Raw genomic sequence first — 56,659 nt, 5'->3', positions numbered from 1 at the left:
CCAATTTCCCCATCTTCCCTACCCCTATTCTTCAAATATTTTCTTTTTACTACGTTTATGTTCATTTGTATGTTCAGATACGACTACATGTCTGTTTTGACGTAAGAAATCCTCTAAATCAAATGTAATAAACGGTTCACTTACCACTTGTGCATGTAATTGACCTTCCGCTTCTTTTCCAACTACTGTGTCTAGTAATTCATCACCGCTTAACACATCACCTAGTTTTAGTTCTTCACCTTTTGCTGATTGAATACCTGTTTTGATGTTTTCGGCCATCTTAATACCCCTCTCTATTTTAGAGATTAATTACACGTATATTATAGTTTTTGCACCAGAACCAGTTTGAAATCCTTAGAAGGAGCACTATCGTTAGTAATAAATTTCTGAATATTATAAGCTATGTTGAAAAAATTCAGTATTGATTTTTTCGACATGATTAGATAAAATGTTATATCTTAATATCATATTTTATTAATTGTGCGAGGTGAAAAGTATGCAAAATAAAGAAGAAATGATAGCGCTTGCGTTAAAGGAAGGGGTAATTATACCAAGTATAGCATTATGTTGTGAAGGTCATGAAGAGGAAAAAGGACAGACTATTTCTAACCTACCATTCGAGTATTAATTATATACCATCTATCCATAGTACTATCAAATTAATGGAAATAAGGGGATTTCTAACTTGGGTCACCTTACATGCCCATTAACTTAAGAATTCAGAATTACCCCAAAACGAAAAAATGAGCTTTTTTGTTACAAGTTTGTACAAAATTTCGTTCTGGGGGGCACTCCAAAATATTAGGTTGATGGGTATGAGGCGGTACCCCATACCCATCAAGTTGAAGATTTTGAAATACCCCCAAGTGTAAAAAAAACGTTATTTTCTAAAGTTAATGAATTCCAAAAACTTAATTTGTTTTTTTATTTCTCAGTTACTTAATTTTCACAAAAAAGACTATCTTCTTGCTTGTGCACAGGGATAGTCTTCTTAATTATTAATTAGTTGAAACAGCCTTTACAAACGGTGAAAACTTATCTTCATAGACACCTTAGCCTTTAAGTCTATATAAGTCCAACGATTATTTTTGATTTTTAATAACTACTTCAGTCACGGCAAGTGATTTTCTCGGTTTAATATTATCCATAATAGACGAACCACCAATATTTTGATGAAAATATACGCTAAGCAAATTTCTTATGTACATTCTTTTTATGTTATTAACTACATCTTTCTAAAATACTAGCTAATTCTTCATGGTTTGTTTGCATAACCCAATGCCCACCCCTTTGAATAGAATATACATCCCATTTTCTTTCCTTTGCTATTTCAGCGGATCTTTGAAAAATAGGGGCCATTGGCCAATTTGCAGGATGATCAAGAATTTCTATATATGTATGTGGGATCTCATTCACTATCGAATTATTCATTTCAATTGATTGTGTAAATGCTAATAGTGGCATAGCAACTTTTCTTTGATCTGATGCATTTCTTGGAATAATACGCCATCCATCTCCATGAACCTTTACTTCCTCTATAAAATGTGCAGACATTTCCGGTCCAGAAATATCCATTACAGAATCTCCGTTATTTGGAATCATCGCGTCAATATACACAATATTTTTAATACATTCTGGAATAACTTCTGCAACCCCCGTTATTACCATTCCAGCATAGCTATGCCCTACTAAAATAACCTCCTTTAATTTTTCATAGTGAATAACGTTCACAATATCTTGAATATATGTTTTTAATCCTACACTCGGATGTGAAAGATGCGCTCTTTCTCCAAGTCCAGTTAATGTAGGTGTATATACTTCATGCCCCTCTTTTCTCAACTGTGTTGCAACTTCCCTCCAAACATATCCACCATCCCATGCACCGTGTATAAGTATAAATGTTGCCATAATATATCTCCTCTCTAATACATTTAACATTTGATATTCCAAAAATCCATTATAATACATTTTTACAAAATTAACCTTATATGCCCCTCAACTTAAGAGATTTTAATACTCTCAAATATAAAAAACGTCATCCTTTCTGTATATTTTTACAAAAAGAATAATGTTTTTTCCGTTTTATAGATACAATCTCATTTGTTTTTCTTGGTGTTCCGCATCCCATTCACTTAAATAAGATGCATATTCTAATTCACATGGATCATCATGTAAGATAAAAATAAACTCTAATTTATTTCCATCACAATCAAGCTAAGAAAAGAAAATACCCTAAAACGAGAAAATTGACATCTCCTGATGAAAATGTACATTTTTTTGTTTTAGGGGCGTTAAAAAATTCTTAAGTTGATGGATGTGGAGTCTCGCCACATAATAAAAAGAAAGGAACATTTTGTACATATCAAATATGTTCCTACCTTTGATTTTATTGAGTTTAACATCTATGACCTAAAAATAACAAATGAAGAGCTTTTTTATATGAATAATTCCTCTTGATTAATATGCGGATCCCATGGTCAGGGCTTAGATAAGAAAAATTCTTTCATTACTCCGTAAAATCATGCAGCATGTTCTCCTATAAGGGATTCAACCGAGATACGTGTATATATCGACTGAACCCCTTATAGCAATAAAACCAGCTTACGTTATATGTAATATTGCATATTGAAATGTATTGATAAAAATGTAAGCGCTTACTATAATAAAAGCATAAAGATAAATCACATCTTAGCAACAACAAAAGAGGAGGAAATAATATGACAATCGCAATGGCAATTTTAAAATTTGTAGGTGGAGCACTTCCATTAGTTCAAGAACTTTTAAAAGCATTTATGTAAGTTTACTATTTAGCAATTATTTATAAATAATTATCATACCTTAATACGAAAAAAAGAAGGGGTTGATTTTTTGAAAATTACTAAAGGAATAAAATTCCTAACATGTTTATCAATTGGCTTATGCACTTTTAATTATTCTTCTATTTCCTTCGCTGAAACACATACAAGTAATTCAGCTGATACAACAAAAAAAGCTATTAACATAGATACTGGCATAGGGAATCTTAAGTATAATAATCAAGAGGTTTTAGCAGTAAATGGTGATAAAGTAGAGAGTTTTGTTCCGAAAGAAAGTACAAATTCAAATGGTAAGTTTGTAGTAGTTGAACGCGAGAAAAAATCACTTACAACTTCACCAGTGGATATTTCGATTATTGATTCTGTGGCTAATCGTACTTATCCAGGAGCAGTACAACTTGCAAATAAAGCTTTTGCAGATAATCAACCTAGTTTGTTAGTAGCTAAGAGAAAGCCTTTGAATATTAGTATAGACTTACCTGGCATGAGAAAAGACAATACAATTACTGTCCAAAATCCTACATATGGTAATGTGTCTGGAGCAGTAGATGAATTAGTATCTACTTGGAATGAAAAGTATTCAAAAACACATACGTTACCTGCAAGAATGCAGTATACGGAATCTATGGTGTATAGTAAATCTCAAATAGCAAGTGCTCTAAATGTTAACGCTAAATATCTTGATAATTCACTGAACATTGATTTTAATGCGATTGCAAATGGAGAGAAAAAAGTGATGGTGGCGGCATATAAGCAAATATTTTATACCGTAAGTGCAGAACTACCTAACAATCCATCAGATCTTTTTGATAATAGTGTTACTTTTGATGAGCTAACTCGTAAAGGGGTAAGTAATGCGGCTCCGCCTGTTATGGTATCAAATGTAGCTTATGGTAGAACAGTTTATGTGAAATTAGAAACATCATCTAAGAGCAAAGATGTACAAACTGCCTTTAAAGCCTTAATTAAGGGGCAAGGCGTTGAAGCGAGTGGACAGTACAAAGATATTTTTGAAGACAGTACCTTTACCGCTGTAGTATTAGGCGGAGATGCAAAAGAGCATAACAAGGTTGTTACAAAAGATTTTAATGAAATCCGAAATATCATTAAAGATAATGCAGAATTAAGTTCTAAAAATCCAGCATACCCAATTTCATATACAAGCACTTTCTTAAAAGATAACGCAACTGCTGCTGTTCATAACAATACAGATTATATTGAGACTACAACTACAGAATATTCTAGTGCTAAAATGACGCTTGATCATACTGGTGGATATGTTGCTCAATTTGATGTATCTTGGGATGAATTCTCATATGATCAAAATGGAAAAGAAGTACTAACCCATAAAACTTGGGAAGGAAACGGCAGAGACAGAACTGCTCATTTCAATACAGTCATACCACTTCCACCGAATTCAAAAAATGTAAAAGTCGTAGCAAGAGAATGTACAGGTCTTGCATGGGAATGGTGGAGAACCATTATTAATGAACAAAATGTTCCATTAACAAATGAAATTAAAGTTTCAATTGGAGGAACAACATTATATCCAAATGCTAATATTAGTCATTAATTAAAGCCTAATATATTTCCGAAGCGCCCTGTTTACAGGGCGCTTTTTTACTTGGTTGCAAGTATATCGGTGCTTTTTCAAATATACCATACTCCTCTAATTGGCCTCACCATACATGCCCATCAACTTAAGAATTAAGAATTACCTCAAAACGAAAAAAGAGCTTTTTTGCTACAAGTTAGCACAAAATTTCGTTCTGGGGGTACTATAAATTTTTAGCTTGATGGCGATGCGGCCAATTTTTTGCTTAGTAGTTCGGCTAGTAGGTGTTGTAAAAGTTGGACGGCCGCCTTATTAAATCGTTGATTCAGTCCCTCAGGACTGATGAGTACTCCTGTTGATGCTTCTAAACAGCTAGATAACTGAGTTAAAGAAGTCATAGCTACATTTTGGATCACTCATACACATAAAGCCACTAAATTTTTTGCTTGGTACTTACTGGTTCGTTGTACAAAACCAACATCTCTAGCAAGATCCCGTAAAGTATTTGGAGATAATAAACTTTGAATCTCTTGAGCAAATAGTTGTAATTCGTCAGACACAGAAACAGACATGAAAATGCCATCCTTTCCTATGATTCTATAGAAAGAATAGCGCATTTTTTCATTTGAGGGGAGAACTTTGTTTTATTTGTTTAATAGCGATTGAGTAGCACCAAAGCGTTTAAGAAAAAACTGTACAGCAGTTATTTGTTAGGTATTCTATATTTCAGTTAAAAAGAATTTTTAAAAATCAGTACGTTTATAAATTCTCACCGTTAAGAAGTAAGATCCGATAAATATAAGCATGGTAACGATTGAAGCAAGTGTAATTAGTTGATTAATAGTAAATTGTGTAGTAACGCCATATGCAAGGTCAGTAATATTTACATATGCCTCAATTGGTCTCCATAAAACAACACATACAGGGAAAATAATGCTGACAGCAGCCATCAAATATTTATTGGTGAAGCGATAGAAAAATGGTAAGTAGATAGACGTAAACAACATGACAGTAAGAACACTAACCACAATGGTCTGTGGATTTTCAATTTCAACTCCATAAGTCGGGGATGCAACTTGAATTACTGCTTGTATCAATAATGAGAATAGAACTACTAGAATCGTAAACAACACTGTACCAATATATTTTGACATAATAATTTTATTTCTACTATAAGGCAGGCTATTAATAAATTTGTGACTATTATTCTTTTCGTCGTAATAATGTAGATTTATCATATAAGAACCAGCCACCAAAACGACTATGAACCAAAAACTTCCAAACGTCCCTATAAAAAAGCATATACTAAGTAGGTAGAGTAAGATCAATAATTTTTGCAATCGAAAATCCTTTAATATTAAATTATACATATTGAACATTCCCCTTTTTTGTATAGTACATAATATCTTCTAATGTCGCTTCTTCAATTAATACATCATTGCCTAATTGTGTACGTGAACGGCTGGCGTTACTTGTGAGTGCTTCAAATCCCAGGTTTGTTTCACGAATCCCGATTAATTGTTCTCTGATTTTAGGCGTAAGCAAGGATTTATCCCCTTTTACAGTTGCATATTCTTCAGAAATACTATGTATATCTTTTTCAAACACAATCTCACCATTATGAATAAATACAATATAATCAGCAATACGATCTAAATCAGTGGTAATATGTGTGGAGAAAAAAATTGTTTTATCTTGATCAACCATTAAATCATAAAGGATGTCTAAAAGTTCTCTTCGGAATACAGGATCGAGTCCAGATGTCGGTTCATCCATAAGTATAAATTCGGCATGGTGTGAAAGTGCAAATGCTAGGGAAGTCTTCATTTTCATCCCTGTAGACATCTCTTTCATTTTTATGTTATTCGGTAACTCAAAGCGCTGTAAGTAGGATTGGAACTGATTCTCATCCCATTTTTTATACGCTGGAGCAATGAATTTTTTCAGTTGATGAATTGTCATATCTTCATAATAGATATTGTCATCGTATACGAATCCTATACGCTCTTTAATAGAAACTTGGTCCTTTTGATGATTTTTACCAAAAACTGTGATATCCCCGCTATCCTTGCTAATAAGATCCATAATAAGTTTAATTGTCGTACTTTTCCCAGCACCATTTGCGCCAATAAATCCCGTTACAAACCCCTTTTTGATGTTGAACGATGCATTTTTTAAAGAAAATCCCTTATATGTTTTTGAAACATTTTTCACTTCTACAATGTTCTCCATATTTATTCCTCCTCATAAATACGATTAATAATTTGTATTAACTCATCCCTTAATAAATGATTAGCCTTACTCTCTCGAACGATTGTACTGAACTTTTCACGTATTGGATTACTTGGTTCATCCGCTCGTTGTTTCTTTGTTTGTTTTGCAACAAACGAGCCTTTCCCTACTATAGAGTAGATGTAACCCGCTTTTTCAAGTTCTTCGTACGCTCTTTTTGAAGTAATAACACTTACCTTCAAGTCTCTTGCTAATGAACGCATAGAAGGTAACGAATCATCTACTTTCAATGTTTCATTTGATATTTGTAATATAATCTGATCAATGATTTGTTGATAAATAGGTGACTTAGACTTATTAGATAGTAAGATTTTCATGATTCAACTCCTTGCCTCTTAAATGCTTATGAACACATTATACACAATGTGTACAATATATACAATATATACATTTAGGACGATGTTAATTTTTCATATAGGATACCGTCATATTGATATAAAGGCGTTATCCTTTCCTATGATTTCTCAGAAAGAATAACGCCTTTTTCATTTTAGGGGGTATTTTGTCTTGTTAGCTTGATAGCGATGGGGTACCGCCAGCATTTCGGAAAAACCCCACGCTAAGCAAAAAATACAATAAGCTGCCCATATGGACAGCTCATTTACATAATTCTCGTTGTCGGAAGTTAAATATTCCCTTGTTTTTCTCTATATATTTTTTTTAGCAAGCTAATGTGAGCTTGATGATAACGATTATGATCAGCTATATGCCATATTCCCCATCTAATTGTCGCCTGCTTTCCATTTTCGTATGAAACAATTTGATTTAAATCATCCTCAGATAACCTTGTACATTCTAAATGAAACATCTCTTGCACTCTATCATAAGCTTTTATTAATTCATTAATAGATACATTATTTACTGAAGGAAGTTTTCCATTTGGATTAATCATTGGACCATATTCTAATTGGATATTTGTAGGTATAGGTTCATTCTTTAATCGATATACCCAGTGTAAATCTACTACTGATAAGTGTTTTAATAATTGACCTATACTGTTTTGATTTTCAGTTGGTCCTTTATAATCCAGTTCTTCTTGTGTTATATCTGATACTAATATATTTAATCTTTTGTACGTATCCTTAACTGTTGCATATAAAAGAGCAACCGTTGGATGCATTTCTTTATCTATTTCTAAATCAATCACCATGATTATTTCCCCTTTTTAACGAGATTTTACCATAAAGTTATGTTGTATATTCTATACATGTGAGATTAACATAACGTCCTATTATCGGTAGCAAGGACAACGGAGAATCCCTACTCTTACAAGGAATCCGCCTTTTTCTTTTTCTATGAATCTATTTATTTTTATATATATTCCTATCCTGACGTGGGTTTTAGAGTTCTCGCTTGTTACTGGATTAGCCGAAAAACTGTATAAAATCTTGCATGCTCTTAGCGTGGTTTTTTTCAAAATGCTGGTGGTACCCCATCGCTATCAAGCTAAAAAATGCAGATAACCCAAAACGAGAAAATTGACATCTCCAGGTGAAAATGTACATTTTTTTGTTTAGGGGACGTTATAAAATTCTTAAGTTGATGGGCATGTATGGTGACCCCTATTAGACAGAAAAGAAGAAAATCTTACATTGCAAAAACCATCCTACATAGTTACTTAATCCTCTAATCCATAATACTTCATGCTCATACCCAATCGCTACTCTCATCAATTCGCACTCTCCCATCTTCATCTAACCTTTTGAGAAGATACTCAGCACAATACATTTGCTCTTCCATTACCAGCCAATAACATATTTCATAGAACGATATTTCCGCTGCTGGTAATCTCAACATCTTAAGCACTCCCAACGCACGAGAAGCGTGCTCTTCATAAAAGTTATTTAGTAAGTCTATAGCTTTTTCTGTAAACTTTATCTCGTCTACATCCTCTAAATAGCCTTGTTCAATAAGTTTATCTTTAATGCCTGGTGCTTTGTCTATTTCTGATGGATTTCTTATGTAATCAGTAGCGTTTATTAGATAATATAGCAATTCTTTTTCTTCTAGCACAATTCATCTCCCCTTTATCCCAGTATAGCAAAAAGAAACCGTCACAAACGTAACGGCTCTTTCATTGCTTATTAGAATATTAAAGAGGAGGGACAATATTCGAGATATGTTAAACATAGGATCCATAAGAACCTTGCTGCCCTCTTTCCGACCAATTTCACGGGGAATATCTCAAACTAGTACTGTTCCTGAATCGGCTCGAAAGAGAGCAGAATGTTAAGTGACAAAAAAGTTGTTTAGTTTACAATATAGATTTAATTATAAAGATGGGGTACATCCACATCGCTATCAAGTTAAGAAATTCATTATATCCTAAAACAACAAATGAACTAGATTCCCATAGACCACTAAGAAGAGATAAAATTTTCGTTTTTGGGGTATTTGCATTTCTTACCTGGATAGCGATAAGTCTGTACTCCTACTATTTGATTTCAATTGCTGAAATTTTATTGTTCCAATCCGCAGCTAGATTAGCAATTTTACCATACCAATCAGAGTGTCTAAATAAGACTCCTTTGCCATATCCTTGAGTTGAAGTATGTTCCCACAGTGTCGTCGAATAACTTGCAGAAGGTGACGCTGTTCTTATGGAAGTTATTCTGTCATTCCAGCTAGAAGGTAAGTTTTTAAACCCATAGCTCCAAGAAAAATACTGTCCATCTTTATCATAGAAATCAGTACTACCAGGTCCGCTACCTCCCATACCTAGGGGCTTTATTTCATTTTCAAGTCTTTTTTGATCTTTTTCAATAAAAGCATCCAAAGTCTCCTTGCTCGTAAAACCATATGCCAACCAATCTCCATTTGTATTTTGTTTAGGTAGAACCATGGTTACTTTGATGTCTCCGTTGAGCTTATTATTTACTTTAGCCGTGGCATCCACATTCTTTCCATCTACAGTTACATAGTCGAAAGATTTAATCGTATTACCTTTCTCTGCACTTGCTGATATCGTTCCCAATCCTCCAGTTAATGCAAGCACAGCTGATAATGCTCCTACTACTAACTTCTTGAACATACAACCATCTCCTCTTTGCTTGGATTTTTTTGGTACAACTAAAATGTATATCGTTTTTATATTTTTGTAAATATTACAAATTTTTAGAAATATATAACAGAATATTTGCTGTTTTTTATAGCAACTAAGTTGCTTTTTATTGTTTTGGAGTGTTTATTTTCACTAGGTTGATAAGCATGTGGCGAGACCCCACATCCATCAACTTAAGCTTTTAGGCTATTCCTAAAGTTAAAAGCACGTTACTATTCTCTTATGTTAATGAGAATAGTAACGTGCTTTTTATGAATATACATCAGTTTGAAATGAACTCAATATATAATCTTTTACATTAAATCGATACTCACCTAAAAAGTTGATATGCCCCCATCCTAGTGATGAGATATGTTTTAATAGTTCTTCATTAGACTCACACTTACTTTTTAACATTTCTACAGATTTACTTCATTATACGGTGTTCCATATAATAATATAATTAATCAGAATACTCAATACACTTGCTCGTTGTATTTGATCCTGGAGAGCACGTTCAGGGAACTCTCCGTGTTATATTGAGTGGTGTTGAAGCTATGCACATGATAAATTATTTAAGTAAGATTTTAGACTATTTCTTATATGACAAAAAATGTTTAGGTATATCATATAGTTTTTTCATAATTTAATTTATTGCAAGCGTTTTCATTTATAGGAATCGTTATAATCTACATTTTTCACAAAACATTTCTTAGCATATTTAACTTTAAGCATTGGTAACAAAATCCTTATTGTTTATAGTTTTTAACTATGATTTTTTCCTATTTTTAATATATAGATTCCTAAAATAACAAGTCCTAGTCCTACAAACGGGACAGTTGGAAACTTCGTTCCTGTTGATGGCAGGTGATGCTTTTCCTTACTTGCAAGATCATTTTCCATTGTGTGCTCTTTACTTTGTATATCATAAGATTGTTTAGCACTTTCATATGTAGCATCCACTTTTTTAATTTCCAGGCCATTTGTTATTTTTTGATTCTTTATTTCTATTTCTGCTATCTCGCCAGTTTTTACTTCCATTTTTTTTATTGTAGGATCAAGTACATAACCCTCTGGAGCCTGAATTTCTTTTACAACATACGTACCAGTAGGAAGTTTATTTAATGTAGCACTCCCATTCTTAGTTGTAGTGATTTCTTGTCTAAAATCCCCATTTTCACTTACAACCTCAAACACTGCCCCTTTTAAAGCCTCTCTATTTTCTCCTACTTTCATAATTTTTAACGCCCCTAAAAACTCCCATTTTACTACTATATCTGTACTGCTTTTTTCACTCATTCTTGGTAATAAAGCAGTTGTATTTTGAATCCTTTGTTGGCCATCAAAGATAACTGCTTGTAAGCTCTGCAATTTTGCATTTACTCTTATCTTGAAATTTCCACTTGTTGCATTTTTGGGAATCATAACTTTAAATTTTTCCTCTATAGAGAATTCATTCTTGTTTTCACCTTGTTCATTTATAATTTTAGCTCCTTCTGGTGCACCCTCCATTTGAACTGAGTATACTCCAGATACTGAATTTGATTGAACTCTATATAAATTTGTTTCAAAATATTCTCCATTCTGCTCTACAGTTTGTTTTCCAGTAGGTATTACGTTCAAATATGTTTCCTGAACTTCAGTACCTGTAGAAGCTTTTTCTACCAAATGTTTTACAAGGTTATATACCTGTTGGTTTTCTGGCTTTGAATCGGCAATTTCAATTTTTTTAGATGCAATCCAGATAGCTAGTTGAGTTGCATAGTAGGCCTCCTCTTTTGTAGAAACTCCTAATTCAGCCGGCGTTTTTTGAGGATATCCATAAAGTAAGACACGATATACAAAATCATTATCTCTTCCAATTTCAGGGAGATTATCTCCGTTAGGTGAATTCAGATCAGGTGATAAACAATATGCAATATCTTTTGATGACGTTCTTAGTAAGTCTGCCTTTATCTTTACTTTAGTATCTTTGAATTTAATATAATTCCAGTTCATTTCAAACTTTTCTTGATGTATTATCTCGGCTGCTGCTTGTGGAATAGAAACCCCTAGCAATATAATGATTAAACTTATAATTCCAAACCATATTGTTAACATCCTGCGTTTCATTTCATTCCCACCATTCATCGAATTTTCAGTAAAAACCTTACACGCTGATTGTATTCGCTGTAAAAGATCATTAGTTTGATTATTCAGAAACTTATAGGTATAAAAAATGATTGTTTTATAATTTCATATTTTCTTATAATCTTTATCGTATAATCGGATTTACAATATTTATTAAAGGCACTACTTACTTAACTAAATGTACGGGCGTAAATATTATTCTATACTATTAAAAACTAATTCAAAAAATCAATTTTCAGAATTTAAATCTATGTATTTAAAAATAAATACACTTAACAATCCACCTATTAAATGAATGTTTTTTCCATTCAATTTACTTTCATAAAACACATGTCTGTATTTTCGGAATATTTAGATACATTTTGCATTTATTATATTCAGAGAATACATGGATTGCAATTCTTTTTTTTATATTATGATATTTTGTTTATTGATTCTTGTACAAGAATATACTTCTCAAAATTAAAATAATTTTAATCCTTTCCCATTCCTTTAGCTGTTTATATACATTCATGGATAGATTGAGAATCATATATACGCATGTGCGTTGTAACTTAGAAGGTGAATTTTGATTCCGGCTGTTTGGGCACATCCCCGAGAGACTGGATATACATTCTCTAAAACATTTGGTACTTAAAATACGTTGGCATCTAGGATACGAATCCGTTGAAAATAAAAGAAGAGATGGTTAGAGATTTGTGTTTGTTCACATACTTTTTGTTGTAACCAAGTTCTTTTTAAGGTTAATACACGGGAAAATCAAACTGTTTCAACAGAAACATAAGGGACACTATTTGATGCCTGGTTTGACAATTTCATTATATAACAAATATTAACAATTAAATATTTAAATTTTGTAAATTATGTGAATTAATAAAATAAAACAATTCATTGTATTTTTTATTCCCAAAAAACCCCAATGTTTTATTTCGCATAAACTACTTTAAATCAACATCGATATTTATTAAATTAACATTAAATCATAGTTATATATAAGTTAGCGTAAAAAGAACCATAACCTTGCCAAAGTGGCAAACTTATGGTTCAAATCACAACAACATCTATAAATCCAACAGTTTTACCCGCAACCACATCACCATCAACTTAAGAAATTGGTTGCTCTCCAAAACGAAAAAAATGAGTTGAATTCTCATAAATAACTGTAAAATAGTATAAATTTCGTTTTGGGGTAATTCGGAATTCTTAAGTTGATGTGCATGTAAGGTGACCCTAGTTAGAAATCTCCTTATTTTCATTAATTTGATAGTACTAGGGATAGATGGTATATAATTAATACTCGAATGGTAGGTCAGAAATAGTCTGTCCTTTTTCCTCTTCATTACCTTCACAACATAATGCTATACTTGGTATAATTACCCCTTCCTTTAACGCAAGCGCTATCATTTCTTCTTTATTTTGCATACTTTTCACCTCGCATAATTAATAAAATAACATATTAAGATAGAACGTTTTGTCTAATTATGTCGAAAAGTCGATGATAAATTTTTTTAACATGGGTTCAGCCGAGATACATATAATTTCGGGTCATATCATGTATTTTATTTCCATTATTGGATTTAAGTGTAACAAAAAGGTGTTTTACTAATAATGTTACAAATTATTTTTGATACAGTATTTTGTTACAGCTAGTTCAACGGTTAGGAGATTTCATATTTTTAAATACAAAACATAACAAAAACGAACGTTTATATTACAAATATCACTGAAAAACAACGTTTGGTAAAAAATGTATTACTATGACCTGATTTTACACGTATCTCGGCTGAACCCCAGGTTGGTACGAGAAGATTCACTTGAAAAGGAGTAGAGTGTACTTTTCCCTTATTCCCCCTTTTTGGGGGGATGGGAAAAAACACCCTAAAACATTTTGGAGAAACAACGGTTCTCACTACAGTCAAGGCGCCGGCATTACTTTGTGCATTTAACAAATTAAGAAAACAAGGATTTTATCAAAATACAATTCATTGATCATAGGCATGTAAAGAGGCGTTTTGTCAAATCTGCAGGATTTCAAAATCTTCGTCATGCTTCACGTACGATAAAAGGTATTGAAACCACTCATGCCCTATATAAACAAAGGCGAAGTCTTCAAAGAGACTCCGCCTTTTCAACGTACAATGAACTTCAACAATTACTAGCTACTTCCTAAACATTATTCCTCATTTATCAACCTGTTTAGGCTTTTTTCAAACTTTGCAATAGAACCACTTTTGCCATGTATAAGTGTATTTTGTTATTTGTTATTCACGTACGTATCAAACCATAAATGGATATATCCAGCTGTAATACGCTGTGCTTCGATTAAACGTTTTCCCGTTACCGGTGTTACCTCAGCACGCCATTTATCAGCAGAGTCTTGTGATACTGCTGCTTTTAGGAACCAACTTTTCGTATTATCATTAACAATCGATGGGAAATCAGCTTTTGCTGCAGCTGCTGATGCATGAACCCAATCTTCTGGATTTGCACTTTTCCAATTCCAATAGCCATTTCCATCTGTTACTTTATAATTGTCTTTCACTGTATCAACGAAGTTTTCATATTTTGAGTGGAAGCCAAATGGATGCGAAATGTTAGTAAAGTTTGCTGCATGCATTGGTTGGTTGACATCCCCTAAATAATGAAGTGATAATCCTAAATAAAAGAATGCATTTTTCATATCTTTATTTTGATAAGCTTCACCAGCTAATTTAAAATACTTTGCTCCCGTTTGCTTTGCTTGTTTAGCAAATGGAATATACGTTTTTTCTGAATCAGGATCATAGAAGTGTGAAGCGAATGTGGAATTATCATAGTATGGGTTTTTATAATCTGCTGAATAAATACCTTCCTCCAAATTAGTACGCCAATCATTTAATAGAGCTGTCTCATTTTGCTTTACCACAGTCGTATTTTGAGACATAATATCAATTGCTCTGTTTACAATCCATAAATGAGAACTTACTCCTTCATTATGTACAGATTCCGCTGACCATTTTAAAGCAATTGGTGGATCTTGGTGAGTATTTTCATGTGCAAATGCCACACTTTGGATAGGAGCCGTTAAAGCAATTACAGAAGCTATAGCTAAAATTTTTCTTTTCATATTTATTCCTCCATTTTATAGATAATTTAACTTTCCTTTATAGGGTTTTCTCTTCCCTTACTGTCAGACGCATTACATACTAATAAGTACAGTTATATAAAGTGGAACTTTAGTCTGCCCGCGAATAGCCGGATAAAGTTCTATGGTAAAGGTACTAATTCATAACCAGCAAGATGTGGTGGCATAGAGCTTCCCCATAGTTTATCTTGATTTGAAAATGGTTGCCCTGAAGTCTCTAGTCCGAAATATGATGTAACTCCATACTCAGAATTTTGTGGATCTGCATTGTACCAATCAGTAGGTCTTCCCATTTTATCTCTAAGATAATCAGTTTTACCTGTTATAAAAAATATTTCCTTTGAATGTTTTTCCTGAACTGTTAACGTACTTTTTGATTGGTCGCTAAAATAAATCCATCCGCGATTTCCTGCATTGATATATTTTTTAACTCCTCCTGCCTCAGCATTTGGTCCCCCAATCCACATTGACATGGTAAGTGGCGTATTATGTCTTATATATCCATCACTTTCTACCCCATCTGGATTTTCAAGATTTATAGGTGTACCATAGTACTCATTACCTTTTGTATCCTTATAAGTTTCAGCAGTACCATAATAAGATTTGTCTTTATACTGAATTGCATAATGCCAACCCGCAAACTTCTCATAAGTTACTCCAAGTCTATTCTTACCTACAGGTGCTATACGCTCAGGAATAAGGTAACCATGTACAAATTTATTTACCAATATATAATTTTTAGATGTCTGAACCGGATTCCCGTAAATATCCAGTATACGATTGTCCCCAGCTGCATAAGCAGAATTTGTAGGAAGAACAGTAACTATCAAACTAAATATTAGTGCTAAAAATGTAAATATAGACAGTTTTCTTTTCATATACATACCTTAACTTCTCCTTATTTTCACTAATGGTTTTACTATCTGTGTGCATCGTCTACTAGTAGATAAGCCCCATCCTAGCTAACAAATCTTTCATTTCTCTTTCATAAATGTTACAAAAGTCTTTCAAAGGTCTAACGTATTTGCTGATGAAACTAACAAATAAAGCAGGAAACCCGCATGTTCATTAGCTTTATAGATTATCTTTTTAGTTAGATATACAAATCATATGCAATATTGCATATCGAAATGTATTGATAATAATGTAAGCGCCTACTGCAATGAGGGTATAAAGATTCATAATATCTAAATATTCAAAAGGAGGAAATAATTATGGTGATCGCAACAGCAGTTTTAACATTCTTAGGTGGAGTACTTCCATTAGTAACAACACTTATAAAAGCATTCATGTAATATAATTCTCTGCACGTATTTGTAAAAATTATCATACAAATGATCTGTATATCAGGGATGAATTGATGTGCAGATCATTTATGTGAGCAAGTTTTAGAAAAAAAGAATCCCCAAAAAAATAAGGGATTCTTTTTTCTATTTTCGTGATTCACATTTTTTTGCTTATGTAAATGAAAAAAACCTCAGAAAATTTGAAGGATGTTTCATTTCTAGATACATGGGTTGCTGACAAAAAAATCTTTCAACCGCATTATTTCTTTTCTAGTGTAACGGGAAGAGTAAACCAAAATTCACATCCCTGTTTCCCATCTTGACGGTCCTGAACACCAATTTGTCCTTTATGCATTTCAACTAGCGATTTTGCAATGGCTAAACCAAGTCCAGAACCTCCAGATTGTGAACTTCTTGATGGGTCTGTTCTGAAAAAGCGTTCAAATATACGTAATTGATCATCGTAGGAAATACCTTCCCCTTCATCACGCAAGGTGAATTGAACTTGCTGCTTCTGTTTATTTTCCTCAACAATTAATTCGATAGTTCCACCTATAGGAGAATGCCGAATCGCATTATGCAACAAATTATTGATAACTCGTGCTATTTTACATGGCATAATCCAAAGTCTTGGTAATGTCTCAGAAACGTACAATTGCAAATCAATCTCTTTATCTTGCAATAAGATAGCATGTGAATCTATTACTTTTAATAGAATGCTATCTACATGTATTAAACTTGGATGAAAAACTTCTTGTCCAAGTTCTAACTTAGAAAGGTCAAACAAATTATTAATTAATCCACTTAATCGTTGTATATCATTTAGGATTGTCGTTAAATATTGTTGTTTCATATCAGGGTCTTCAATTAAACCATCTTGTAACGCTTCTACCATCAATTGTATACTAGCCATAGGAGTTCGTAAGTCATGGGAAATATTCGCAATCAGCTCTGTACGTGCTTTTTCTCCTTTTTCTAACTTAGCAAAGCTTTCGTCTAGTTTTTGGGCCATTTCTTGAAAAGCTGTCGCTAATTCTTTAAACTCTTCCGGTTCTTTCCCTATTATGTACATCGTCCCAAATTGTCTATCACTAAATTGTTTGGTTAAGGCGATTAAATTTTGAATAGATCTCATAATAGGACGTGTCATTAGCCAGTAAATAATCGTAGAGATAATCATGGCTACAATTACAATTACTATTAATAACCGTGTCTGTTCTGGTCTAAGTAACATTTGCCTTTCACTATACCATATAGAAATTACCATGATACCCGTGCTTAATAGATTCATCAATAAAAGTTGATTTCGTAACTTCACTTATCATTTCCTCCATCTGATTCGAAGCAATAACCGATGCCCCAAACTGTATGAATCCAACGGTTCTTTGTTGCATGCTTCTCCAACTTTTCACGTAAACGACTCATTAATACAGTTACTGTATTTGTACATCCTTCATACTCAAATCCCCAAATTTGTTCAAGAAGTTGAGACCGTGAAAACACCTGTTTAGGATGTTTTGCCATGAGATACAGCACATCAAACTCTTTCACCGTTAGCTCTATTTCATATTGACAAACAAATACACGTCTTTTCGTTGGATCAATTTTCAAATCTAGAAACTCTATCATTCCTGATGCAGGCTCTATTCCTTGAATTGTTACTTGACTTCCTCTTCTTAATATAATTTGTACCCTCAATACTAATTCACGAGGTGAAAAGGGTTTTGTTACATAATCATCCGCTCCCATTGTTAATCCTAAAATCCGCTCTCTTTCTTCTCCTCTCGCGGTTAACATAATAATAGGTACATTAGAATGTTGGCGAATTTCCTCACATAGTTCCCATCCATCTTTTCCCGGCATCATCAAATCTAAAATAATTAGATCTGGTTGGTATTGTTGAAATACATTCCATCCTTCTGTTCCGTTCACAGCAGTGTATACTTCATACCCTTCTCTTTCTAAGTACCGTTTACATATCTCTCGTATATTATCTTCATCTTCTATAATTGCAATTCTTGTTTTCATACATTACATCTCCTCTGTTCCTTCATCAATAACGAAAGATATTTTTCTCGTATTCACTTATTATATATTCGTAAGTTTATCTTAGTTTATATTCCTTTCATTTTTCTTTCAAAAATATAACAAAACCCTTTCATAAATATCATGAAAAATTCTCACTTAAGAAGGGGTCTGTGTAGCAATGGAACCAAATCACGCTATAAGCATTAGCGGACATTAGAAATGATAAATAGATATGGTGAAAACAAGAGAAAAGACATAAAATTCATTTTAATTAGAAAAGATAAAATAATTATCTGAGGCTTTACCCATTCACTCAAATTGGGGAACAATTCATTTCTTAAGTTGATGGGCATGGGGTACCGCCAGCATTTTGGAAAAACCCCATGCTAAGCAAAAAATACAATAAGCTGCCCATATAGGCAGCTCACTTACATAATTATCGTTCTCGAAGAAGAAAAGGCACCGTAATGAGTGCCTTTTCTTGGCTTATAGCTTTATTTTTTAATTAGATCGAAAATGCAATAAGATAAATAATCATTAAGTGATTTGAAGCTATGGAATTACTATAATCAGGTTCTTTGTAATCATATAGATCAACATTATCATAACTGTGTGGATCTAATAGAGTAATAGTTGCTATCTCCACATGCTAGGGGAATTAAACTGAACCTAATTTTTTACTTAGATGTAAGAGCAACTAAAACATCTACTGGATAATCAACTGATTCTTTCACTTTATATTCATGCATATTTCCCTTACCTAAAGCATTGAATAACTTATTCAAATGATCATTAGCAGTTGTATCAGAAATCCATTTTTGTAATCCTGCTCCTGGAACAACTGAATAATTTGCTACTTGTTGATATAATGCCGTTCTATATTGATCATATGCATAATCAGATTTTGGATTAAAATCAAATGTCTTAGTAACTGTATTTTCTTGTGAAATTGTATTTTGATAACCAAAACTCCAAGTTAATGAAGCTGACACTTTAAACACATCTCCAAAACCTGCTTCCATCCCAATCGTTTGTGATAATCCTACAGATATATTATGAGAAACACCACTTGTAACAGCTTTACTCCAGTGATAACCGGAATTTTTATCTACTACATTTGAATCAATTAATTTCCAATCTAGTTTTTTCTTTAATTTCGTATCCGCTGCTGCTGGATCTGTTTTAGGAATCGCTACTGAATATAGCACATCTCCTTTATTTCCTGATATTGAAGAAATTTTTTGACCAGGTTCAACCCAAGTTCCATCGGGTTTTACAACCTTATATCCTGTTAAATTTATTTCATCTCCTGATGTATTATTCCCTCCAGCAACAACATCTACATATACATAATCAATTAACTTTCCATCTTCTGTAGAAATATGCCATTGACCAGGAAACTCTTCATAAGGACCCGTAGGAATATAAGGAAGTTGCGTACCATTTTGAGCAACTTGCGCTGCTGACATAGGTGCTTTTCCTTCTTGAGCACTAATTAATACTGGAAGATTTCCTACGTTTGTAGTATTCGTATCTGCTGAAGAAAATCCTGGTGCTACAAATAAAGCTGTACTTAATACAAATGCTGCGGGAATAATCTTTTTCATACGTTTCATGTTATCTCTCCTCTTCTCTGATTACTTCTACAAGATTACAAGTGATGAAATTTTACTGTACATTGCTTATACTTTTACGGTGGAATAAAATAAAATCACTATTTCGATGTAGAAACATAGAATGCTTTTTTTCAAATGTAATAATTTTATGCTTCTAAATTCCTTTAAAATAACTGAGTATTTAGATAATTCAAAGCGACATAATGTTACCTGCAACTTTACTGCACGTTTATTAGTGTAATCTTCTCCTCCCCTAAGTGGTCATACCAATTACACCTTTATTAAAACATTAAATTTTTAATGCGTAAATAGTAGAATTTTGTCGATTACATTCAATATTTTAGTTATTACGTATTAACAAGAGTGGAAATATTATACTTCTAAAATTATTGTTTAATATCATTTAAGCAATTATAATAGTTACAACTTGATATATCCGCTTAAAAAAATAACTATTTCACACTATTGAAAATATTAAAGATAACTTAAGTATTTTCAATATAATTTAATCACGCTCTGTATATCAATTCCCTTTATTTGGATATGTAAAATTACATATCTGTACGAAGATTTAAATAAGATGTGTTCTTATAAGTAACTAGCTGTAGCGAAAGAAAATTTTTTGTTTAGGTTCTACTTAAAACTCTTGACTTCATGGGAGAGGGTACCACACATCCATCAACTTAAGGATTTAGACTATTCTTGGGGTACGGAATACGGAAACGATTCATATATTGCTCCCTCCGCATCTGTAAAAAATAGAATTTCTATATCTGTTTTACTTTTAAGAATTAGAAATATTAAGCATCCATTCGGGTGCTTTTTATTTTACAAAGAAAAAAGCCCTGGATAGGGCTATATGATTTTCTTCATACCGCATTGACGACATTCTCTTAAAAAGATGAAATCTTTAACGGAACTTTTAAATGAGGTATTGCCTCAATTATCACAGCGACCGCTAATTTTATCGGGGAACTCTTTGTATTCGTATATTTTGGGGTAGCACCAACATTTCGTGGATTTCATACGCTTAGAGTTTCCTGTCCATACCTTACTAATTTGTAAGCTTTTTGTCATGTATTTAAATAGTACTAACTTATACAAGGGGATTATAATACTGACTATACAGCAATTATTATGTATTAAATAAACTTACAAATGGAGAAATTGAAATGAAAAAATATATTTTAGCTTTAATACTATTTATTTTAGGAGTCGGATGTTTAGTTAGCTTTAATACGATTGGATCTAAAGTCACACCGGATGGTACTCTTGTAGAACCATTTTATTTACTACCAATTGGTTATTCATTGATAGCTACCGGTATCATTAGTCTTTTTGTAAGTAAAATGAAAAAAGTTAATAGATAAAGAAAAAAAGAATCTTATCTTAAGTAAGGTTCTTTTTTTATGAGGTATCGTTTTGAAAATAAGCTTAGCGTACAAATTTTTCGAAATGTTAGCGGTACCCCATATAGAGATTTCAAAGACTTTAAAATCAATGAAAGACTTTTGTAACATTTACGAAAGGAAATTGAAAGATGTTTATAATAAGATAATTTTATCAAAGGTGATTTTATTCCACATTAAAAGTATAAACAATTTATAGTATAATCCTATTTTTGTAATCTTGTAGGAATAATAAAAAAGAGGAGAAATAGTATGAAACGTATGAAAAAAATAATTCCCGCAGCATTTGTATTAAGTACAGCTTTATTTGTAGCACCAGGATTTTCTTCAGCAGATACGAATACCACAAACGTAGGAAGTGCTCCAGTAGTAATTAGTGCTCAAGAAGGAAAAGCACCTATGACAGCAGCTCAGGTTGCTAAAAATGGTACGCAACTTCCTTACATTCCTACAGGACCTTATGAAGAATTTCCTAATGAATGGCATGTGTCAACAGAAGATGGAAAGTTAATTGATTATGTATATGTAGATAAAGTTGCTAAGTCTAATGGGGCAAGAGTTTATGGAATAACAGGTAATGCTAATGATAAATATAAGATTATAAAAGCTGATGGTACTTGGCTTAAAGATGGAGAGAGTTATGAGAAAACTGGAAATAAAGGCGACGTATTATATACAATAGCAATTCCTAAAACTGATCCAATTTTAGAAGATACTAAATTGAAAAAAGAAGTGAATTGGAAATTAATTGATTCAAATGTAGTCGATAAAAATTCAGGTTATCATTGGAGCAAAGCGGTTACAAGTGGTATTTCGCATAATTTAACTGTAGGATTATCATATACAATTGGTATGGAAGTGGGTCTTGAGGGAGTTGCAAAAGTAAACCAATCATTAACTGCAAGTTTTGGTTATGGTGTTACTCTAAATTCAGAAAGTACCGTTACAAAAACATTTGACTTTAATCCAAAGCCTGCTGATTATGCATATGATCAATATAGAACTGCATTATATCAACAGGTAGCAACATATTCAATTGTTCCAGGAGAAAAATTGCAAAAATGGATGTCTGAACAAAGCGGTGTTTGGGATAATCTTTTTGGTCAACTTGGTGATCAATTTGGTGATCAATTTGGTGATCAATTTAAGGATCTTAAAAGTCCGACAGAATATAAAGTGAAAACCTCCGTTGACTATCCAGTAGATGTTTTAGTTGCACTTACTTCAAAATAATGTTAAAGCTAGCAAAATGCTAGCTTTTTAATATCTCACCTATATGGTGTCTCCATACATGCCCCTTAAAGGGCATGCGGTGCTAGCCCTATATTCAGTTTCGTTAAATTCGTGTGGTTTACCCCTACACAACTAACCGGTACTCACACCAAAAAACAAGGGAGTAAATCTTTATTTCTAATGTAAATCCATAATTACATTTACATTAAAAATATGTGAAACGTATTTCTTATAAAGGTCTAATTTTATTAAAAAAACAGCAAATATATCATATATTTTTTGATATATTGAACTATAAATTAATTTGTAGAGCGAGGTACAAACGATTGAATAAACGACGTATTTTTATTGGTACTGTAATGAGCAGTATTTTGTTATTATCAGCATGCGGTAATTCAGAAAATATTGCTACATCTAAATCAGGAAATTTAACAAAAGAAGAGTTTAATAAAGATTTGAAAGAAAAAGCTGGAAAGCTTGTTCTACAGCAAGCGATGCTGGATAAAATTTTGCTTGATAAATATAAAGTTTCAGATGATGAAGCAAAGAAAAAAGTTGAAGAAGTAAAAAAACAGATGGGAGATAATTTTAAAACGTATTTAATACAAACAGGTGTTAAAAATGAAGATGAACTTAAAAATAAATTAAAAACACAAATAGCTTTTGAAAAAGCTGTTAAAGCATCAGTGACAGAAAAAGAAATAAAAGATTATTATAAACCAAAATTAAAAGCAAGCCATATTTTAGTGAAAGAAGAAAAAACAGCGAAGGAAATTAAAGAAAAGTTAAATAATGGAGAAGATTTTGCTGCATTAGCAAAACAATATTCGGAGGATCCTGGTTCAAAAGAAAAAGGTGGGGAATTATCAGAGTTTGGTCCAGGTAAAAATGATCCTAAGTTTGAAGAAGCTGCTTATAAATTAGAAGTTGGACAGGTGAGCGATCCAGTAAAATCGTCTCATGGCTATCATATTATTAAATTAACAGAGAAAAAAGAGTTGAAACCTTTTGATCAAGAAAAAGATAATATTCGTAAGGAATTAGAAACAAAACGTTTACAAGATCAACAATGGCAACAACAATTTTTTAAAGATTTATTTAAAAAAGCTGATATAAAAGTAACGGATAAAGACTTAAAAGATACTTTCAAAGAATTTGAAAAATAAGGATATGTATACAAAAAAAGAACCTTAAGGTTCTTTTTTTGTATACATATCCTTTAATTAATGAAATAAAATTTACTTACTTGCCTTAAAAATAAGAGTGTTTATTTCTTTTGTAAGATAAGGGGTATCGCCCATTGCTATCAACCTAATAAACCAAGTCACCCCAAATAGACAATTTTATAAATTTAATCCTATTTTCACTTCTAATAACAGCTTATTTAACTCAGATTTTTCGTCTGGATTATCCTCTATAATAGCCGACACTCTTTTAATCAAATAATTATAAAATTCATTAAAAGTTAAATAGACTTGAGTATCTCTATCAGCAGCAGGATAGTCCATTTCTAATATCACATGAGAATCATCTATGGGCTTCGAAAGCTGTGCTAAATCAAAATCATCAAAATCATCAAAATCATATTTAAAAAGAACTGCTACAAATTCTTCTCCATATCCCCTTTTTTGAGAAAAGCATCTTAAAGCTTTCTTAAATTGTTCGTCACTTACTACTGAAAAATACGTCAACATTAATTTATCAATTGTTGGTTTATCAGTAACAATAATATACTCACTCATTATTTTCCTCCTAAAAATCTAAAGTTAGTTTAACATTGGTTAAATCATGAACGAGCCCTAAAAACAAAATCACTTATTTCTTATTGAACTAAAGCCCCTTTAGTTCAATAAAAAATGATGGCACCCCTTTTGATAGTATCTATCGCACTTGATCTCCTATTGAAAAATATTAATGGGGATAGGAGCATTAAATGAAATTAAAATAACATACTTTTTCAATTACTAGGGAGAGAATTAATAAAATCAATCACGATTTTTCAGCTTATGTATCGAAAACATTTTTCTTTAATGTTAGTGTTACCTTACCTAATTTAACGACTCCCACAATTATAGAGAGCAAAGGTATTAAAAATAAGAGATGTCCTATTCCTGGAGCAAATAATGTTACCGTGGACAAAGGACCAAATAATTTAGGAAATCCAATTAAAATAATCAATGGCAGCAGCCAGTTAAATACTAATATAGACAACCCATTTAGAATCCTACGGAATGTTGTTACTTTACGATTTTTAGGTTTGAAAATTCTGTAAGCTGAACAAACAATTAAAGCAACTATTGCCAGTAAAATCAAATCAATAATTACATATTTCATAAATGGATTGCTATCAGATACAGAAGGTTCTTCATTATGTACCAGCTCGTTTATCCCGCTTATGATGGCATCATATTCATTAAGATTAAGATAATCCATTGAATTGATCTGCAAGCTAATGCCATACTCCCCATCTAGCACAACTTTTGAGTATGTGTTTTCTGTCCATCCATTATGGGAGATTCCTTCACTATTCACTTCCCATCCCATTGCATAGTAGGTATCATTCCCCATGAGTGCTGATGGATAATGCATTGTGGTCATTGCATTCGCTGATAAAATACTTTTTCCTTTGAATTCTCCCTGATTCAATTGTACGATCATGTAATTTGCCATATCCTCCGCACTGGAAATAAGGTAACCTGAAGAAACAGTTCCTTCATGGATTAATTGCTTTGTCGGCACCTTTAATCCAAATACAGTTTGGTATCCAGTCGCAATTGCATTGTTTGTATCATCTTTTGGGTTAACATAACTATTGTTCATTTCAAGCGGTTTGAATATGAATTCATTGATATACTCTTTATACGATTTATTCGTAACCTCCTCGATGATTAAGCCTAAAATGTTATAATTTAAATTCGAGTATTGATATTGTTCGCCCACAGAATATGTTAATTCTGTATTTGCCAAGCTTTTAATATGTTCTTTTAATGTTTTATTCCCTTGTGATATAGATACTTGACCATCATTTGTAGAAAGACCGCTTGTATGATTTAGTAAATGTTGAATTGTGACTTTTGCAGATGCTTTTTCATCTGCAATTTGAAACCAAGGTATGTAGGATTGCACCGGTTCTTCTAGGGCAACTTTTCCCTTTTCCACTAACTGCATAATGGCAAGAGCCGTGAACGATTTAGTAGTCGAACCAAGAACAATTGGCGTTTGCGATGTCATTTTTGTCCCATCTGGATTTGAAACACCATATCCTTGTATATATTCCACTTGATCTCCCTTTACGATAGCCAATGATGCACCAGGAATGTTCAGTCTCTCTATCTCATTTGTCATAAACTTATCAATCTTAGAAATATCAAGACTACCATTTGTAGATTCGTTATCGTTTGCAAATACAACTCCGTTAACACTTATCATTAGCATTAGTATGGCGATTACGAACATCTTGCCGATTGTAAATTGCCTTTTCCTCATAATCTGTTTTTCTCTGATTTCATTCCCACATGTAGAACATTTAAGTTTTTCTTGCTTAACAAAGTTTATCATTTCAGTCTCCTTGTCTACCTTGTTATTTAAATACCTACACCCATACAAACTACTTCTTTGTTCAACCAAAAAAATTAACTGCAACTTTAGATTAAGATAATCCTTCACAAAATCTACGCTAATATTAACATAAATATCCAATTATATTTACGATTCTTATTCCATTAAATGTCCCGATTGTTGAATAACATGACTGGCGTTTTTTAAACAACTTTATTATCTCTGTATAGCATTTTGAAAAAAACCACGCTAAGCAAAAAATACAATAAGCTGCCCATATGGACAGCTTATTTACATAATTCTCGTTAGCGGAAGTTAAAACAATAATTCTTTTTTGTTTGTATAGTGAAGAACAGTTATATATTTAGTTTTTCAATCCATGAAGAAGAAGGAATTTGTTCTTTTAAAGCTGAAGATAACCATAGTTTTTGCTCTTTATCCATAAACGGTAAGTATGACTTAAAGTCTTCTTCGTCCTTTATTCGTCCTTCTTTTGCTTTAAATAATAATTGCCATTCTGGTGCTATAAATTTTCTACCTAAAATATCTTCTCGAACAAATTGGTTACAGCTCATCCATATACTTGGGTTTTTGCGAAACAAAATCTTATCCTCGTTTCGATCGGTTAACAGAATCTCAATAAAATCTTGCCCTTTATGCAAGTGTAATCCATATCTTGGAAGGGTCAAATCATTTATAGTTAAACATGGTTCCAATCTTCCTTCCCCAGGAATGGCAACGTAAATATCCCAATCATTGAAATAGTTAAGAACTTCTTGAGCATGTTCTCTAAAAATACAAATATCTATGTCTTCATGTTCTCTTGTAATTTTCCCTATTCCTAAATCAATGGACCATCCACCAGCAATAAACCAAGGATATTTAAAACTACTCATTGTTTGAACAATGAAATCTAACTGAACGGATTGAATAGTTTTCATTAAAATTCCTCTCCCTATGTAAGACATTTTATTAGCTCTATCATACCAAAATATTATGAATACTATATTCGTGTCAGGTTAACATAACGCATCATTATCCGTAGTTTAATTTATGTTGTTTACCTGTTTTTTGATTTCATTTTTACCAATTTGATAACCTGAAATTGCCCCTAGTATCAATAAAAAAAAAACATTCCATTCAAATTTACCTGTAACAAAATTAAATACTAAACTACATACAAATGCCCCAATAATAAATAAAAATAATTGATTAAATTTCATCATTAACGCTCCCTTTTAGTTAACAAATCAAGAACATAAGTATATTCTCGATAAAAGTAAGGAAACCCTTTTATATAACGTGTTTTTACCAAGCTAACATAAAAGCACTTGTCAGTAGTCACTTTGTCTAGAAAAAACCCCTTCAATTTATTTGCTGAAGGGGTTTCATATTTACATAATTTTCGAAAGCGGAAGTGAAAAGGTTTTAGTTTCTTACTCAATTAAAGCACTCCGTTAGTTTAATTAGAACAGAGACGCTTATTCAACAAACGCGCTCGATTATTGAATATTAAAGAATTCCAAAATAGTTACTCTATTATTTACTAAAGTCCCCGTTAGTACAAATAAAAAGGTTCACTTGTAACCAAATGTTACTATTATGACCCAAAATTACTAGAACTCATAAATAACAACCTAAAGAATTAATTACAGTATAATACATTTATTAAGCAAAAAAATCACATCTTTTTATCATTATTTTATTATCAATTACTTTTTCAAAATAACCAAACTTGATTCGTACGATCCTTACGTTATTTGAATTACGATTTAGATTTAGATCTCGACATGATTCCTCTTTTAGTAATAACATAATTCTCTGGTAAGCAATTTATGCCTGGATGATTTTCGCAACGTGAAAAAAGCTCTTTTAAATCTCGTTGAAAATCACTACGTGGACGCTTTGGTTCTGCAATTCCCCATTTATCCATGCACTCTAGAATCAAAGATTGAGTCTCCGGGTATATCCTTGCAGTTTCAAGAAGACAGCCGACCGCCACTGAGCGGGTAGGTTCTTCGTATCTTTTCTTCAGTTTACCAACACAGCTTGTAGTCATATGCCAAAGCCATACGTGGTAAGTTAGATTACTATCAGGGATAGGTGTATCAAAGAATCCCCTGCGAATGCATGCCCATAAAGCTAGTATACTATTATTAGTGAGAGTAGAAGATTCGTGGTTATTAACATTGATGACAAGTGAACTTATATGATTGGATATATTAATGCCTCTTTCAGCCAATCTCCACCATATACTGCAAATGAACTCTTTTGTCGGTATATCCTTTCTATAATAATCCGATAACACCAGCTCTACTACTTCCGGTGGCAACGAAACGTTTAAGGAAATTAATTCATCCAACATCACAGCTGCCCGGTACTGAACATATCGTTCAGAATCTAATGTATCTCGTTCCTTTTTGTCAATATACAATAATCGTGTGATTTGCGTAACGTATGGTTGCAGATCAGCGTCCCTACGCAGACTTTCATAAGCCACTTCTAATAAATCAGCAATTAATTCAGGGTTGTTCATTTGAGTGTAAACACCCTTATCATGCTTGTCATGACATAAGCTCTCGATATAGTTAACTATCCAATTTGCAGCTTTTGACGTTTCACCAGATGACAGTATAAAATCAGCAAGGCTAGTCTTCATACTTTGGCGTTGAATAGATTCCCCAGAAACAAATTGTTGCAGCTCATCCAAAATAATATCATCTTTTAACATATCGAATACAGATCCCCCTTCACTGACCAGTAAAATTAGTTTTTTCAGATACTAAACTTATCGCTAGTCTCTCCATCCCTACACATTTTACCTTATTTTAGTAATTATTGATGGAACAACTAAATAGTAACACTTATTGGAACAGTCCTGCTAAACAACCCCATGAGGGATAGCACATCACCCAATGTTTAATTAAGACACTCCCCTGCTAAAACGTCAGTTCTTTTTCGCCAACAATCTGAAAAGATACCATTTTTCTTTCAAACTTTGGTTGATGAGGTTTTTGATGTTTTTTCACATTAAATGTATGTGGATTTAGCCGAAGACTAGTTTGACAAACAGAGACAGCAATCAATTATTCGACATTCATTCCGAAGATTACAAAGTCTTGGATACACAGTTACGTCGCAAGAACCTGAAGCTTCCTAATCTAGTCAACTATAATAATTGATCAATGAATTAGACGCTTTCTTTTTAAAAAAATTGAATGAGCTGCGTCTATTTTAGTTTTGCCTTTTTCCTTTAATTACAGAAGTTTATTTTCATGTTAGTTTAGATACATTACTTCACAAACCTAATTAGATTTCAGCATGAATATCCAATTATTTCTTATTGGGTGCTATTTCATAAAATGGCCCGATTGTTGAACACAAGTTAAACAACACTATTCAACTGAACTGCCCGTTGTTAGTTGAAAAAGAAATAATTCATACCCTATACATTTGAGGTTAACATAACGCAACATTATCGGTAGCAAGGAAAAAGGGGGAACCCCACTCTCACAAGGTGTTGGTTTGAATTAAAGTTTGATCAAAGTATTGCTGCAAATATTGATTTTATAAATAGAAGAAACCCACACGCTTTGAAAAAGTTTGATCAAAATGTGTGGGTTTTAATTTTGGACTCCTTAAGTTTTTATAAAAAAGATTGATCATTTTATGTGGCCTACTTAAATAAATACAGTTGTCAGTTCAACTATATTCCTTCATGATTAGCATATAAAATTCATTTTTCAAAAGAAATATTTTGTTTAATATCCTAACTATTACAATATATTAATAATTTTTTCTGTGTCTGTTGATAAATATAAAAACACTACCTAGCACACTTAATGAAAGCATAAAATATAACAATATATTAGGTAGAAGTTCTGCAGAAATAATATCTACCAAATGAAAAGTAATAAGTCCAATAATACCTAAATATAAGACGTTGAACAACACATTATTTGTTTTATATTGAATTTCTTTCCCTCTTTCATCTCTCCCTTCATCACTTGATTGAAAACTAATTACATACATCTGACTGATGAATATTAAAACAATAAATAAAGATTTTAACCACAACATATGTATCACTCCTCCTGATAATCGAACACGTCGGTTAATGACTTTTCAAATATATTTGCAATTTTAAAAGCAAGAATTAGAGATGGATTATATTTATTTTTTTCAAGAGTAGCGATAGTTTGACGACTAACACCCACCCTTTTTGCCAGTTCTTCTTGAGTCCAACCTTTTTCTGCTCGACAAACTACAATTTTATTATGTAACAACAGCAACACCTCTTGAGATGATTGTAATTTATTTCTTACAATTCGTAAAGTATTTTTGACAAATTGTTTTTTATAATTAAAAATACACATAAAAAATCCCCCTTTATACAAAGAGGTAAAGCGGTGCAACTTTTTTAAAAACAGTAGAACTTTCTTCTAAACGGTATGACTTTATTTCAAAACTACATATTCATTCAAAACACGATAAAACAAGGAATAAATAACCAACTAATAAATATATTTTTTCTGAAAATTTATGCTATAATTAATCTGTACAAAGGTTGGTATCCTTTTACTTCTAATATTGTATTGATTTATATGTAGTACCCTACTACTTAAATATGGATCTACAAACAAAAAGAACTAGTATGATACTAGTCCTTTTTGTTTATTTAGAATAAATAAAATTCAAAAAACACATAAATATTCATGTTACCATATATTATGACACTTAATTTTGTTTATACCATACAACAAAATTAAACTAATCCCTTATCTATTATAGATAAGGGATTAGTTTGTATAAATAATTTTTACTTAACAATTTTAATCCTGCCCAAAGATTAAAAACCATATTAAAAGTTTACATAACCCCACTTATCTGTATTCAATGTATCTAGAAAAAACCCCTTCAGTTTACTTGCTGAAGGGATTTCGTATTTACATAATTATCGTTATTGGAAGTTATTTATGTCAATTCCCATTCATAAATGCAACATTGTCTTTCACCACGTTCATACAAATCATGGTTTGGAGGTAAGTCTATAATTTCTCTTAACTGTGCATCAATCTTCTCACATGTTTTTCGAGATGGGATATTGTCAGGATTACAAGTGATGAGTAATTTTTTCATATCATGTGCAAGTGCAACTTCACGAATCAAAAGACAGGCTTTCGAAGCAAAATTATATCCTCTAAATTTCTTTTCTACCTTGTACCCGATGTGACCTCCGTAAAAGGTATTTTCGTTATTTCCAACTCGTAACACAACTTTCCCCATACTATTGGTCCTATTTGATGGTGTTACTATGCCAAAAATGTATGCAGGAACATAACCTTTTGTATCATCAGCCTGACTATGTTCCATAAGGATTAACTGAATTTCCCCATCTGTTAGATTATCAAATGTTTTGAACGAAAACATGAACATCCCCCTTTTTCTTTTTCTATAACCCTATCCATTTTTTATACATTCCTATTCTGGCATGGGTTTTAAGGTTCTCATTTGTTACTGGATTAGCCGAAAAACTGTATAAAATCTTGCATGTTCTTAGCGTGGTTTTTTTCCAAAATGTGGCGGTACCCCATCGCTATCAAGCTAAGATTTTATTATACCCCCAGAACGAAATTTTTAGGCTTTCTTGTAACGAAAAAGCTTATTTATCGTTTTTTGGGTGACCTATTTTCCTAGGTTGATGACAATGGTCACTCCCCAAAATACTCGGAGTAAATGAAAATTCCATTTGAACAAACTTGAAAATTACAAAAAAAAAGAGTTTAATAAAGATAAGTTTAAATAAACTATCAATTAACTTTTTAGTTGATTAATACATTGGAAAAGAAGGAATAATAATGATGTTTTTTATGCTAATTATTAATGTAGGTTTCATATTTTTTATTCATTATATAACGAAATGGGTATTTAAGTATGGAGTAAACCATCCAAGTTCAAACAAGCGCTATTTAAACCTTTTACAATTCGTTAAATTTGCTCCATTAATTGCATTACTTGTATTATTCGTACTGGTTTCAACAACTCTGCATACAAAAGCAGGTATTCGGCTATCTCATGCCTGGTATGCTGCACAATTTTGGGCTTATTATACGTTCTTGCTTTGCAGTTATATGATAACTAAGAAAAAAATTTTTCTGTTTTCGATGATTATATCTTTATTAATAGCCATTTATAACACTCCATTTTTTCACTTTGAAAACCTATTTATAGGACATTATGTAGTTGTTGCTGATATTTTCGGAACTTTAATGTTTATAAATTTATGGATAGCAATATCAAAAATTTTAGTGAAAATGAAAAATAAGTAATTATTTTTGGTTCCTGTAATGGACTTAACAGAAATGTCATATACCTATCAATCTGAGATTTTGAAGTATCCCCTAAAATGAAAAAATACGCTATTCTTTCTGTAGACTCATAAGAAAGGATGGCGTTTTTGTATGTCTATTTCTGTATCTGATGAATTACAACTACTTGCTCAAGAGATTCAAAGCTTTTTATCTCCAAATACCTTACTGTTGGTTTAGAATAAAGTTTAATCAAAAACACTTTGTAAACCCACATTTTACAACAAATAAAAAGAATCTATTTTGAAAAAAGTTTGATCAAAATAGATTCCACATTTGAAATAAATTATTTAATTTTCATAAAAAAGTTTGATCATTTTCTCAATCAGCATTTACTAACCTCTGTCACCTTAAATCTGTTTTTCATGCTATAAAATTGTAAACAAAGGGAGAACACCATAGAAAGAACTGCAAAATAAACCAGTGTAATAGCTCCCATCTCTAAAGACAATACAACCCCACCTAAGGTAGCACCTATTGCACTCCCTAAATAATTGACAGAACTGTTTAATGCCACCGCTGAACTTCCATTATTCGGCTGGTATGATAGTAAAATATGCTGTTGTGGTGCCTGACATGCCCACCCCCTTGCTCCCCAGACAAAGAACGGTAGATACTTTAATATTGGTAAGTTAATCATTAGTGGTATACATATAATAGATAGTGTTAAAGTTATTAAAATTATTGTAACCAAAGTTTTTGTTTTTTTAAAATAGTCGATCAGATAACCAATCATCACACTGCCAAACAAACCTCCAAATCCCCATGCCCAAAGATACATCGTTAAATTACTAGAAACTGCAATTTCTTCTAATAGTGGTGATAGGTATGTGTATAGGCCTAAGCTAGCAATGCTAGCAAAAAATGTTATAAATACAGTAATGGCTACCCTTTTATCTAGAAACATCTTTAATCGTTCGTTTAGTGCAGGAGGAGGTGCAGTTGGAAAATTCGGGAGAAATCTAAGCATACCTAAAACAGCAATTACACCAATGATAACTAATAGCCAAATTGTTGATTTCCAATCAAACAAGTCGGATATATATAAACCTAAAGGGACACCCAAAACTGTTCCTATACTCATTCCACCTATAGTCAGCCCTAGAGCCCTCCCTTTCTTTTCACTTGAAACAAGCTGTGCAGAAGCTGCTACAGCTAATGGTGAGAATAAACCAGCTCCTACTCCAGCAATTGCTCTAGATAATAGGAGAATAGAAAATGTTGGAGCAAGAGCTGTAATACCATTAGCAATAGTAAAGACTAGCATTGAACATAATAATACTTTTTTGATTGGTTTTCCGGCAAGTAGAGAAGAAAATAAGGGTGCTGATATAGCATAAAACAAAGTAAATATGCTAACGGCTTGTCCTACTTGTGACACATCTTTATGATATGTCTCACTAATCCCTGGAATAAGCCCTGCAATTATATAAGCATCAAAACCCAAGGCAAACATACCCAATGATAGTAATAAAACTTTTTTCATAAATTAATCCTCCCTAACTAGGTGATGAACATTCTGTCGATTAATTCAATGTTCAGTTATCGGTTTTTCTTTTGTTCATTCCAGTAGAAAAACAAACCACATTAAACGATAACCTATAACATTATGTTATAATCAAAACATCTTCCATATCTAATAGGTTACCAAAAAACAATGAATATGGAAGAATGATTATTTTATAAGGGTATAACAAATTGTTATACGGTTTGGAGGAATATAATGAATATTGAGTGGTTGCACAGCTTTGCTGAAGCAGCTAAACAAAAAAGCTTTTCTAAGGCTGCAAAAGCAAATAATCTTTCCCAACCAGCATTGAGCAAACATATTCGGAATTTGGAAAATAATCTTGATATTGAGTTATTTCACAGAACATCAACTGGTATTGAATTGACGGAAGCTGGTGAACGTTTCTATAATCGAATTACGCCTGTTATCTCTGAATTAACCGCAATTCGTCAAGAATTAAAACAATTTTGCCGTACTAATCCTATAGCTATAGGCAGTCTTCCTAGTTTAGCCACTTACTATTTACCCTCTAGGATTAAGGGACTTCGGCTATTGGGTAGACCCTTGACATTAATGATTCAAAATACTTCTAGCGAACTGCTACAGTCTTTACAGGAAGGAAGACTTGATGCGATCTTTGTTGAGGCTTTAAATACTGGAGAATCGTTGTGGAGTTGCGAGTTGTTTACGGAGCCTTACTATGCGGTGTTTCCTTTAGATCATCGATTTAAATCGAAAAAAACGCTTGAGCTTGCCGAACTGTGCGAAGAACCACTTATTGCTCATCAGGCTCCTTGTGATACAAGGAAGCATATTATTGAACAAATGTCATCGCTCGGTTACAAGCCTAACATAATAAGCGAGGTAGCCTTTGGTGATTTTATCTTTGGAGCCGTAACTGCTGGAATGGGGATAACCATAGTACCAGAGTTAATGGCTAAAAATATCGGTCATCTCGAACTTTTTGCTTTACCAATTGATAATTTCGGAAGAAAAAGAACTGTTTCATTGGTTACTCGGAATAATAAACTTGGATCAAAATTATATCAATTTTTATCTGGAATTGATTAATCTTTTCATAAGAAATTTATAAGTTATTATTTGTTCAATCATTCAAGCCAATAATTGTTAAAAACAAAAAGATGTTCTTTTCCTTTTCATTATAAAAACACCCCTTTAGATAAACAGATCCAAAGGGGCAAAACATCGCGTCTTTTTTTTAAACACCGTGACTTTATTTAAAAGCAACATTTGTTACTGTAAAAACTAACTAGCCCCTCGGAAGAGAGGCTAGTTGACGTAAAATTCGTTATTGGAAGCTAATTTTTAATATTGCAGCAATCTCTCTCTCATTTTCGGATAGCAAATAATTAATATTAGTAAATCTCTGTTTCATTAAACAATTTACTTTATATATTCCAATAGTCACTATTTATATCACTGTTATATTTATATTCAATCTTTTCTTTTCCACACTTTTCACACTTATAAAAACTAGCTGTACCCATCTGTCCTGTTTTAAAATTCTCACTATCTTGAGTTTTAATAAAGTTATATTTATGAATACATTTAGGTTCTTTTACTGTATTTATCCATTTTCTTAACATAAAGTAATCACTCTCCTTTAAAGAATATTCCTCGTGGATTTCTGCATTTATAAAATCCTACGAAATAATTTCAATCAATGACTACGTTATGCCTTAGCGTACAAAATCCGCGAAATGTTGGCGCTCCCCCTTCTATGCTTAATTTGCATACTTTGCCCATTTCTTCTCTACAAAAAGGGCAACCACAAAGATAACGGGAATAAACAGCAATTTGAGTAGGGAAATGTGTGCCATACCTACTTTTTGGATATAAACATCAAGGAAAATTGCTATCAGTACCAGAGTAAACATCCATTCCTTCAGGAATGTTCTTCTTATAAAACCCTTTTTCATACATACACCTCCCTTTTCTTAATTGTATCATTTAGATAATCCGCTTATAAGAAAAAATTTCCTGTATACCTTTATCCTTAAGATACAAGCTCTTTCTCAAGAGTATCAAACTCGGTGATTAGGGTAGAGTGGTATCCCTATTTTCGTTCGTTGTGTTCGTTTGTTTTGTTGGATTATCGTCGGATCCCTCAATCTATAAACCGATATAAACAATAGTCAGAGCGATAGAGTGCCAAATCTTCCGAATCATCGCCTCACCCCTTATCTTTCCTTAACAACAAACAAGACGCCACCCAGATCACGGCAGTGCCTACGATAATCGCTATTGTTTTAATCATTAATAAATATATCTGGCCCCTTCTTCAAGGAATACGAGAAACCCGAAATAAATACAACACTAAATATAATAATAGAAGACCACATATTTAAATGATATTCTTTACCTGAAACTAAATTATATATGTTATGGACCAAGAAATTAGCACCTATAATAATTCCGCCTAACATCGAACTAATTAAAATGCTCATTAAATAAAACTTGAACTTCTGGAACATTTCCCTTCTACCCCTTTTCTAAAATAAACTTTATTTATGTTCTTAGAAAATTATACCATTTATTTTCCGTATATTATCAAACCTATGTTTTAATTAAGGCTATTTTAAGGAAGTATTATCTATTCAAATGTCCATTTTGTTCAAATTCACGTTTAATGTGTAATTTCTATATAACAAAGAAAAAAGCATCCGTTATGGATGCTTAATCGTATATTCGTTCAACTAACACGGTTAACTCAGGCTCTTCATGACCTGCAAATTGAATGTATTCAAATTGATAATCAGTTACTTTGTAATTTGCATTATTCAATTTCACTACACTCGAAACTTGAAGTGCTTCAATCAATCCGGCAATATCTTTATTGACCGTAGTAAATAATTTATCTCCAAAATCATTTTTAAAATAAACATTCATATTTCCTCCTCCTCCCCAACTCTATTTATTCGACAGAAAAAAAGAAGACCCTACAAGTTCAACATATATTTCAGTACTTAGAAGGAAGATGGAAAGAAAATTCTTAAGTTGTTCGAGTGTTTTTTATATAAGAGTAGAGGTAGCACCACATCGCCATCAACCTAGCAGAACAGGTTGTCCCCAAAACGAAATTCCTATGTTTAATTACAGTATTTCCTATTATTCCCACGGAGACATCCCTTATTTTAAAAGGTTTCTTCGTACTTTCTATTACTCTCTTTAAAGGGAGAATAAAAAATCCTCCCAATTAAATTTGGCAGGATTAGTCGTTATATTATTTATACTCAAATAAGCTATTTTATTAAATAGTGTTACTTTCTTATGGAAAATAGGATTAGTTAATCATCGTCCATCCATCATCTTTGCTGTCATTAATAGTAATATTGTAGTATGGTAATGCTGCATTAGTAAACGAAATGATTTGACTTAGCAACAATCACTAATATTGCAGCAAATATTTTAATATATGCTTTCCATGTATATGCTACATTTTCGAGATACAGAGCGGTTACAACATACATAAAGACACTCAATACGGCAACTATAAACCCTTTACTTCATTTAACTTCGTAAAAATCCACCTTCTGAGTTCATAACTTGACCAGTAATCCATTTTGCATCGTCACTAGCAAGAAATGCCACTATGCACGCTGCATCTTCCGGCATACCAATACGCCCCATTAAAAATTTAGGCAAAAGATGATTTCTAATTTCATCTGTCATCCACGTTGAATCTGTTGGTCCTGGGTTTACCGCATTAATCGTAATTCCTAAAGGAGCAAGTTCCGCTGATAGAGACTTAGTAAAAGCTACAATTGCTCCTTTTGTTGCAGCATATGCTAATTCCCCAAGCATTGGCCCTAATTCTTGTCCGGATGTCATATTAATAATTCTTCCTTCATCTATATTCGAGTTCTCAAAACGGCGAGCAAATTCCGCACAAAGAAGAAAAGTTGCTCTCATATTAACTGCATAATGGTTATCAAGTATTTGAGCATCTAACTTTGCATATCCATCTCTGTTTGAGTATGCTGCGTTATTAACTAAAATTGAAAGAGTACCAAACTGCTTTGTAACAATATCCATTATTTCAAATGCAGCATTTGCATCTGAGAGATCAATTTCTAGGTTTTCACAGCGGACTCCTAACTCTAAAATCTCTTTTTGAAATTTCTCTGGCCAACTAGCCTCAGACTGCCAATGTGTAAAGAAAATATCTATACCTTGAGAAGCAAATTTGCGACATATAGCAGCGCCGATACCTCTTGGACTACTTACTCCTGTTATAAGAGCAACTTTATTTTGTAAATGTGTCATTTCATATTCCCCCTAATAAATAAGCACACGATGATATGTGTAATTAGAGATGTATTATTCTCATCACAAATATAAGCCGATACATAAAGGTATCCGCCTAGTAAATAGAATGATAACACCATGCATTCCTTGAATGATTATTCTTTCAAGGAATAGACATACTCCACCCGTATATGTATACATCTCTACCATTATTATACTTTTCTTGTTGGTAATAATCAATATATCCAATTATTAACATGAATTATTACTAGTAACTATTAGAGGTTCGACTACATTGCTAGCAAGCTAAAGAAATTAATTACTCCAAAACAAAAAAATGTACTATTCTTTCTATAGAATCATAGGAAAGGATGGCGTTTTTGTATGTCTATTTCTGTATCAGATGAATTGCAATTATTTGCCCAAGAAATCCATTCTTTTTAGCTTGATAGCGATATGGTGGTACCCCTATTAGGAAAGGGATGTTGCACTTATATATTTTAAAAAGAAAAGACACCCTAAGGTGCCTTCCTCCGACTTGATAACCACTTTAATTTTAATATCATTGGACTCTCATCCAAATATTATTTTACCATGTTAAGTTATTTTGTTCATTTATGCTGGTCGTCTGTAGGCTGTTTTGTAGTCCATGCAGCTATTAATAATAAAATAATAGCAATAACTACACCAAAAAGTCCTTGTTTGAGCCACATGGATAAGACGAAATTTGAAGCAATAGCTAAAAAAATAAATATTACGGTATATTTCTTGGATCTCATTACGAACAGCCTCCCAATGGAACTATATTTAAGAAAACATGGTTTTTTTCAAAAATGCTGACGATACCCCATGATGAACATCTTTAGATTCGGAATGTATCTAGTACATTATCTTTTTCTTCTTTATTAATACCGATGTATCTTAGTGTAATTTGTGGTGTACTATGATTCAATATTTCTTGTAACATAGCAATATCCTTTGTTTGCTTGTAAAACCAATATCCAAATGTTTTACGCATTGTATGAGTCCCTAAAGATTCAACCCCGGCAAAATCCCCGGCTTTTTGTAATTGTCGGTAGGCTTGGATTTTACTAATTGGCTTATCCCCTTTGCGAGAAGGAAATAACCAGGTACTTTTTAAATCCTCGGCATATGGAAGTACTTCTTCAAAGATAGATGTAATATTTATGATACGCTCCTTTTTTGTCTTTCCTTCTTTCACTTTAAATTCTTTTCGTTTTTTTCGCTTCAGTTTTAAGATTTCACTCGTTTCCATTTTAAGTAAATCACTTACACGTAACCCCGTATTAATACCAATTAGAAATAAAATGTAATCACGATCTGAACAATGACGTTTAAGAGACCATTTCATGTCTTCGAGCTGTTCTTTGCTTCGAATTGGTTGTACATCAATTAAATGTTGCTTTTTATCCATCTACTTTTCAATCCCTTTATTTTCAACGATTTGAATGTATACTTTTTTAACTATTTTTAGAATATCAATAAAAACAGGCGAAAGTCAATATTTAAAGGGAAATGAAAGTAAACTTTTGGGTGAAAGTTTACATTCGATTTTTTGATTATTTATAGTTTGTTTTGTAATAAATTTCTCAATATAGATATATCTGTAATATATGGTTTTTATATAGAAAATCAACAAAAAACATAATATTATAAAAATTAAGATGATTTCTGTCATTTGTTTTTCCCTTATGCTAAAGATAAGATCATACTCTCCGATCTTATCTTTTTCATTTATAGATTCGTAATACAAAAAAAGAAACCTTATGGGGTACAGCCGAGATACATGTAAAAATAGGTCATAACCTTACATTTATTACTATATAACAAAAGGAACCAAACATTATATGTTTGCTCCTTTTGTTTGTAAATTATTTAATAATACAGGTTGCATCCCAAAAGTTAATTTGGAATTATATGTTCACCACTAAGGACAGTACTAGCATTGCTGTCGTGATCTTAATTAATTAAAATAAAGCGTCTTAAGATAATTTTGTTAACTTTTATTTGCTAACATGTATTTCGAATCCGCCAGCGTGAGGGAATAGACCTTGCAAGAAAAGAAGGAAAGTACCAAGGACGAGTTAAAAAGTATCATGAAAAGCATGCAGGAATGAAGTATGCCCTTAAGTTGTATGAGGAAGGGAATATGACAGTGAAACAAATTTGTGAAATTACCAATGTTTCAAGATCTGCTTTATATAGGAAACTACAAGACAAAGCATAAAAAACCCCCCGCCGAATTAGAAAAATTTTCAGATGTGGCGGGTTATTCTTTGAATCGTTTCCGTACCCCTACTAGGTTCTGTTGCAAAGTTTTTTAAAATGAAAAGAGTCTAATTCAATATCATTGGACATTAAGCGATTATGAATAATTTTTGTCATTTATTGTACGTCGAAAAAGAGAAGTCTGGAACTAGACTTCTCTTTTGTTTGTAGCATGAATGGTTTCAATTCCTTTGATTGGACGTGAAATTAGTACGTTTTTATTTAACACTGATTGGTAAGGGGGCATGAGGTACTATTAATTTTTGTTCATGCATTTCTTCCCAAAATGCTGCTGGGATTACAGTATTTAATGCCGTTGTGTCTTCTACAATTCGCTCAGGGCGACTAGCACCAGGAATAACAGCAGCAACTGCCGGGTTAGCCAATGAAAATTGTAAAGCTGCAGCCTTGACGTTGATTTGATGACGGTCTGCAATGTTTTTGATTTTCTCCACTCTTGTCATAACTTCTGGTGAAGCTTTTTGATATTCGAAGTGAGTGCCTCCAACAAGAACACCTGAGCTATAGGGGCCTCCAACAACAACAGCCATATTATGTTTTTGAGCCGCAGGCATTACTCGTTGTAGCGCACGCTCATGGTCTAATAATGTGTAACGACCAGCTAATAAGGATATATCTGGCTTCGTTTCTTCCAAGTCTAGTAGCAACTCAATTGGTTCTACATGATTTACTCCAAGTCCCCAACCTTTAATGACACCTTCTTCACGTAAACGTGTAAGCACACGGAATGCCCCAGTTCGAGCAGATTCAAATTTTGAAAGCCACTCATCACCATAAAAATCTTGTGCGAGATCATGAATAAAAACAAAATCCAAACGATCTGTTTTTAAACGTTTCAAACTTTGTTCTATAGAACGAAGGGTTGCATCCGCACTATAATCGTTGATGACTTTATTTTTACGTCCAAATTCGAAAAGTCCCCCTTTTTCTCCTAAGTCACGTGCAGATGGGTCTTCCAATTCATCCAAAATGATTCGACCTACTTTCGTACTTAAAACGTAATCATCACGTTTTCGTTTTGACAGTGCTTCACCAAGACGAATTTCTGCTAAACCAGCTCCATAGAATGGAGCTGTATCGAAGTAACGAACGCCACTTTTCCAAGCAGCATTCACTGTTTCGATTGCTTCTTCTTCTGGAATATTACGATACATGTTACCTAATGGTGCAGTCCCAAAGCCTAGCTTTCCTTGCAATATATTTCTCATATTGATAAAACCTCCTAAAATTTGATTTAAATCTCCTCTAAAAATTAATGATGTCATCATCTAATAAAATGTATTATGAAACATGTGTTTTTTGGATATATTTATTTTAGTTTTTCAACACCCTCAGAATAGAAAAGGAGTATCTTTCCGAAGAAGGAGAGATGCTCCTTTTCCACACTAGAATCTTATAATTTAATTTAGTTTCTGCAATTTGAATTTTTGATTATTGCCGCCATTAAAATCCCATACGATCATATTGGTTCCATTTGCAGTACCTGAACCAGTTATATCTAATACTTTGTTCTTATTTTTTATTTCTTAAATAAAAATATCCATTTCCTGCTTCTTCAACTATCCAATAATGCTCGTCCATATAGTGCGAAATTTATCTTATCAAATCCATTCGACAATAGTATCCATAGTTTGTCTTATTTTTTTAAATTGTGGTTCTCCTTTACGGTATCCAAATGCAGCCATAACTGATACTTCAAGATTATCACCTTTTAGAATACCTTCTTGACGAAGTAAAGATTCTACTTTTTCTTTATTGAATCCTTCCATTGGACAAGAATCAATACCAATTTGAGCTGCACTAGTCATCATATTAGCTAAAGCAATATAAGATTGCTTTGATGACCAATCAAATACAGCCCGTTCGGAGTCTAATAATTTAAAATCCGATTCTTGAAACTTTTTGAAGAATTCATATCTAATCTGTTGAGCTTCTTCAGGTAATCCAATAATATCTTTCATCATGTGTTGTATATACTCTGCATCATAGTGCATATCTTTGATGTTTCTTGAAAGAACAATGACAAAATGACTTGCTGTTGAAAGCTGTCCACCTGCTCCCCATGAATATGGCAATAGCTTTTCTCTTAATTCTTTATTTTGTACCACAATAAATTTCCAAGGCTCATATCCAAAAGAAGAAGGAGATAATCTTCCTGTTTCTAAAATAAACTTAAAATCATCTTCTGAAATTTTCTTCATAGGATCGAACTCTTTACATGCATGCCTAAAATTAAAAGCCTCCATAATTTTTTGTTTTGTACTTTGTTTTGTGTTAGTCATAAAAGGGCCTCTTTTCATTAAATGATTTCTTGACTAAATTATATTTTTTAAATAAAACTGATACAAGTACGCACATTTTTGTGTTATAGTATCAAAAAATATACTATTGCTAAGGAGGAGTTTTTTTATGATAATTTCAAATGAAAATAATATGAATTGTTCATTTTTAAATAAATATTCTTGTCCAGTAGAATCTACCGTCGATGTAATTGGTGGAAAATGGAAAGGGGTTATTCTTTATCATTTATTAGATGGTAAGAAGCGATTTAATGAATTAAAAAGATTAAATATTAATATCACCCAAAGGATGTTAACACTTCAACTTAGAGAACTCGAAGCAGATGGCATCATACATCGTGAGGTATATCGTGAGGTACCTCCTAAAGTAGAATATTCATTAACAGAACTTGGAGAGTCACTACGACCAGTTATCCTATTAATGAAGGAATGGGCGAATAATAATATGGAGAAGGTTTTGGAAAACAGAAATAACACTAAATAATATTTTTAACCTGTAATTGGTCATTACAAACAGCTTAAAAAGAAAAAACGATTGCCTCTTAGGATCCAGGCAATCGTTTTTTTCAGAGATAAAATTTGTGTTTTTGTACCCTATCTCCATTACGTTAAAAAAATGTTTGTTCCCCAGTAATGAAAAAAATGAATTTAATTCTCATAAATTACTGTAGATTGATAAAAATTTTGTTTTGGGGGTAACTTAAGAATTTTCACTACCTCTAAGTACAAAAAAACGGTATTCTTTCTATACATTCTAAGAAAAAAGCAACCTTTTCGGGAGGTAGGCATGTTTGGTGACCCCTAACAAGAGTTTTTGCACCAGAACCATTTTGTTTGATTTCGAGGAACAAAAAAAGCAGCTAGCAAAAGCTAACTGCTCGGCTTTCCAAAGGGGATTGGAAAAGTATCATGTCATCAAGATTTATACAAAAGAGAAGAGGAAAAATGATAAAATATGAACCTAGTTTGATAGATTACTTTCATAAGAACCGATTTTTATATGCATTCATTATTGAGTATTTGTGAGTACTGCCACACAATCAGTAATTGAATCGTTTACTTTTACTTGTGAACGATTTTATTATTTTTCCAATCAATTTGATAATGATCTACAGATGTGTTTTCATGCTCACTGAGTGCAAGATTTTTTTCATTAAATCCTTTCCAACCTACTGGTTTTATTATACCGTAGTTATCTTGCTCTCTACTATGCTTTACAGATAAATCAGTTGAATTCTCATTTTTATCTGCAGTTATAATTGCAATTGTACCTGGTTGAAAACCATATGCTGTTAAACTTGGCAGTTTATCTTGAGGTACTAAATTATCTATTGCAGAACGAACTCCAGACGTGGTTACCATGAACAATTGGTTACCATTAAAAGTAGTCCATGAATCTCTATCGTAAAATCCATTTCCATTATAATATTTATCAAAGGCGACTTTCCAATCTACTTTTTTATTCGTACTATTTTCTAGAAATGTTTTATAATCTGATTGGTCATATGATACAGTAGTTGACCAAGATGCACCAGCTGTTGCACTTGCTCCAGCTCCATCTTGCTTAGCTTCCACACCTCCACCTACATTATATGCAACTGTAGAAGATACATTCTTTGTTTCTATCGAGTTTTTAGGCAAAACTTTATAAAATGCTGCGCTATCATTACTTGTGATTTCTAATCCCGTTTTAAAAGCCGATGTCCAAAACATATCAGCTTCATAATAACTAATATTGCGATATTTTAAATTTGAACCAATGCTACTTCCTTCCGTGGAAATAACAGCATATTTTTTATCAACAGTTGGGTCGTCAATAAATGAAACTTTAATTGAATTCTTTATGTTTGCATCATTATGGTAAGTTGTGTCTAAACTTGTCATAACTTTAGCGCCGCTTCCAATTTCTTCAATTGATTTTAGAGAATCAGCATGTGCAGATGAAGAATTAAATACTAATGATCCACTAATAACAGTGGTAGCTAGTGTTAAAGCTTGTACTAGTTTTTTAGCCTGTTTCGAGTTCTTCTTTTTTGTAATCACTTTTATTCTCCTTTTATATTTATTTTGATAACCTCATGATAATTTATATATCTTTCAAATCCCTTTCATAAATGTTACAAAAGTCTTTCATTATTTTAATTTGTAATAACTGAAGCACTAAACATTAATGCGGTAAGACTAAAACATATAGGGGTACCGCCACACATCTATCAACTTAAGAAAATAGATAAACCCATTAAGAAAAATCTTTCCATGTAAAATCAACACTCAAAATACCAATGGGCTGTTCGTTGCTCATATAATTTTTTGCGGAAACTACTTCCGGTTTGCGAAAACAAACAAGATTTTTGTAATACCCAAATGCTCGGCAAATTATTGGACGTACCGAATGAATACCGCAACGATCGTTTATTTCGTCATAGAAAATACATGTTCCAAAATATCGTTGCTGACTTTTTAAATCTAGACGTTTTTTTGTAGGCATCGATTTTATCTTCTTCTTTATTTTTTTTAATTCTTCTTCTGTAATTGGAACGGGACCGCAACACATTCCTTTGCAACCATTACAAGGTAAAATTTCCATTTGATCATCTCCTAAAATAAGTAATTGTTATAATTAATCCAAAAATAAGGGTTTTCTAGTTCAGTAACCAAAAAGGGAGGATTTCATTTTATATTCAGTGAGTCTGGCTTGAATTCTTCTTTCTTATCGTTTTAGAACAACACAAAAAGGTCTTTAGACGCACTTGAAGAATGCTCTTCAAGTGGTTCAAAGACCTTGACCTGCTATTCAAATAAAATACCGAATTCATTTTTTCTAAAAAAGAAAAGTATCTCTATTATTATTTTAACAGATTTATCATAATATTACAACAGAACCAACGAGCCCTAGGGATGATTCAAATTTAAGGATAATTAGTGAGATTTGGACTTTTTTAGGAAGAAATCTTCCAGTCTTTTCTTAAATTCGTGTAGCTCCGGTTGAATTATCATCAGCTGCTCCACACGAAAAGCGGCATACTTAGCATAGATTTTTTCAAGTTCGGATGTTTCTGCCCCATCGCTATTAAGCTAACAAAACAAAATTCCCCCTAAAATGAAAAAATACGCTATTCTTTCTATAGAATCATAGGAAAGGATGGCGTTTTTGATATGAACTTATCGATTTTTGATGAACTAGAATTGTTTTCTAAAGAGTTGCAACGATATATGTCACCTGATGCTTTAGAGCAATTAGGGGTCACCATACATGCCCATCAACTTAAGAACGGAAACAAAATGAGCTTTCGTTCAAATAAACTAAAAAACTCTTAAAACACTTTTTCTCCTAAAAAATGAGCATGCCAAATAAACCTAGGTAGGTATTATTTTTAAAGATTATGCAGCTTTCTTTTGTTTTCTAAATCCACTATACTCATAGATAACACCCATAATATCAAAGACTGTCTTCTTCTCATATCGATGAGATTTCCGCCCGTTTTTCTGTAGTAGGTGGAATAGGCGGATTAGAATCTTTGTTACTTCTTGGGTGTTTTTCTGTATAGCTTGATACAGAAGATATAAATAATCTTGGATCATCCCTATTGCCTTATATTCGCTTAATTCTCTTTTCTTCTTTTGTAAAAGAAGTTGACGCATTTTAAACATAGTAGAGGAGCACAGGAAAATAGCGATTAGCTTTCCATATAGTTGGCACTCTAATCGTTCTTGTTTTACATTACGATAATGATCTATTTTGAAGAGTGATTTCCACGTTTTAAAGACAATCTCTATTTGCCAACGCAAAGTATATAACTCATGTACCTGTTCCATCGGAACCCATTCCCAAGGTGTATTTGTGACGTACACGTTTAATCCCGCTACAACTTTACTTTTCTCTGAGTACGTTCTATTTTTGGATTTTTCTTTTTCCGCGATCTTCGCTCGTCGTTTTTGAAGTTGTTTTTCTGTTAATCGATTAAAAATAACACGCGCAAACAGTTGTTGTTTATCACCAATATAGGCATGTTTTAATTCAAATGTTTCTCCGGGCTGTAGTTGGTTTAGAAGCTGTTTCACATCGATTTGTATGTATTCCGATTGTTTCTTAATAGCACCATTTTTAAAGTATTCTGGATCTGGATTTTTCACATATACATTCGTATTTAATTTTAAACGAGAAATATAGTATGTACCTCGTTGAACCATTTGATCTAAGTCTTCTAATGAAAAATAACCCAAATCACGAATACATAAATCTCCTGGTCGTAAGGTATCTAAGCACTCTGTACCAAATGTTTTGTCATTATTTTTTCCAGGTCCAACTTGAAAATTAAGAAATTCCCCACTGTGTAGATCATATTCTAATTGGATTTTGATTCCAGCTTTTTGAGCACATCCTCCAGAGCCTGGATATACATTCTCTAAAGCATTTGGCACTTGAAATACGGTGGCATCTAGGATACGAATTCGTTGGAAATAAGAGAAGAAATGGTTAGAAATTTGCGTTTGTTCACATACTTTTTGTTGTAACAGTAAAGAAAAAATATGTTGTAAAAACAAAACTGCTTTTGTATTTAAGCGTTTATTTAAGCCCTCAGGGCTGAGTAGAGTGCCTGTCGCTGCATGAAGCCTACTACATAATCGAACCAAGGGGGCACTTGCCACCCGTTGACTCATCCAAATACAAAGAGTAGCTAAGTCTGAGCCAGAAAACTTGCGTTTTCTTTTTACAAACCCAAGTTTTTTTGCAAGTTCTTCTAAAAATACAGGTGTCACATATCGTTGTAATTCTTCCGCAAATGGTTGTAGTTCATCTTGAATCGAGAGATTCATAAGAAAACGTCATCCTTTCTAATCTAACTTATTTAGAAAGGATAACGTTTTTTGGTATTTAAGGGTATTAAAATCTTAAATTGATGGGCATGCAAGGTGAACCCTATGATGAAATTTCTGTTATATCAAGGATTACATCCTTAGCGTACAGAGCTCACAAAATGTTGATGCTATCCCTTCATATAGTTTATTAATATTTACTTGTAGGAACGAAAAAAATTGAATATATTTAAATATGAATAGAAGTATTATAGAGAAATGCTATTAAAGAAAGGAATTTCATAGAATGGGAAATGTATTAAATGTAAAAAGCATTATAGTCACAATAGTGGCTATTATTGCAATCGCAATTGGGTATTTTGTGTTTCAATCAATTACTTCACCGGCTAAAGCAGTAGCCAATCAAGTAAATGCAGTACAGCTTGTAGGTGAACAGCCGAAAGTAGAGATGAATAAGGCTGCACCGGTTCAATTTAATGGTCAAGTGAGGAAAATTGCCTATCTTACATTTGATGATGGTCCAGGAAAATATACAGCTGAATTGTTAAATATATTAAAACAAAATGATACGAAAGCAACTTTTTTCTTAATTGGTGCAAATGTAAAGCAGTATCCCGATTTGGTAAAACGCGAGAAAGCAGAAGGACACTATGTAGGTATGCATAGTATGACACACAATTTCAAGAAGTTATATACAAATGGCGAGTATGTCAATGAAATGAAAGAAGACCAGGGATTAATAGCAAATATTATTGGTGAATCGCCAAAACTAACACGTCCTCCATATGGTTCTTCACCTGGATTAAATGAAGCACTTCGTAATAAGGTTGTAGAAAGTGGTTTAAGAGTTTGGGATTGGACGATAGATACTTCAGACTGGACATATGGTAAAATGCCAGTGGATGCTGCTGCGGCAAAAATTGCTGAAAGTGTAATTACAGGTGCAACAAAGCCCAAAGAGATTATTTTAATGCATGATATTCATCCGCAATCTGTTGCAGCAATACCAGCAATAATAGAAGGATTAAAAGCAAAAGGTTATGAATTTGAAGCATATCATGAAGATGAGCACTTTTCGTTAAACTTTTGGCATGATAATCGTATATAACATAGGAAGAAATGAAGTTGACTTATAAAAAAGAGTTCTGTTGCATATACTCCAAAAACACTTGTAAAATTCGAGTTTTCTTGCAAGTTTTTTTAAAAATGCAGGTGTAATATCTCGTTATAATTCTTTGTCAAATGGTTGTAATTCATCTTGAATCGTGGGATTCATAAAAAACGTTATTCTTTCTAATCTAGCTTATTTAGAAAGAATAACGTTTTTTGGTACTTAGGAGTAGTTAATATTCTTAAGTTGATGGGCATGGGGTCACCATATCAAAAAAAGAAAATTGTACGTTTAGACACAATTTGGACACAATTCAACCTATTCTCTGTACGTTAGAGCATTCTTTTTTATATTGGAAGAGTTATATGAACTTAATAATCTACTGGAATAAAAAAAAAACCAGCTCATAGCTGGTTTTGATTCAGTGTACTTTCATATTCCTTGATTATTTTGTAAAAAGTATTTTTCTTCAGTTCTAACAGTTCCATAAATTGAACCCCAGTTATTTCTCTATTTTTCCACTTAGGATACGTTTCTTCTATTATAAGTAGTTGCTTTTGATTTAATGTTGAAAGGTTACATTGAGGACGACCTAAATGTTTTCCTTGTGATTTCGCTACAGCAATCCCTTCGGCTTGTCTTTGGTGAATCTTTTTACGCTCTTGATCCGCAACGTAGGATAGCAAAGATAAAAACTGATCTTCCATTAACCGTCCCATGTCACCCATCTCTCGAAACTTCCGACTATCAAACAATGTTTCATTTTCTAAAACGACAATATCAGCTTGTAATTCTCTTGTTATGTACTTCCATTCTGAAATTACCTCATCATAATTACGGCCCATACGATCTAAAGCATCTATGTAAACAATATCACCTGTACTTAATATTTTTCGTAATAATTGATACTGAGGGCGATCAAAATGTCGTCCACTTGCTTTATCGACAAAAATACGTCGAGCTTCTACTCCTCGTTCCATCATCTTATGTAATTGACGTTGTTCATTTTGATCTTTTGTACTTACACGTATATATCCATAAATATTTGCCACGTTTGATATGCTCCTTACATTTGTTACCACAATTATACCATTTTTGTTTATAAAGGTATTCATTAAAAATAAACGTTTATAAAATAATTATCGTCACCTTTATAAACTTGATATTTCAATGTTTCATAGATGTTCTTTTAGCGTTTGTAAAGGTATACCTTTATAAACATGAGGTTTTTGAAACAAGAAAATGTGTCCTTAAGTGGATTTGAAAGTAAACAAATGGGTAAAAGTTTACTTTCGATATTTTAAACATTTACAACTAAATTTGTAATAATTTTCTCAATATAGATACAGATGTTATATATGGTTTTTATATAGAGAATTAACAGGAAATGTAATAATATAAAAATTAAGATGGTTTCTGTCACTTGTTTTTCCCTTATGCTAAAGATAAGATTGAATTCCCCAATCTTATCTTTTTTGTTTGTAGAAGTTCAATGCAAAAAAACAGAATCCTTATAATAAGGATTCTGCAACAGGAAATAACAAAATATAAACAATAAAAAGAATTACTTATATTATAGTTTACATAGGGGTAACACCAAATAAAGATGCACCTTCTAGAAAGAGAATATCCTCAACAACCCCATCTAGTATTAATTAATATTTTCTAGTGCCGAAATATCACAATACTTTAGAGTAAATGATTTTAGAAAAGAAAGTACTTCTTCCGTTAAAATCAGATCTCCTCTAGGTGTTAAACAAAATTGATGCCCTGACCACTCGCTATAATTTCCATTTTCATAATTTACTGTACCTAAAGGAATGAGCCTCCAAAAATCCGGTAATTCTTTATCGGGATATAATTCCTGAAATTCCTCAGAAAGACTAATTAAGCATTCTTCTAATCTAAAGTCTTTCAATTCGCTAGATAATAATGCGTTTTTCAATTTCTCGGAAACAATAAAACAAGGTGTAGATTCTAACAAATCATCGCCAAGCCATCCATAGAATTCATAATGTAAAAATTGAACTTTTCCTGAAATTCCTTCTGCACCAATGCTCTTTTCATTACCATAAACCGTGTGCTCCCCATGTCCACCAGCTACTTCAGGTGATAATAGATATAAATTCATAGTTTTAATCTTCCTTTTATATTATTTATTTACTGGAGGTGTAAATTTATCTCCATATCTTTTATCTAATTCTGTCATATAATCAATCACTTCTTTTTTTGTTGGATTAGGATGTGATTTGTAAAATTCATTCCAATCTTTTCTTATGCTTGATAAGTTTTTAAAAATATTTACAGCTAAATTTGTATTAAATTTCTCAATATAGATATACTTGTAAATTATGGTTTTAATATTCAAAATTAATAAAAAATAAATTATAATAAAAATATGATGGTTATCACTTATGTTTACTCCTTGTGCTGAAGATAAGATCGTATTCTCCGATCTTATCTTTTTTTGTTTGTAGAAATTTAATGCAAAAAAATAGAATCCTCATTATGCACTTGGGGACACCATATCAAAAAAAGAAAATTGTACGTCTAGACACAATTTGGAGGCAAATTAACCGGTACCTTGTACGTTGAGGAACCGGTTATTACTTTTACTTCTCTTTTACTGAGTTTTTTTTACGTAATGGTCGCAAATTATTAAAATTTGTTTTTAGGTTTAAATTCCACACATAATCATCTGTCAACGTAATATGCTCCCATCCAAGTGGCGATACCCCTTATTGTGATGAATTAGACTTATATTGGTAAAACTTTAAGGGGTTTGGATTCCTATTGCCGTTTCTGTTCCGTTACTACACAAACCCCTACTTGACAAACATTAGCAGGTTTTTGTGCTTGTTTAGCAGGATGAAAATATGTTAGCTACCAATTTTTCTGTAGCAGGGCTGAGGGCTATATTTTTTTTGCGGATTAATCCAACAGGTAAAGCGAATGAAATATCATCGATGTCACGAATAGCGTATTGATGTGGATTGGCAACGAAATTGCTAGGTAGCATAGCAATACCAAACCCTTGTAATACAAGATTTAAAACCATCTCCATGTTTGCTGCATCGTAATTAGAGTGTAAATGAAAGCCATGATGAAGAAAAACATGCTCTATTTTTCGCCGATAATCACACAATTGTCCAGTTAAAATAAAATTTTCATCTTCCAAATCACACATGTGAATTTTTTCTTGTGTAGATAATGGATGGTCGATTGGCAGTATCAAACAAAGCTTTTCTTCATATAGCGGATAAAATTCAAGATTTAATTCTGGTGATGGAGGGGGACATAAGGCAATATCAAGTTCGTTAGCGATAATCCGTTGACTAAATTGTTGGGTTACGCCACTTTCGATGGAAAGACAAATTTGTGGATGTTCTTTCATAAACTTTGTTAGTACGGAAATCAAATTTGTTTTGCCAATGGAATCAATGGCTCCAATCCGAATAAGTCCTTTCTGACCGATTGAAAATTCTTTTGCGGTTTCGGTGATTACATCCACTTGATTTAATAAAATATCTGCCTGTTCTTTCACAAGTCTTCCGGCTTCGGTTAGCACCATTTGTTTTCCTTTACGCTCAAACAGTTCGATGCCGAGTTTTTCTTCTAATTGATTGATGTGTAGGGTGATGGTAGATTGTGCGTATTGCAGCAGATTTGCTGCTTTTATCTGACTACCACATTGGACAACAGCTTGAAATGTCTGTAACAAACGAATTTCCATGATTCATTCCTCCTGAAGAATAGTTCACTTTTGTTCATATTGACCAATATATCATCGTAAATTACTATTTGTATAGAAGGAGATGATAACATGAAAGATTTATTTTCCGTTGATATCACAAACAGTGAGTGGAAATTTGTTATGAATGGTATAGAACAAATTCCATTACGAGATGAGAATGGTGAACTGCGTTATGTCGTGCGATTTGCACCGGGGGCAAAATTCCCTCAACATACGCATAAGGAGACCGAGGAATTATTCGTATTAGATGGAGTTCTTATCAGCAATGATGTTGAGTATGGAGCAGGTTCTTATCTCTGTTATGGACCTAATACAGAACATGAACCATGGTCTGAAAAGGGTTGTTTGGTTTTTGTAATGGAACGTAATGCTGGATAGTGTTTTTCTGTTTCTGTTTTTTTGTGTAGGAAATTATTAATTTTTATTGTTTTCATGCAAACATTGCCACATAGAATGGATAACCTTCATTCTATGAGGAAACCGCTCGAAAAGGAGCGGTTTTTTTATGTTGTGTGCCCAGCAAGCCGTTAATTAGTAGATGCATTACATGCAAAAGGTGTGGACATTCCAGAAGAATATTTACAACATATAACCCCACTTGGCTGGGAACATATTACGTTGACAGGTGATTATGTTTGGAACTTAAATGAAAAACAAATTTTAATAATTTAAGACCATTACGGGAGAAAAATTATATAAAAAAGTAGTAAAGTAAGTAATTAGCCGGGTCCTTAACGTACAAGGTACTGGCTAATTCGTGTCCAAATTGTTTCTAAACGTACAATTTTCTTTTTTTGATATGGTGACCCCTAATAGCAGCTTCAGAACAGAGGAAATCACTTTGGAGTCGTCTATTTGGTAAATAAATTAAAATTTAATAATATAGAAAAAGGCTAATTCCTATATAAAAATCGGTAAGGAATTTAGCCTTTTTCTATTAATAATTAGATTTTATGGTAACTGATATGATGACCTTTTGTAGCAAAGTATCAAATGTTTTACTCAATAACCCCTGAATTTTCAATATTCACAATGTACTTCACTTTTATTGGTACTGTTTTATATATTTTTTCCCATTCTTTTAATTTAAATGGTTTATATTGTTGTTTGAATTTCGAGCCTAAACCAAGTGGATCTACATTTAGATTTTGTATTTTTCTTATTAGTTTTTTACTTTCTGTATTCAATTGTTTTTCTATGTTTTTTGTTACTATCTCGATAGTGTTTTTATTTTCTAAACTTATCATTTTTGAGGTTTCTTGTAGACGGGCATTTATTTTAACTTGAATATAAAAAGATGGTTTTCCGTTTTTAATCTGAACATGATAGGAAGGGGTGGAACTGATATTGTTAATTAATACATAACCGCCATGGGTTTTAAATTCCTTGGAATTTAATCTATGTTTTTCAAGCAATCCTTTAAAAATAAACATATCTTTTTGTTCCAATTTCCCTTTATATTTATTTTTTTTGAAAAGAGCTATACTTTTAATTTTTATTTTGTCTTTTTGTTTTTTTAATATTGGTATAAAAGTATCTCTTCCTACTTCGTAGTAGCGATAAGAGTTAAGGTATAAATTATCATGTGGTAATGAACCCGTTTCCATGTTGTGTTTAAACAGATCTTTTATGTAAATTGCAACGTTAAAGGCATTATTATATTTTCCAGAGAATAGCTCATATCCCTCACCTTCTAATATTCCTAGATATATTGTACCTGCTATGCTCTTATCCCTTAGAAGCGTATCATATGCTATGGTTATATCTTTTTTTGCTAATTTTTCTGTAAGAAGAGCAACACGTAATTGTCCGGTGACAAGGGGGAGCGAAGATTCGGAAGAGGATTTTTCTTTTCCTTGTGTTACTGTGTTTCCGATGTTTTCAAATACTTGAACTTGATGACCTTTTTTTTGAACAGGAGAGACAATTGTTGTTTTTATTTTATTTTTTGTTATATCGAATACAATTCCTTGAATTAATTCAACATCATCAATAACATACTTTTGCAAGCAGCCTGTCATAAATATTAACGAAATACAAAACAGTATAATTTGTTTTTGAGTAATTTTCTTCATATTTTCTCCATCCAGTAAAAAACAAAATTGAAAAACAACTTATTCTAAGTTGGATTTTAATCATTTGTGGTATTTTTCCAAAATGATCATCATTATATTCATATTTTCACTAAAACTACTGATAACACGACTTATGTAAAAAGCTAACATAGATTTAGTTTTTTTATTTATGGATGTTTTGGATTTTAAGTTTTATATGGGATAAGTGATATAGACAAAATAATTTTTTTACCTGTATTACTTACATCCATCAAAAATCATTTTTGGGTGTTTTTGCCCATCCCCTCGAAAAGGGGGAATAAGGGGTTCAGCCGAGATATATAGGGGTACGGAAACGATTCAAAGAATAACCCGCCACATCTGAAAAACCCCCCAATTTCAGATGTGGCGGGTTATTTTTTCATACTTTGTCTTGTAGTTTCCTATATAAAACTATCCTGAAACATTCGTAATTTGAGGCCTATAAGGGGTCGACATAAAAGTACTAAGTAGCTTTAGACAAAGAACAAGCCAATTTCCTTAACGCACTGAAAATTGGCTTGTTGATTTGTTACTCGTTAAAAATGTTTGTAAAGCTTCTAGAGGTTATCATATCAAAAAAAGAAAATTTTAAGTGAATTCATTTACCTGTGACTTTCTTTTTTATTATTATGTTGTGTAACGACGGCGAGCTTATGTCTCTTTATCTCAGCAAGCTCATCAGCGGTATACCTAAAAATTTCAGATTCTTTTACTGGATTTGAAGTTATCGTTGCCAGTTTTTGTTTTTCTTCCGGTAGTGCATGAAAAAGTTTCTCTAGGTCAAAAGAAGCACTACCGGGTTTTATATTTGGAAATTCCTGTCTAATAAATTTAAAAGCTAAAGGACCATTCATTTGACCACTATTGTCACTTTTCAAGTAATATGTTTGCCAATTCGTAAGCGCAATACCAGTATTCCCTTCATCTAATTGTTTTTGTGTAATATAATACACATCAAGTTCATACAAATCTGAGGCATCTGGATTTAAGTCCACTATGGTACCAGCTTGCTTAATCAAAAGTTGTTGACCATGCTTTATCGTTTTATATTCAATTTTCCCATCATTATAGAAAAGTTTAATTCTCTTAGAAAAGTTTTGGTTTTTATAATAATCATACACACTAATACCAAATTCTCCTTTTTGAAAAGTAGGAGATTTGTAAGCACGGTTTTCATTGTTAGCTGTATAATCATTTTTAGCACTTTGTTCTGATAAAAAGATAACAAAAGGCTCTTTTAAAAACGTATCATAGGTATCTTCAAATGTTGTAAGAATTGTTTCTCTTGTATCAACGTTTGCTTTCGCTTTATGTTTTGTAAATGGGTTAAAACTGAATACAATCCCCATCGCTATTCCTACAGGGGAAATTTTTTTTATACTTCTCTTTATCTTTTCTTTCATGGCTTTGTCCCTTACTTTCTAAATATACTGTTACCAACATATTTACATTCATATCGGTAAGTTTATCTTAATTTAAATATCTTTCAAAAGTCTTTTATAAATGTTACAAAACTCTTTCATTGCTTCTCATACAAACACTTCAAGACTCTTATAAGTAATTCCCAAAACTTGGACATACCGATAAGAATAGAATGATTGATACATATGTACACCACCGATATATCTTATTAAAATAAAAATTGAGACCCCAAAAACAAGAAAGATTGGCATTTTTCCAGCCTTTCTTGTTTACTACTTCATTCATTTTACAAATAAAAATGTTGTTTTAGGGATACTTAAAACTCTTCGGTTAATGAACATGGGGTCAATCTGAAAAAAAATATCGTAAAAATTCAGAATTTTTACGATATTAACGAAAGACTTTTGTAACATTTACGAAAGACATTTGAAAGATATTTAGACTAACATGAACTTGAAATCATTAATTTTAGATTAATAAATAGAAAAAAAGACAAGTAGAATGTGAGGAACAACGTTATGATTAAAAAATCTAAAAAAGGTATGCGAAAAGCCCTCCCTGTAGGACTTGCAATGGGAGTCTTATTCAGCGGAATCCCACTAGCCACTCCATTA

Annotated in this window: 52 protein-coding genes and 10 pseudogenes; 14 read left to right on the top strand and 48 right to left on the bottom strand. The window is 32.4% G+C overall.

The genetic code is table 11. The annotated features are described in order from the left end of the window. Nucleotides 1-24: 24 nt before the first annotated feature. Nucleotides 25-279 carry a hypothetical protein gene (locus MR109_RS24525; RefSeq protein WP_098790338.1) on the bottom strand — a complete coding sequence of 85 codons (255 nt, stop codon included), beginning with the start codon at nt 277-279 and terminating at the stop codon, nt 25-27. 217 nt (nt 280-496) lie between these two features. Between MR109_RS24525 and MR109_RS30110 the strand changes: the two genes are divergently transcribed. After that, nucleotides 497-628: a hypothetical protein gene (locus MR109_RS30110; RefSeq protein ID WP_277931090.1), complete on the top strand. Its 132-nt coding sequence runs from the start codon at nt 497-499 to the stop codon at nt 626-628. A gap of 593 nt (nt 629-1,221) precedes the next feature. Here the strand turns inward: MR109_RS30110 and MR109_RS24520 are convergent. After that, entirely contained in the window at nt 1,222-1,908 is a 687-nt protein-coding gene (locus MR109_RS24520) for an alpha/beta fold hydrolase (protein WP_025151331.1), read from the bottom strand. 174 nt (nt 1,909-2,082) lie between these two features. Beyond that, a pseudogene (locus MR109_RS30465) lies at nt 2,083-2,214 on the bottom strand (VOC family protein); the annotation flags it as partial. A gap of 627 nt (nt 2,215-2,841) precedes the next feature. Here MR109_RS30465 and MR109_RS24515 point away from each other — a divergent pair. Further along, nucleotides 2,842-4,389 (top strand): thiol-activated cytolysin family protein, encoded by a 1,548-nt coding sequence (locus MR109_RS24515; protein WP_374202581.1) that lies wholly within the window; start codon nt 2,842-2,844, stop codon nt 4,387-4,389. Between the two features lie 227 nt (nt 4,390-4,616). Here MR109_RS24515 and MR109_RS24510 read toward each other — a convergent pair. The 11 genes and pseudogenes from MR109_RS24510 to MR109_RS30105 form a co-directional block, all read right to left on the bottom strand. Further along, nucleotides 4,617-4,943, bottom strand: a pseudogene (locus MR109_RS24510) (IS4 family transposase); the annotation flags it as partial. A 171-nt stretch (nt 4,944-5,114) separates the two neighbouring features. Then, nucleotides 5,115-5,741 carry an ABC-2 transporter permease gene (locus tag MR109_RS24505; protein ID WP_242274170.1) on the bottom strand — a complete coding sequence of 209 codons (627 nt, stop codon included), beginning with the start codon at nt 5,739-5,741 and terminating at the stop codon, nt 5,115-5,117. Next, complete coding sequence (locus MR109_RS24500; protein ID WP_242274169.1) at nt 5,734-6,603, bottom strand: ABC transporter ATP-binding protein; 870 nt, start codon at nt 6,601-6,603, stop codon at nt 5,734-5,736. The genes MR109_RS24505 and MR109_RS24500 overlap by 8 nt, the downstream gene beginning before the upstream one ends. A 2-nt stretch (nt 6,604-6,605) precedes the next feature. After that, nucleotides 6,606-6,980, bottom strand: a complete 375-nt coding sequence (locus tag MR109_RS24495; RefSeq protein WP_242274168.1) for a GntR family transcriptional regulator — start codon at nt 6,978-6,980, stop codon at nt 6,606-6,608. Between the two features lie 308 nt (nt 6,981-7,288). Further along, the gene (locus MR109_RS24490) at nt 7,289-7,810 is read right to left on the bottom strand and encodes a DinB family protein (RefSeq protein WP_242274174.1); all 522 of its coding nucleotides are present in this window, start codon (nt 7,808-7,810) and stop codon (nt 7,289-7,291) included. Between the two features lie 500 nt (nt 7,811-8,310). After that, on the bottom strand, nt 8,311-8,676 hold the full coding sequence (locus MR109_RS24485; RefSeq protein WP_242274167.1) for a hypothetical protein: 366 nt from the start codon (nt 8,674-8,676) through the stop codon (nt 8,311-8,313). 421 nt (nt 8,677-9,097) lie between these two features. Continuing rightward, nucleotides 9,098-9,694, bottom strand: a complete 597-nt coding sequence (locus tag MR109_RS24480; protein ID WP_242274166.1) for a hypothetical protein — start codon at nt 9,692-9,694, stop codon at nt 9,098-9,100. Nucleotides 9,695-9,973: 279 nt separating this feature from the next. Beyond that, nucleotides 9,974-10,237 (bottom strand): annotated as a pseudogene (locus tag MR109_RS24475) (Tn3 family transposase); the annotation flags it as partial. A gap of 231 nt (nt 10,238-10,468) precedes the next feature. Then, complete coding sequence (locus MR109_RS24470) at nt 10,469-11,815, bottom strand: SpaA isopeptide-forming pilin-related protein (RefSeq protein ID WP_242274165.1); 1,347 nt, start codon at nt 11,813-11,815, stop codon at nt 10,469-10,471. A 555-nt stretch (nt 11,816-12,370) separates the two neighbouring features. After that, nucleotides 12,371-12,583, bottom strand: a pseudogene (locus MR109_RS24465) (IS4 family transposase); the annotation flags it as partial. Between the two features lie 540 nt (nt 12,584-13,123). Then, on the bottom strand, nt 13,124-13,255 hold the full coding sequence (locus tag MR109_RS30105) for a hypothetical protein (RefSeq protein ID WP_257145239.1): 132 nt from the start codon (nt 13,253-13,255) through the stop codon (nt 13,124-13,126). Between the two features lie 447 nt (nt 13,256-13,702). On the opposite strand from MR109_RS30105, the pseudogene MR109_RS24460 reads away from it, so the two are divergent. After that, nucleotides 13,703-14,003, top strand: a pseudogene (locus MR109_RS24460) (DDE-type integrase/transposase/recombinase); the annotation flags it as partial. An 84-nt stretch (nt 14,004-14,087) separates the two neighbouring features. On the opposite strand, the gene MR109_RS24455 reads toward MR109_RS24460, so the two are convergent. From MR109_RS24455 to MR109_RS30460, 6 genes and pseudogenes are all read right to left on the bottom strand, one after another. Next, nucleotides 14,088-14,939, bottom strand: a complete 852-nt coding sequence (locus tag MR109_RS24455; protein WP_048374343.1) for a phospholipase C — start codon at nt 14,937-14,939, stop codon at nt 14,088-14,090. 140 nt (nt 14,940-15,079) lie between these two features. Further along, the gene (locus MR109_RS24450; RefSeq protein ID WP_048374344.1) at nt 15,080-15,841 is read right to left on the bottom strand and encodes a hypothetical protein; all 762 of its coding nucleotides are present in this window, start codon (nt 15,839-15,841) and stop codon (nt 15,080-15,082) included. A 661-nt stretch (nt 15,842-16,502) separates the two neighbouring features. Then, nucleotides 16,503-17,561, bottom strand: coding sequence for a sensor histidine kinase (locus MR109_RS24445; RefSeq protein WP_098308765.1), 1,059 nt, complete (start codon nt 17,559-17,561; stop codon nt 16,503-16,505). After that, complete coding sequence (locus MR109_RS24440; protein WP_242274164.1) at nt 17,558-18,271, bottom strand: response regulator transcription factor; 714 nt, start codon at nt 18,269-18,271, stop codon at nt 17,558-17,560. Before MR109_RS24440 ends, MR109_RS24445 begins: the two co-directional genes overlap by 4 nt. 677 nt (nt 18,272-18,948) lie before the next feature. Next, nucleotides 18,949-19,887 carry a hypothetical protein gene (locus MR109_RS24435; protein ID WP_242274163.1) on the bottom strand — a complete coding sequence of 313 codons (939 nt, stop codon included), beginning with the start codon at nt 19,885-19,887 and terminating at the stop codon, nt 18,949-18,951. 855 nt (nt 19,888-20,742) lie between these two features. Further along, a pseudogene (locus MR109_RS30460) lies at nt 20,743-20,913 on the bottom strand (DUF8096 family protein). A 146-nt stretch (nt 20,914-21,059) separates the two neighbouring features. Between MR109_RS30460 and MR109_RS24430 the strand changes: the two are divergent. From MR109_RS24430 to MR109_RS24420, 3 genes are all read left to right on the top strand, one after another. Then, nucleotides 21,060-21,257 carry a DUF3955 domain-containing protein gene (locus MR109_RS24430; protein WP_242274161.1) on the top strand — a complete coding sequence of 66 codons (198 nt, stop codon included), beginning with the start codon at nt 21,060-21,062 and terminating at the stop codon, nt 21,255-21,257. Nucleotides 21,258-21,548: 291 nt separating this feature from the next. Next, nucleotides 21,549-22,529: a hypothetical protein gene (locus MR109_RS24425; protein ID WP_242274160.1), complete on the top strand. Its 981-nt coding sequence runs from the start codon at nt 21,549-21,551 to the stop codon at nt 22,527-22,529. A 326-nt stretch (nt 22,530-22,855) separates the two neighbouring features. Further along, a complete protein-coding gene (locus MR109_RS24420) occupies nt 22,856-23,695 on the top strand; it encodes a peptidylprolyl isomerase (protein WP_242274172.1) in 840 nt (279 codons plus the stop codon). A 177-nt stretch (nt 23,696-23,872) separates the two neighbouring features. Here MR109_RS24420 and MR109_RS24415 read toward each other — a convergent pair whose 3' ends face one another. The 8 genes from MR109_RS24415 to MR109_RS24380 form a co-directional block, all read right to left on the bottom strand. Next, a complete protein-coding gene (locus MR109_RS24415) occupies nt 23,873-24,271 on the bottom strand; it encodes a hypothetical protein (RefSeq protein ID WP_242274158.1) in 399 nt (132 codons plus the stop codon). Between the two features lie 262 nt (nt 24,272-24,533). Then, entirely contained in the window at nt 24,534-26,087 is a 1,554-nt protein-coding gene (locus tag MR109_RS24410; protein WP_242274157.1) for a serine hydrolase domain-containing protein, read from the bottom strand. 356 nt (nt 26,088-26,443) lie between these two features. Next, nucleotides 26,444-27,028: a nucleotidyltransferase domain-containing protein gene (locus MR109_RS24405; protein WP_242274155.1), complete on the bottom strand. Its 585-nt coding sequence runs from the start codon at nt 27,026-27,028 to the stop codon at nt 26,444-26,446. Nucleotides 27,029-27,133: 105 nt separating this feature from the next. Next, on the bottom strand, nt 27,134-27,310 hold the full coding sequence (locus tag MR109_RS24400; RefSeq protein ID WP_242274153.1) for a D-alanyl-D-alanine carboxypeptidase: 177 nt from the start codon (nt 27,308-27,310) through the stop codon (nt 27,134-27,136). Between the two features lie 542 nt (nt 27,311-27,852). After that, nucleotides 27,853-28,818, bottom strand: a complete 966-nt coding sequence (locus MR109_RS24395; RefSeq protein ID WP_242274151.1) for a hypothetical protein — start codon at nt 28,816-28,818, stop codon at nt 27,853-27,855. Between the two features lie 1,055 nt (nt 28,819-29,873). Next, nucleotides 29,874-30,167 (bottom strand): hypothetical protein, encoded by a 294-nt coding sequence (locus tag MR109_RS24390; protein WP_098308644.1) that lies wholly within the window; start codon nt 30,165-30,167, stop codon nt 29,874-29,876. 5 nt (nt 30,168-30,172) lie between these two features. Beyond that, the gene (locus tag MR109_RS24385; RefSeq protein ID WP_025151352.1) at nt 30,173-30,373 is read right to left on the bottom strand and encodes a helix-turn-helix transcriptional regulator; all 201 of its coding nucleotides are present in this window, start codon (nt 30,371-30,373) and stop codon (nt 30,173-30,175) included. A 688-nt stretch (nt 30,374-31,061) separates the two neighbouring features. After that, complete coding sequence (locus MR109_RS24380; RefSeq protein WP_242274149.1) at nt 31,062-31,517, bottom strand: GNAT family N-acetyltransferase; 456 nt, start codon at nt 31,515-31,517, stop codon at nt 31,062-31,064. 428 nt (nt 31,518-31,945) lie between these two features. On the opposite strand from MR109_RS24380, the gene MR109_RS24375 reads away from it, so the two are divergent. Then, entirely contained in the window at nt 31,946-32,416 is a 471-nt protein-coding gene (locus MR109_RS24375) for a hypothetical protein (RefSeq protein ID WP_242274147.1), read from the top strand. Between the two features lie 364 nt (nt 32,417-32,780). Here the strand turns inward: MR109_RS24375 and MR109_RS24370 are convergent, their stop codons facing one another. Further along, entirely contained in the window at nt 32,781-33,941 is a 1,161-nt protein-coding gene (locus MR109_RS24370) for an MFS transporter (RefSeq protein WP_242274145.1), read from the bottom strand. 237 nt (nt 33,942-34,178) lie between these two features. Between MR109_RS24370 and MR109_RS24365 the strand changes: the two genes are divergently transcribed. Then, nucleotides 34,179-35,036, top strand: coding sequence for a LysR family transcriptional regulator (locus tag MR109_RS24365; protein WP_242274144.1), 858 nt, complete (start codon nt 34,179-34,181; stop codon nt 35,034-35,036). A 338-nt stretch (nt 35,037-35,374) separates the two neighbouring features. Here MR109_RS24365 and MR109_RS24360 read toward each other — a convergent pair whose 3' ends face one another. From MR109_RS24360 to MR109_RS24330, 7 genes are all read right to left on the bottom strand, one after another. Then, nucleotides 35,375-35,572 carry a hypothetical protein gene (locus MR109_RS24360; RefSeq protein ID WP_242274142.1) on the bottom strand — a complete coding sequence of 66 codons (198 nt, stop codon included), beginning with the start codon at nt 35,570-35,572 and terminating at the stop codon, nt 35,375-35,377. Nucleotides 35,573-35,710: 138 nt separating this feature from the next. Beyond that, complete coding sequence (locus MR109_RS24355) at nt 35,711-35,905, bottom strand: hypothetical protein (RefSeq protein ID WP_242274141.1); 195 nt, start codon at nt 35,903-35,905, stop codon at nt 35,711-35,713. Between the two features lie 330 nt (nt 35,906-36,235). Further along, complete coding sequence (locus MR109_RS24350) at nt 36,236-36,460, bottom strand: hypothetical protein (protein ID WP_242274139.1); 225 nt, start codon at nt 36,458-36,460, stop codon at nt 36,236-36,238. Nucleotides 36,461-36,662: 202 nt separating this feature from the next. Then, nucleotides 36,663-36,875: a hypothetical protein gene (locus tag MR109_RS24345; protein WP_242274138.1), complete on the bottom strand. Its 213-nt coding sequence runs from the start codon at nt 36,873-36,875 to the stop codon at nt 36,663-36,665. 621 nt (nt 36,876-37,496) lie between these two features. Beyond that, the gene (locus MR109_RS24340; protein ID WP_242274135.1) at nt 37,497-38,252 is read right to left on the bottom strand and encodes an SDR family oxidoreductase; all 756 of its coding nucleotides are present in this window, start codon (nt 38,250-38,252) and stop codon (nt 37,497-37,499) included. A gap of 593 nt (nt 38,253-38,845) precedes the next feature. Beyond that, nucleotides 38,846-39,013 carry a hypothetical protein gene (locus tag MR109_RS24335; protein ID WP_242274133.1) on the bottom strand — a complete coding sequence of 56 codons (168 nt, stop codon included), beginning with the start codon at nt 39,011-39,013 and terminating at the stop codon, nt 38,846-38,848. An 83-nt stretch (nt 39,014-39,096) separates the two neighbouring features. Then, nucleotides 39,097-39,669 carry a tyrosine-type recombinase/integrase gene (locus tag MR109_RS24330; protein ID WP_000358766.1) on the bottom strand — a complete coding sequence of 191 codons (573 nt, stop codon included), beginning with the start codon at nt 39,667-39,669 and terminating at the stop codon, nt 39,097-39,099. Nucleotides 39,670-40,272: 603 nt separating this feature from the next. Here MR109_RS24330 and MR109_RS24325 point away from each other — a divergent pair. Further along, nucleotides 40,273-40,482: pseudogene (locus tag MR109_RS24325) on the top strand (helix-turn-helix domain-containing protein); the annotation flags it as partial. Nucleotides 40,483-40,636: 154 nt separating this feature from the next. Here MR109_RS24325 and MR109_RS30455 read toward each other — a convergent pair. The 4 genes and pseudogenes from MR109_RS30455 to MR109_RS24310 form a co-directional block, all read right to left on the bottom strand. Beyond that, nucleotides 40,637-40,728, bottom strand: a pseudogene (locus MR109_RS30455) (IS6 family transposase); the annotation flags it as partial. A gap of 13 nt (nt 40,729-40,741) precedes the next feature. Next, entirely contained in the window at nt 40,742-41,752 is a 1,011-nt protein-coding gene (locus MR109_RS24320) for an aldo/keto reductase (protein ID WP_242274132.1), read from the bottom strand. 192 nt (nt 41,753-41,944) lie between these two features. Next, a pseudogene (locus tag MR109_RS24315) lies at nt 41,945-42,122 on the bottom strand (RICIN domain-containing protein); the annotation flags it as partial. A 23-nt stretch (nt 42,123-42,145) separates the two neighbouring features. Next, nucleotides 42,146-42,826, bottom strand: a complete 681-nt coding sequence (locus tag MR109_RS24310) for an NAD(P)H-dependent oxidoreductase (protein ID WP_242274131.1) — start codon at nt 42,824-42,826, stop codon at nt 42,146-42,148. 127 nt (nt 42,827-42,953) lie between these two features. Here MR109_RS24310 and MR109_RS24305 point away from each other — a divergent pair, with 127 nt between their 5' ends. Next, on the top strand, nt 42,954-43,328 hold the full coding sequence (locus MR109_RS24305; RefSeq protein WP_242274130.1) for a winged helix-turn-helix transcriptional regulator: 375 nt from the start codon (nt 42,954-42,956) through the stop codon (nt 43,326-43,328). 578 nt (nt 43,329-43,906) lie between these two features. Here the strand turns inward: MR109_RS24305 and MR109_RS24300 are convergent. Together MR109_RS24300 and MR109_RS24295 are read right to left on the bottom strand one after the other, a co-directional pair. Further along, nucleotides 43,907-44,887, bottom strand: a complete 981-nt coding sequence (locus MR109_RS24300; RefSeq protein ID WP_242274129.1) for a beta-channel forming cytolysin — start codon at nt 44,885-44,887, stop codon at nt 43,907-43,909. Nucleotides 44,888-45,083: 196 nt separating this feature from the next. Then, nucleotides 45,084-45,431 carry a YkgJ family cysteine cluster protein gene (locus MR109_RS24295; RefSeq protein ID WP_242274128.1) on the bottom strand — a complete coding sequence of 116 codons (348 nt, stop codon included), beginning with the start codon at nt 45,429-45,431 and terminating at the stop codon, nt 45,084-45,086. A 569-nt stretch (nt 45,432-46,000) separates the two neighbouring features. On the opposite strand from MR109_RS24295, the gene MR109_RS24290 reads away from it, so the two are divergent. Then, nucleotides 46,001-46,162: a hypothetical protein gene (locus tag MR109_RS24290; RefSeq protein WP_242274175.1), complete on the top strand. Its 162-nt coding sequence runs from the start codon at nt 46,001-46,003 to the stop codon at nt 46,160-46,162. 63 nt (nt 46,163-46,225) lie between these two features. Here the strand turns inward: MR109_RS24290 and MR109_RS24285 are convergent, their stop codons facing one another. Then, complete coding sequence (locus MR109_RS24285; RefSeq protein WP_242274127.1) at nt 46,226-47,662, bottom strand: IS4 family transposase; 1,437 nt, start codon at nt 47,660-47,662, stop codon at nt 46,226-46,228. A gap of 286 nt (nt 47,663-47,948) precedes the next feature. Between MR109_RS24285 and MR109_RS24280 the strand changes: the two genes are divergently transcribed. Continuing rightward, nucleotides 47,949-48,770, top strand: coding sequence for a peptidoglycan-N-acetylglucosamine deacetylase (locus MR109_RS24280; protein WP_242274126.1), 822 nt, complete (start codon nt 47,949-47,951; stop codon nt 48,768-48,770). Between the two features lie 407 nt (nt 48,771-49,177). On the opposite strand, the gene MR109_RS24275 is transcribed toward MR109_RS24280, so the two are convergent. The 3 genes from MR109_RS24275 to MR109_RS24265 form a co-directional block, all read right to left on the bottom strand. Next, nucleotides 49,178-49,825, bottom strand: a complete 648-nt coding sequence (locus MR109_RS24275) for a recombinase family protein (RefSeq protein WP_242274125.1) — start codon at nt 49,823-49,825, stop codon at nt 49,178-49,180. Nucleotides 49,826-50,424: 599 nt separating this feature from the next. After that, nucleotides 50,425-50,904 carry a hypothetical protein gene (locus MR109_RS24270; RefSeq protein WP_242274123.1) on the bottom strand — a complete coding sequence of 160 codons (480 nt, stop codon included), beginning with the start codon at nt 50,902-50,904 and terminating at the stop codon, nt 50,425-50,427. A gap of 729 nt (nt 50,905-51,633) precedes the next feature. Then, the gene (locus MR109_RS24265; protein WP_098565288.1) at nt 51,634-52,506 is read right to left on the bottom strand and encodes a LysR family transcriptional regulator; all 873 of its coding nucleotides are present in this window, start codon (nt 52,504-52,506) and stop codon (nt 51,634-51,636) included. A gap of 90 nt (nt 52,507-52,596) precedes the next feature. Here MR109_RS24265 and MR109_RS24260 point away from each other — a divergent pair, with 90 nt between their 5' ends. Beyond that, on the top strand, nt 52,597-52,905 hold the full coding sequence (locus MR109_RS24260) for a cupin domain-containing protein (protein ID WP_242274122.1): 309 nt from the start codon (nt 52,597-52,599) through the stop codon (nt 52,903-52,905). A 156-nt stretch (nt 52,906-53,061) separates the two neighbouring features. Beyond that, nucleotides 53,062-53,234: pseudogene (locus MR109_RS30280) on the top strand (Tn3 family transposase); the annotation flags it as partial. Nucleotides 53,235-53,525: 291 nt separating this feature from the next. Here MR109_RS30280 and MR109_RS24250 read toward each other — a convergent pair. Further along, nucleotides 53,526-54,602: a Ger(x)C family spore germination protein gene (locus tag MR109_RS24250; protein ID WP_242274118.1), complete on the bottom strand. Its 1,077-nt coding sequence runs from the start codon at nt 54,600-54,602 to the stop codon at nt 53,526-53,528. A 623-nt stretch (nt 54,603-55,225) separates the two neighbouring features. After that, the gene (locus MR109_RS24245) at nt 55,226-56,026 is read right to left on the bottom strand and encodes a hypothetical protein (protein ID WP_242274116.1); all 801 of its coding nucleotides are present in this window, start codon (nt 56,024-56,026) and stop codon (nt 55,226-55,228) included. Nucleotides 56,027-56,659 lie beyond the last annotated feature (633 nt).

This window comes from Bacillus cereus group sp. BfR-BA-01310 (assembly GCF_022664325.1).
GTDB classification, from domain to species: domain Bacteria; phylum Bacillota; class Bacilli; order Bacillales; family Bacillaceae_G; genus Bacillus_A; species Bacillus_A paramycoides.
This window is presented reverse-complemented; position numbering and strand designations above follow the sequence as displayed.

Bases quoted from the DNA above. Each gene is read 5' to 3' on its own strand.
- MR109_RS24525 (WP_098790338.1), bottom strand. From the start codon at position 279: ATGGCCGAAAACATCAAAACAGGTATTCAATCAGCAAAAGGTGAAGAA.
- MR109_RS30110 (WP_277931090.1), top strand. From the start codon at position 497: ATGCAAAATAAAGAAGAAATGATAGCGCTTGCGTTAAAGGAAGGGGTA.
- MR109_RS24520 (WP_025151331.1), bottom strand. From the start codon at position 1,908: ATGGCAACATTTATACTTATACACGGTGCATGGGATGGTGGATATGTT.
- MR109_RS24505 (WP_242274170.1), bottom strand. From the start codon at position 5,741: ATGTATAATTTAATATTAAAGGATTTTCGATTGCAAAAATTATTGATC.
- MR109_RS24500 (WP_242274169.1), bottom strand. From the start codon at position 6,603: ATGGAGAACATTGTAGAAGTGAAAAATGTTTCAAAAACATATAAGGGA.
- MR109_RS24495 (WP_242274168.1), bottom strand. From the start codon at position 6,980: ATGAAAATCTTACTATCTAATAAGTCTAAGTCACCTATTTATCAACAA.
- MR109_RS24480 (WP_242274166.1), bottom strand. From the start codon at position 9,694: ATGTTCAAGAAGTTAGTAGTAGGAGCATTATCAGCTGTGCTTGCATTA.
- MR109_RS24470 (WP_242274165.1), bottom strand. From the start codon at position 11,815: ATGAAACGCAGGATGTTAACAATATGGTTTGGAATTATAAGTTTAATC.
- MR109_RS30105 (WP_257145239.1), bottom strand. From the start codon at position 13,255: ATGCAAAATAAAGAAGAAATGATAGCGCTTGCGTTAAAGGAAGGGGTA.
- MR109_RS24455 (WP_048374343.1), bottom strand. From the start codon at position 14,939: ATGAAAAGAAAAATTTTAGCTATAGCTTCTGTAATTGCTTTAACGGCT.
- MR109_RS24450 (WP_048374344.1), bottom strand. From the start codon at position 15,841: ATGTATATGAAAAGAAAACTGTCTATATTTACATTTTTAGCACTAATA.
- MR109_RS24440 (WP_242274164.1), bottom strand. From the start codon at position 18,271: ATGAAAACAAGAATTGCAATTATAGAAGATGAAGATAATATACGAGAG.
- MR109_RS24435 (WP_242274163.1), bottom strand. From the start codon at position 19,887: ATGAAACGTATGAAAAAGATTATTCCCGCAGCATTTGTATTAAGTACA.
- MR109_RS24430 (WP_242274161.1), top strand. From the start codon at position 21,060: ATGAAAAAATATATTTTAGCTTTAATACTATTTATTTTAGGAGTCGGA.
- MR109_RS24425 (WP_242274160.1), top strand. From the start codon at position 21,549: ATGAAACGTATGAAAAAAATAATTCCCGCAGCATTTGTATTAAGTACA.
- MR109_RS24415 (WP_242274158.1), bottom strand. From the start codon at position 24,271: ATGAGTGAGTATATTATTGTTACTGATAAACCAACAATTGATAAATTA.
- MR109_RS24410 (WP_242274157.1), bottom strand. From the start codon at position 26,087: ATGATAAACTTTGTTAAGCAAGAAAAACTTAAATGTTCTACATGTGGG.
- MR109_RS24405 (WP_242274155.1), bottom strand. From the start codon at position 27,028: ATGAAAACTATTCAATCCGTTCAGTTAGATTTCATTGTTCAAACAATG.
- MR109_RS24400 (WP_242274153.1), bottom strand. From the start codon at position 27,310: ATGAAATTTAATCAATTATTTTTATTTATTATTGGGGCATTTGTATGT.
- MR109_RS24395 (WP_242274151.1), bottom strand. From the start codon at position 28,818: ATGTTAAAAGATGATATTATTTTGGATGAGCTGCAACAATTTGTTTCT.
- MR109_RS24390 (WP_098308644.1), bottom strand. From the start codon at position 30,167: ATGTTGTGGTTAAAATCTTTATTTATTGTTTTAATATTCATCAGTCAG.
- MR109_RS24380 (WP_242274149.1), bottom strand. From the start codon at position 31,517: ATGTTTTCGTTCAAAACATTTGATAATCTAACAGATGGGGAAATTCAG.
- MR109_RS24375 (WP_242274147.1), top strand. From the start codon at position 31,946: ATGATGTTTTTTATGCTAATTATTAATGTAGGTTTCATATTTTTTATT.
- MR109_RS24370 (WP_242274145.1), bottom strand. From the start codon at position 33,941: ATGAAAAAAGTTTTATTACTATCATTGGGTATGTTTGCCTTGGGTTTT.
- MR109_RS24365 (WP_242274144.1), top strand. From the start codon at position 34,179: ATGAATATTGAGTGGTTGCACAGCTTTGCTGAAGCAGCTAAACAAAAA.
- MR109_RS24360 (WP_242274142.1), bottom strand. From the start codon at position 35,572: ATGTTAAGAAAATGGATAAATACAGTAAAAGAACCTAAATGTATTCAT.
- MR109_RS24355 (WP_242274141.1), bottom strand. From the start codon at position 35,905: ATGAAAAAGGGTTTTATAAGAAGAACATTCCTGAAGGAATGGATGTTT.
- MR109_RS24350 (WP_242274139.1), bottom strand. From the start codon at position 36,460: ATGTTCCAGAAGTTCAAGTTTTATTTAATGAGCATTTTAATTAGTTCG.
- MR109_RS24345 (WP_242274138.1), bottom strand. From the start codon at position 36,875: ATGAATGTTTATTTTAAAAATGATTTTGGAGATAAATTATTTACTACG.
- MR109_RS24340 (WP_242274135.1), bottom strand. From the start codon at position 38,252: ATGACACATTTACAAAATAAAGTTGCTCTTATAACAGGAGTAAGTAGT.
- MR109_RS24335 (WP_242274133.1), bottom strand. From the start codon at position 39,013: ATGAGATCCAAGAAATATACCGTAATATTTATTTTTTTAGCTATTGCT.
- MR109_RS24330 (WP_000358766.1), bottom strand. From the start codon at position 39,669: ATGGATAAAAAGCAACATTTAATTGATGTACAACCAATTCGAAGCAAA.
- MR109_RS24320 (WP_242274132.1), bottom strand. From the start codon at position 41,752: ATGAGAAATATATTGCAAGGAAAGCTAGGCTTTGGGACTGCACCATTA.
- MR109_RS24310 (WP_242274131.1), bottom strand. From the start codon at position 42,826: ATGACTAACACAAAACAAAGTACAAAACAAAAAATTATGGAGGCTTTT.
- MR109_RS24305 (WP_242274130.1), top strand. From the start codon at position 42,954: ATGATAATTTCAAATGAAAATAATATGAATTGTTCATTTTTAAATAAA.
- MR109_RS24295 (WP_242274128.1), bottom strand. From the start codon at position 45,431: ATGGAAATTTTACCTTGTAATGGTTGCAAAGGAATGTGTTGCGGTCCC.
- MR109_RS24290 (WP_242274175.1), top strand. From the start codon at position 46,001: ATGAACTTATCGATTTTTGATGAACTAGAATTGTTTTCTAAAGAGTTG.
- MR109_RS24285 (WP_242274127.1), bottom strand. From the start codon at position 47,662: ATGAATCTCTCGATTCAAGATGAACTACAACCATTTGCGGAAGAATTA.
- MR109_RS24280 (WP_242274126.1), top strand. From the start codon at position 47,949: ATGGGAAATGTATTAAATGTAAAAAGCATTATAGTCACAATAGTGGCT.
- MR109_RS24270 (WP_242274123.1), bottom strand. From the start codon at position 50,904: ATGAATTTATATCTATTATCACCTGAAGTAGCTGGTGGACATGGGGAG.
- MR109_RS24265 (WP_098565288.1), bottom strand. From the start codon at position 52,506: ATGGAAATTCGTTTGTTACAGACATTTCAAGCTGTTGTCCAATGTGGT.
- MR109_RS24260 (WP_242274122.1), top strand. From the start codon at position 52,597: ATGAAAGATTTATTTTCCGTTGATATCACAAACAGTGAGTGGAAATTT.
- MR109_RS24250 (WP_242274118.1), bottom strand. From the start codon at position 54,602: ATGAAGAAAATTACTCAAAAACAAATTATACTGTTTTGTATTTCGTTA.
- MR109_RS24245 (WP_242274116.1), bottom strand. From the start codon at position 56,026: ATGAAAGAAAAGATAAAGAGAAGTATAAAAAAAATTTCCCCTGTAGGA.